This is a genomic window from Streptomyces griseocarneus (genome assembly GCF_014655595.1).
Taxonomy (GTDB): domain Bacteria; phylum Actinomycetota; class Actinomycetes; order Streptomycetales; family Streptomycetaceae; genus Streptomyces; species Streptomyces griseocarneus.
In genome coordinates, this window is record NZ_BNBL01000009.1 from 54,510 (window position 1) to 111,110 (window position 56,601).

51 protein-coding genes and 1 pseudogene (2 of these 52 running past the window's edge) are annotated in these 56,601 nt (G+C 72.6%); 22 read left to right on the top strand and 30 right to left on the bottom strand.

All coding sequences use genetic code 11. From position 1 onward, the window contains the following. The 5 genes in view from IE295_RS22305 to cobC are tightly spaced (at most 34 nt apart) and all read left to right on the top strand, a layout consistent with a single transcriptional unit that may run on beyond the window. On the top strand, window positions 1–1,348 hold the 3' portion of the coding sequence (locus IE295_RS22305; RefSeq protein ID WP_190065506.1) for a putative cobaltochelatase. 740 nt of this gene lie to the left of the window's left edge; only the last 1,348 of its 2,088 coding nucleotides appear in the window; the start codon falls outside the window, past its left edge; it ends in the stop codon at window positions 1,346–1,348. After that, entirely contained in the window at window positions 1,348–1,956 is a 609-nt protein-coding gene (gene cobO, locus IE295_RS22310; protein ID WP_190065507.1) for a cob(I)yrinic acid a,c-diamide adenosyltransferase, read from the top strand. Before IE295_RS22305 ends, cobO begins: the two co-directional genes overlap by 1 nt. After that, window positions 1,950–3,356: a cobyrinic acid a,c-diamide synthase CobB gene (locus tag IE295_RS22315; protein ID WP_372478771.1), complete on the top strand. Its 1,407-nt coding sequence runs from the start codon at window positions 1,950–1,952 to the stop codon at window positions 3,354–3,356. Before cobO ends, IE295_RS22315 begins: the two co-directional genes overlap by 7 nt. Next, the gene (locus IE295_RS22320; protein WP_224322854.1) at window positions 3,353–3,730 is read left to right on the top strand and encodes a cobalamin biosynthesis protein; all 378 of its coding nucleotides are present in this window, start codon (window positions 3,353–3,355) and stop codon (window positions 3,728–3,730) included. The genes IE295_RS22315 and IE295_RS22320 overlap by 4 nt, the downstream gene beginning before the upstream one ends. A 34-nt stretch (window positions 3,731–3,764) precedes the next feature. Then, window positions 3,765–4,817, top strand: a complete 1,053-nt coding sequence (cobC, locus tag IE295_RS22325; protein WP_190065509.1) for an Rv2231c family histidinol phosphate aminotransferase CobC — start codon at window positions 3,765–3,767, stop codon at window positions 4,815–4,817. A 14-nt stretch (window positions 4,818–4,831) separates the two neighbouring features. On the opposite strand, the gene IE295_RS22330 is transcribed toward cobC, so the two are convergent. Together IE295_RS22330 and IE295_RS22335 are read right to left on the bottom strand one after the other, a co-directional pair. Further along, window positions 4,832–5,746 (bottom strand): SCO1860 family LAETG-anchored protein, encoded by a 915-nt coding sequence (locus IE295_RS22330; protein ID WP_190065711.1) that lies wholly within the window; start codon window positions 5,744–5,746, stop codon window positions 4,832–4,834. Window positions 5,747–5,993: 247 nt separating this feature from the next. Then, window positions 5,994–7,130, bottom strand: coding sequence for an amidohydrolase family protein (locus IE295_RS22335; RefSeq protein ID WP_224322857.1), 1,137 nt, complete (start codon window positions 7,128–7,130; stop codon window positions 5,994–5,996). Window positions 7,131–7,558: 428 nt separating this feature from the next. Between IE295_RS22335 and IE295_RS22340 the strand changes: the two genes are divergently transcribed. Together IE295_RS22340 and IE295_RS22345 are read left to right on the top strand one after the other, a co-directional pair. Next, window positions 7,559–8,830 carry a sensor histidine kinase gene (locus IE295_RS22340; protein WP_224322858.1) on the top strand — a complete coding sequence of 424 codons (1,272 nt, stop codon included), beginning with the start codon at window positions 7,559–7,561 and terminating at the stop codon, window positions 8,828–8,830. A gap of 5 nt (window positions 8,831–8,835) precedes the next feature. Further along, on the top strand, window positions 8,836–9,486 hold the full coding sequence (locus IE295_RS22345) for a response regulator transcription factor (protein WP_190065713.1): 651 nt from the start codon (window positions 8,836–8,838) through the stop codon (window positions 9,484–9,486). Window positions 9,487–9,535: 49 nt separating this feature from the next. Here the strand turns inward: IE295_RS22345 and IE295_RS22350 are convergent, their stop codons facing one another. Continuing rightward, on the bottom strand, window positions 9,536–10,675 hold the full coding sequence (locus tag IE295_RS22350; protein ID WP_190065510.1) for a serine hydrolase domain-containing protein: 1,140 nt from the start codon (window positions 10,673–10,675) through the stop codon (window positions 9,536–9,538). A gap of 140 nt (window positions 10,676–10,815) precedes the next feature. Between IE295_RS22350 and IE295_RS22355 the strand changes: the two genes are divergently transcribed. Then, entirely contained in the window at window positions 10,816–12,018 is a 1,203-nt protein-coding gene (locus IE295_RS22355; RefSeq protein WP_190065715.1) for a TerD family protein, read from the top strand. 54 nt (window positions 12,019–12,072) lie between these two features. Here the strand turns inward: IE295_RS22355 and IE295_RS22360 are convergent, their stop codons facing one another. The 3 genes from IE295_RS22360 to IE295_RS22370 form a co-directional block, all read right to left on the bottom strand. Then, window positions 12,073–13,113, bottom strand: coding sequence for an MsnO8 family LLM class oxidoreductase (locus IE295_RS22360; protein WP_190065511.1), 1,041 nt, complete (start codon window positions 13,111–13,113; stop codon window positions 12,073–12,075). Between the two features lie 24 nt (window positions 13,114–13,137). Further along, window positions 13,138–14,589, bottom strand: coding sequence for an alkaline phosphatase PhoX (locus IE295_RS22365; RefSeq protein WP_190065716.1), 1,452 nt, complete (start codon window positions 14,587–14,589; stop codon window positions 13,138–13,140). Window positions 14,590–14,806: 217 nt separating this feature from the next. After that, window positions 14,807–16,336: a hypothetical protein gene (locus IE295_RS22370; RefSeq protein ID WP_190065512.1), complete on the bottom strand. Its 1,530-nt coding sequence runs from the start codon at window positions 16,334–16,336 to the stop codon at window positions 14,807–14,809. Between the two features lie 292 nt (window positions 16,337–16,628). Here IE295_RS22370 and IE295_RS22375 point away from each other — a divergent pair, with 292 nt between their 5' ends. Together IE295_RS22375 and dapA are read left to right on the top strand one after the other, a co-directional pair. After that, window positions 16,629–18,476, top strand: coding sequence for a DUF8508 domain-containing protein (locus IE295_RS22375; protein ID WP_190065717.1), 1,848 nt, complete (start codon window positions 16,629–16,631; stop codon window positions 18,474–18,476). A gap of 110 nt (window positions 18,477–18,586) precedes the next feature. Next, window positions 18,587–19,477, top strand: a complete 891-nt coding sequence (gene dapA, locus IE295_RS22380; protein WP_190065513.1) for a 4-hydroxy-tetrahydrodipicolinate synthase — start codon at window positions 18,587–18,589, stop codon at window positions 19,475–19,477. Here the strand turns inward: dapA and IE295_RS22385 are convergent. From IE295_RS22385 to dapD, 3 genes are all read right to left on the bottom strand, one after another. Further along, the gene (locus IE295_RS22385; protein ID WP_190065514.1) at window positions 19,456–20,130 is read right to left on the bottom strand and encodes a hypothetical protein; all 675 of its coding nucleotides are present in this window, start codon (window positions 20,128–20,130) and stop codon (window positions 19,456–19,458) included. The genes dapA and IE295_RS22385 overlap by 22 nt on opposite strands. Beyond that, window positions 20,127–20,285 (bottom strand): hypothetical protein, encoded by a 159-nt coding sequence (locus IE295_RS22390; protein ID WP_190065515.1) that lies wholly within the window; start codon window positions 20,283–20,285, stop codon window positions 20,127–20,129. The genes IE295_RS22385 and IE295_RS22390 overlap by 4 nt, the downstream gene beginning before the upstream one ends. Window positions 20,286–20,471: 186 nt before the next feature. Continuing rightward, complete coding sequence (dapD, locus tag IE295_RS22395; RefSeq protein ID WP_190065516.1) at window positions 20,472–21,467, bottom strand: 2,3,4,5-tetrahydropyridine-2,6-dicarboxylate N-succinyltransferase; 996 nt, start codon at window positions 21,465–21,467, stop codon at window positions 20,472–20,474. 155 nt (window positions 21,468–21,622) lie between these two features. On the opposite strand from dapD, the gene IE295_RS22400 reads away from it, so the two are divergent. The 4 genes from IE295_RS22400 (at window position 21,623) to IE295_RS22415 (ending at window position 26,651) form a co-directional block, all read left to right on the top strand. Next, entirely contained in the window at window positions 21,623–22,855 is a 1,233-nt protein-coding gene (locus IE295_RS22400) for a S8 family peptidase (RefSeq protein ID WP_190065517.1), read from the top strand. A gap of 75 nt (window positions 22,856–22,930) precedes the next feature. Continuing rightward, window positions 22,931–23,944: an agmatine deiminase family protein gene (locus IE295_RS22405; RefSeq protein ID WP_190065518.1), complete on the top strand. Its 1,014-nt coding sequence runs from the start codon at window positions 22,931–22,933 to the stop codon at window positions 23,942–23,944. A 222-nt stretch (window positions 23,945–24,166) separates the two neighbouring features. Then, a complete protein-coding gene (locus IE295_RS22410; protein WP_190065519.1) occupies window positions 24,167–26,335 on the top strand; it encodes an SEL1-like repeat protein in 2,169 nt (722 codons plus the stop codon). Window positions 26,336–26,486: 151 nt separating this feature from the next. Next, a complete protein-coding gene (locus tag IE295_RS22415) occupies window positions 26,487–26,651 on the top strand; it encodes a hypothetical protein (RefSeq protein ID WP_190065520.1) in 165 nt (54 codons plus the stop codon). A 50-nt stretch (window positions 26,652–26,701) separates the two neighbouring features. Here IE295_RS22415 and IE295_RS22420 read toward each other — a convergent pair whose 3' ends face one another. The 8 genes from IE295_RS22420 to IE295_RS22455 all read right to left on the bottom strand — a co-directional run bounded on the left by IE295_RS22420 (window position 26,702) and on the right by IE295_RS22455 (window position 33,317). Then, the gene (locus IE295_RS22420) at window positions 26,702–27,040 is read right to left on the bottom strand and encodes a metal-sulfur cluster assembly factor (protein WP_045932602.1); all 339 of its coding nucleotides are present in this window, start codon (window positions 27,038–27,040) and stop codon (window positions 26,702–26,704) included. Beyond that, window positions 27,037–27,492, bottom strand: a complete 456-nt coding sequence (gene sufU, locus IE295_RS22425; protein ID WP_190065521.1) for a Fe-S cluster assembly sulfur transfer protein SufU — start codon at window positions 27,490–27,492, stop codon at window positions 27,037–27,039. The genes IE295_RS22420 and sufU overlap by 4 nt, the downstream gene beginning before the upstream one ends. A 17-nt stretch (window positions 27,493–27,509) precedes the next feature. After that, window positions 27,510–28,763, bottom strand: a complete 1,254-nt coding sequence (locus tag IE295_RS22430) for a cysteine desulfurase (RefSeq protein WP_190065718.1) — start codon at window positions 28,761–28,763, stop codon at window positions 27,510–27,512. Window positions 28,764–28,765: 2 nt separating this feature from the next. Next, window positions 28,766–29,530 (bottom strand): Fe-S cluster assembly ATPase SufC, encoded by a 765-nt coding sequence (gene sufC, locus IE295_RS22435; RefSeq protein ID WP_086569449.1) that lies wholly within the window; start codon window positions 29,528–29,530, stop codon window positions 28,766–28,768. 7 nt (window positions 29,531–29,537) lie between these two features. Further along, the gene (locus tag IE295_RS22440) at window positions 29,538–29,858 is read right to left on the bottom strand and encodes a non-heme iron oxygenase ferredoxin subunit (RefSeq protein WP_190065522.1); all 321 of its coding nucleotides are present in this window, start codon (window positions 29,856–29,858) and stop codon (window positions 29,538–29,540) included. Then, window positions 29,855–31,036, bottom strand: a complete 1,182-nt coding sequence (gene sufD / locus IE295_RS22445) for a Fe-S cluster assembly protein SufD (protein ID WP_190065523.1) — start codon at window positions 31,034–31,036, stop codon at window positions 29,855–29,857. The genes IE295_RS22440 and sufD overlap by 4 nt, the downstream gene beginning before the upstream one ends. A gap of 62 nt (window positions 31,037–31,098) precedes the next feature. Then, window positions 31,099–32,520 (bottom strand): Fe-S cluster assembly protein SufB, encoded by a 1,422-nt coding sequence (gene sufB, locus IE295_RS22450; protein WP_190065524.1) that lies wholly within the window; start codon window positions 32,518–32,520, stop codon window positions 31,099–31,101. Continuing rightward, window positions 32,517–33,317 (bottom strand): helix-turn-helix transcriptional regulator, encoded by an 801-nt coding sequence (locus tag IE295_RS22455; RefSeq protein WP_190065525.1) that lies wholly within the window; start codon window positions 33,315–33,317, stop codon window positions 32,517–32,519. Before IE295_RS22455 ends, sufB begins: the two co-directional genes overlap by 4 nt. A 137-nt stretch (window positions 33,318–33,454) precedes the next feature. On the opposite strand from IE295_RS22455, the gene IE295_RS22460 reads away from it, so the two are divergent. From IE295_RS22460 to IE295_RS22470, 3 genes are all read left to right on the top strand, one after another. Further along, window positions 33,455–34,381 (top strand): ABC transporter ATP-binding protein, encoded by a 927-nt coding sequence (locus IE295_RS22460; RefSeq protein ID WP_190065526.1) that lies wholly within the window; start codon window positions 33,455–33,457, stop codon window positions 34,379–34,381. Beyond that, window positions 34,378–35,148, top strand: a complete 771-nt coding sequence (locus IE295_RS22465) for an ABC transporter permease (protein ID WP_190065527.1) — start codon at window positions 34,378–34,380, stop codon at window positions 35,146–35,148. The genes IE295_RS22460 and IE295_RS22465 overlap by 4 nt, the downstream gene beginning before the upstream one ends. Window positions 35,149–35,213: 65 nt before the next feature. After that, window positions 35,214–36,212 (top strand): COX15/CtaA family protein, encoded by a 999-nt coding sequence (locus IE295_RS22470; RefSeq protein WP_190065528.1) that lies wholly within the window; start codon window positions 35,214–35,216, stop codon window positions 36,210–36,212. On the opposite strand, the gene IE295_RS22475 is transcribed toward IE295_RS22470, so the two are convergent. The 3 genes from IE295_RS22475 to IE295_RS22485 all read right to left on the bottom strand — a co-directional run bounded on the left by IE295_RS22475 (window position 36,185) and on the right by IE295_RS22485 (window position 38,717). Further along, window positions 36,185–37,264, bottom strand: a complete 1,080-nt coding sequence (locus IE295_RS22475; RefSeq protein ID WP_190065529.1) for an amidohydrolase — start codon at window positions 37,262–37,264, stop codon at window positions 36,185–36,187. The two genes, IE295_RS22470 and IE295_RS22475, sit on opposite strands and share 28 nt — an antisense overlap. A gap of 74 nt (window positions 37,265–37,338) precedes the next feature. Continuing rightward, window positions 37,339–37,683 carry a hypothetical protein gene (locus IE295_RS22480; protein WP_190065530.1) on the bottom strand — a complete coding sequence of 115 codons (345 nt, stop codon included), beginning with the start codon at window positions 37,681–37,683 and terminating at the stop codon, window positions 37,339–37,341. 92 nt (window positions 37,684–37,775) lie between these two features. After that, complete coding sequence (locus IE295_RS22485) at window positions 37,776–38,717, bottom strand: heme o synthase (RefSeq protein ID WP_190065531.1); 942 nt, start codon at window positions 38,715–38,717, stop codon at window positions 37,776–37,778. A 433-nt stretch (window positions 38,718–39,150) separates the two neighbouring features. On the opposite strand from IE295_RS22485, the gene tkt reads away from it, so the two are divergent. Genes tkt through pgl form a run of 5 tightly spaced genes read left to right on the top strand, consistent with a single transcriptional unit; the run spans window position 39,151 to window position 45,722 of the window. Next, window positions 39,151–41,232 (top strand): transketolase, encoded by a 2,082-nt coding sequence (gene tkt, locus IE295_RS22490; protein ID WP_190065532.1) that lies wholly within the window; start codon window positions 39,151–39,153, stop codon window positions 41,230–41,232. A gap of 33 nt (window positions 41,233–41,265) precedes the next feature. Then, window positions 41,266–42,381, top strand: a complete 1,116-nt coding sequence (tal, locus tag IE295_RS22495; protein WP_190065533.1) for a transaldolase — start codon at window positions 41,266–41,268, stop codon at window positions 42,379–42,381. A 1-nt stretch (window position 42,382) separates the two neighbouring features. Continuing rightward, a complete protein-coding gene (gene zwf / locus IE295_RS22500) occupies window positions 42,383–43,906 on the top strand; it encodes a glucose-6-phosphate dehydrogenase (RefSeq protein WP_190065534.1) in 1,524 nt (507 codons plus the stop codon). Next, window positions 43,903–44,946, top strand: a complete 1,044-nt coding sequence (gene opcA, locus IE295_RS22505; RefSeq protein ID WP_190065535.1) for a glucose-6-phosphate dehydrogenase assembly protein OpcA — start codon at window positions 43,903–43,905, stop codon at window positions 44,944–44,946. Before zwf ends, opcA begins: the two co-directional genes overlap by 4 nt. Beyond that, window positions 44,943–45,722, top strand: a complete 780-nt coding sequence (gene pgl / locus IE295_RS22510) for a 6-phosphogluconolactonase (RefSeq protein ID WP_190065536.1) — start codon at window positions 44,943–44,945, stop codon at window positions 45,720–45,722. Before opcA ends, pgl begins: the two co-directional genes overlap by 4 nt. A 125-nt stretch (window positions 45,723–45,847) precedes the next feature. Here the strand turns inward: pgl and pgi are convergent, their stop codons facing one another. From pgi to rapZ, 10 genes and pseudogenes are all read right to left on the bottom strand, one after another. Continuing rightward, window positions 45,848–47,509 carry a glucose-6-phosphate isomerase gene (gene pgi, locus IE295_RS22515; RefSeq protein ID WP_372478772.1) on the bottom strand — a complete coding sequence of 554 codons (1,662 nt, stop codon included), beginning with the start codon at window positions 47,507–47,509 and terminating at the stop codon, window positions 45,848–45,850. Between the two features lie 147 nt (window positions 47,510–47,656). Then, window positions 47,657–47,944, bottom strand: a complete 288-nt coding sequence (locus IE295_RS22520) for an RNA polymerase-binding protein RbpA (RefSeq protein WP_004002138.1) — start codon at window positions 47,942–47,944, stop codon at window positions 47,657–47,659. A 232-nt stretch (window positions 47,945–48,176) separates the two neighbouring features. Beyond that, on the bottom strand, window positions 48,177–48,413 hold the full coding sequence (secG, locus tag IE295_RS22525; protein ID WP_107431054.1) for a preprotein translocase subunit SecG: 237 nt from the start codon (window positions 48,411–48,413) through the stop codon (window positions 48,177–48,179). 117 nt (window positions 48,414–48,530) lie between these two features. After that, a complete protein-coding gene (gene tpiA, locus IE295_RS33695) occupies window positions 48,531–49,307 on the bottom strand; it encodes a triose-phosphate isomerase (protein ID WP_224322861.1) in 777 nt (258 codons plus the stop codon). Between the two features lie 6 nt (window positions 49,308–49,313). Next, complete coding sequence (locus IE295_RS33700) at window positions 49,314–50,525, bottom strand: phosphoglycerate kinase (protein WP_224322862.1); 1,212 nt, start codon at window positions 50,523–50,525, stop codon at window positions 49,314–49,316. A gap of 158 nt (window positions 50,526–50,683) precedes the next feature. After that, entirely contained in the window at window positions 50,684–51,688 is a 1,005-nt protein-coding gene (gap, locus tag IE295_RS22535) for a type I glyceraldehyde-3-phosphate dehydrogenase (RefSeq protein WP_190065537.1), read from the bottom strand. 324 nt (window positions 51,689–52,012) lie between these two features. Next, window positions 52,013–54,211, bottom strand: a pseudogene (locus IE295_RS22540) (M14 family metallopeptidase); the annotation flags it as partial. 154 nt (window positions 54,212–54,365) lie between these two features. Continuing rightward, window positions 54,366–55,373 carry a DNA-binding protein WhiA gene (gene whiA, locus IE295_RS22545; RefSeq protein WP_071964484.1) on the bottom strand — a complete coding sequence of 336 codons (1,008 nt, stop codon included), beginning with the start codon at window positions 55,371–55,373 and terminating at the stop codon, window positions 54,366–54,368. Then, a complete protein-coding gene (locus IE295_RS22550) occupies window positions 55,364–56,413 on the bottom strand; it encodes a gluconeogenesis factor YvcK family protein (RefSeq protein WP_190065539.1) in 1,050 nt (349 codons plus the stop codon). Before IE295_RS22550 ends, whiA begins: the two co-directional genes overlap by 10 nt. After that, on the bottom strand, window positions 56,410–56,601 hold the final stretch of the coding sequence (rapZ, locus tag IE295_RS22555; protein WP_190065540.1) for an RNase adapter RapZ. Its footprint extends 741 nt past the window's final position; only the last 192 of its 933 coding nucleotides appear in the window; the start codon falls outside the window, past its right edge; the stop codon is at window positions 56,410–56,412. Before rapZ ends, IE295_RS22550 begins: the two co-directional genes overlap by 4 nt.

Here is a 56,601-nt window from a genome sequence, read left to right on the forward strand (position 1 = left end):
GCTGCTGCCGGGCGTACGGCTCGGTGACGGCGCGCTGCGCCGGATCGCGGCCGTGTGCGCCGGGTTCGAGGTGGACGGCATGCGCGCCGACATCGTCACCGCGCGCACCGCGAGCGCGCTGGCCGCGTGGGCGGGGCGTACGGACGTGACGACGGCGGACGTACGGCAGGCGGCGCTGCTGTCGCTGCCGCACCGGCGGCGGCGCAATCCCTTCGACGCCCCGGGCCTGGACGAGGACAGGCTGGACGAGATCCTGCGGCAGTTCGAGGACGACGAACCCGAGCCGGAGCCCGACCCGGACCCGGAGCCCGAGGGCCCGGACGACAGCGGTCCCGAGGGCCCCGACGGCGGCGGGAAGCAGCCCCCGCAGGACGGTCCGGGCCCCGACGGCACCCCCGACGTGCCGCAGCAGCGGCAGGACTCCGACGCGCCCGCCCCCCAGCAGGAGAGCGCGAGCGCGCCCGAGGGCACTCCCGCGACCGGTACCGGCGGTGAGGCCCCCGAGGCCGCCGCCGTCGCCGCGGCCGACCCCTTCCGGACCCGCAGGTTCGACGTCCCGGGGCTGGGTGAGGGCGCCGACGGGCGCCGCTCGCGCGCCCTGACCGCGCACGGGCGCACCACGGGGGCGCGCCGTCCCCGCGGTGGCACCCTCGGCAAGCTGCACCTCGCGGCGACCGTGCAGGCCGCTGCCCCGCACCAGCGGGCGCGCGGGCGCAGCGGGCCGGGACTGGTGGTCCGGCGTGACGATCTGCGCGAGGCGGTGCGCGAGGGGCGCGAGGGCAATCTGGTGCTGTTCGTGGTCGACGCCTCCGGTTCCATGGCGGCGCGCAAGCGGATGGGCGCCGTCAAGGGCGCGGTGCTGTCGCTGCTGATGGACGCGTACCAGCGCCGGGACAAGATCGGCATGATCACCTTCCGGGGTGCCGGCGCGGAGGTGGCGCTGCCGCCGACGTCGTCGGTGGAGGCGGGCGCGGCGCGGCTGGAGAAGCTGCCGACCGGTGGTCGTACGCCGCTGGCCGCGGGGTTGCTGCGGGCGCACGACGTGTTGCGCGTGGAGCGGATGCGCGACCCGTCGCGCCGCCCGCTGCTGGTGGTGGTGACGGACGGCCGGGCCACGGGTGGTCCCGAGCCGCTGGCGCGGGCCGCGCGGGCGGCGGGGCTGCTGGCCGGCGAGGGCACGGCGTCGGTCGTCGTGGACTGCGAGGCGGGGCCGGTGCGGCTGGGGCTCGCGGGTGAGCTGGGCCGGGCGCTGGGCGGGCCGGTCGTGACACTCGACGAATTGCGCGCGGACAACGTCTCCGCGCTGGTACGTACCGTACGGAACACCGACACCAGGAGGGCCGCGTAATGCCCAAGGGACAGCCGACCGTCGTACCGGACGACGGGCTCACCACGCGCCAGCGCCGCAACCGGCCGCTGGTCTTCGTCCACACCGGCATCGGCAAGGGCAAGTCGACGGCCGCCTTCGGCCTGGCGCTGCGGGCCTGGAACCAGGGCTGGCCGATCGGGGTGTTCCAGTTCGTGAAGTCCGCGAAGTGGAAGGTCGGCGAGGAGAACGCGCTGCGCGTCCTCGGCGCCTCGGGCGAGGGCGGCACGGTGGACTGGCACAAGATGGGCGAGGGCTGGTCCTGGATCCAGCGGGACGCCAAAGAGGGCGAGCCGAGCAACGAGGAGAAGGCGCGCGAGGGCTGGGAGCAGGTCAAGCGCGACCTGGCGGCGGAGCGGTACAAGCTCTACGTGCTGGACGAGTTCGCCTACCCGATGCACTGGGGCTGGATCGACACGGACGAGGTGATCGAGGTGCTGCGGGACCGTCCGGGCACCCAGCACGTCGTCATCACCGGCCGCAACGCCCCGGAGAAGCTGGTCGACTTCGCGGACCTGGTGACGGACATGTCGAAGGTCAAGCACCCGATGGACACCGGCCAGAAGGGCCAGCGGGGCATCGAGTGGTGAGTACGCGCATCCCCCGCCTGGTCATCGCCGCGCCGGCGTCCGGCAGCGGCAAGACCACGGTGGCCACCGGCCTGATGCGGGCCTTCGCGGATGCGGGGCTCGCGGTGTCCCCGCACAAGGTCGGCCCGGACTACATCGATCCCGGCTACCACTCCCTCGCGACGGGCCGGCCCGGCCGCAACCTGGACGCGTTCATGTGCGGCCCGGAGCGGATCGCCCCGCTGTTCCTGCACGGGGCCGCGGGCTGTGACCTCGCCGTCGTCGAGGGCGTGATGGGTCTGTACGACGGGGCGGCCGGGCAGGGCGAGCTGGCGTCGACGGCGCACGTGGCGAAGCTGCTGCGGGCGCCGGTGGTGCTGGTCGTCGACGCGTCGTCGCAGTCGCGGTCGGTGGCGGCGCTGGTCCACGGCTTCGCCTCCTGGGATCCGGAGGTCCGGGTGGCGGGCGTGATCCTCAACAAGGTCGGCTCGGACCGTCACGAGGCGCTGCTGCGGGAGGCGTTGGAGGAGTCGGGGGTGCCGGTGCTGGGCGCCGTGCGGCGGGCGGGGCAGATCCATACGCCGTCCCGTCACTTGGGCCTGGTGCCGGTCGCCGAGCGGGCGGCGGAGGCGGTCGACGCGGTGGCGGCGTTCGCCGCCAGGGTCCGCGAGGGCTGCGACCTCGAGGCCCTGCTGGCCATGGCCCGCAGCGCCCCGCCCCTGCCGGGCGAGCCGTGGACCCCCGGTTCGTGGGCAGGCGTTCCGCAGGGCGGAACGGGTGGGCACGAACCGACCACCGGCCCGCAGCCGAACGGCGCCCCCGTCATCGCCGTGGCCGGCGGTGCCGCGTTCACCTTCTCGTACGCCGAGCACGCCGAACTGCTGCGCGCCGCCGGCGCCGAGGTGGTCACCTTCGACCCCCTCCGCGACGAGGCGCTGCCCCCCGGCACCTCGGGGCTCGTCATCGGCGGCGGCTTCCCCGAGATGTACGCCCCCGAGCTCTCCGCCAACGAACCGCTGCGCGCCGCCGTCGCCGCCCTCGCCGCGACCGGGGCGCCGGTCGCCGCCGAGTGCGCCGGGCTGCTGTATCTCGCCCGGTCGCTGGACGGCCGGCCGATGTGCGGCGTTCTGCCGGCGGACGCGCGGATGTCGGAGCGGCTGACGCTCGGTTATCGCGAGGCCGTGGCGATCGCGGACAATCCGCTGGCCGCGGCGGGCACCCGCGTCCGCGGGCACGAATTCCACCGCACGGTGATCGAGCCGGCCGCCGGGGACGCCCCGGCGTGGGGGATCACCCACCCCGCGCGCCGGGTGGAGGGCTTCGCGCAGGGCGGTGTGCACGCCTCGTACCTGCACGTCCACTGGGCGGGAGCCCCCGGCGCGGCGGCCCGGTTCGTGGCCGCGGCGGCGGGTGCGCGGTGAGCGGCGTGCTCTACGTCGGCGTCGGCGCGTGCCGTGACGTGGCCGCCGACGAGGTGCTGGACCTCCTGGGACGCGCCCTGGCGGAGGCCGGCGGCGGTACGGTCGCCGCCCTGGCGACCGTGGACGTCCGCTCCGCCGAGCCGGGGCTGCTGGCGGCGGCCGAGCGCCTCGGCGTGCCGCTGACCGCCTACGCCCCGGGCGTCCTGGCCGCGCAGCCGGTCCCGCATCCTTCCGAGGCGGCCCGCAGGGTGCTGGGCACGCCCGGTGTGGCGGAGGCGGCCGCGCTGCTGGCGGCGGGCCCGGGGGCGGTCCTGGCCGTGCCGAAGCGGAAGTCCGCGCACGTCACCGCGGCCGTCGCGCGCCGCCCCGCGTGAACGCCGCGTGCGCGCCCTCAGTACCGTCTATCGCATGCACGAGACGACCGAGCCCGATCTGCGGCACCACGGAGACGCCGAAGTACGCGGCATGGGCGCGGAACTGACGGACCTCGCGGTCAACGTGCGGGCGGGTACGCCCCCGCTGTGGCTGCGCGAGCACATAGCCGGCTCGCTCGGCGCGCTCGCCGCGTACCCGGACGGCCGGGCGGCCCGGAGGGCGGTGGCCGCGCGGCACGGGCTGCCGGAGGAACGGGTGTTGCTGACGGCGGGGGCGGCCGAGGCGTTCGTGCTGCTGGCCCGGGCGCTGCCGGTGCGGCGGCCGGTGGTGGTGCATCCGCAGTTCACCGAGCCGGAGGCGGCGCTGCGGGATGCCGGGCACACGGTGGAGCGGGTGGTGCTCGACGCGGCGGACGGGTTCCGCTTCGATCCGCGGGCGGTGCCGGGGGACGCGGATCTGGTGATCGTGGGCAACCCCACCAATCCGACGTCGGTGCTGCACCCCGCCCGCGCGCTGGCGCGGCTCGCGCGGCCGGGGCGGATCCTGGTCGTGGACGAGGCGTTCATGGACGCCGTGCCGGGCGAGCGGGAGTCGCTGGCGGCCCGTACGGACCTGCCGGGGCTGATCGTGCTGCGCAGCCTCACCAAGACCTGGGGGCTGGCGGGGCTGCGCGTCGGGTACGTGCTGGCCTCGCCCGGGAAGATCGCCCGGCTCGAGCGGGCCCAGCCGCTGTGGCCGGTGTCCTCGCCGGCGCTGGCGGCGGCGGAGGCGTGCAGCGCGGCCCCGGCGCTGGCCGAGGCCGCGGCGGCCGCGGACCGGATCGCCGCCGACCGGGCCCATCTGCAGCTGCGCCTGGCGGAGTTCGCCGAGGTGACCGTGTACGGGCCGGCGGCCGGGCCGTTCGTGCTGATCCGGCTGCCGAGGGCCGCGGCCGTGCGGACACGGCTGCGCGGCCTGGGCTTCGCGGTGCGCCGGGGTGACACGTTCCCGGGGCTGGGGCCGGACTATCTGCGGCTCGCGGTGCGGGACCGGGCGACGACGGACCGCTTCATCGCCGCCCTGGAGGAGGCGTTGACCGCCTCCTGAGGCCCCGGCCGTCCTCAGCCGCGCGCGGACCTGCGCCGTCGCACGGCGTAGAGCGCTCCCCCGCCGGCGACGACGAGGAGCCCGGCGCCGCCCGCGAGGTAGGGCGTGGTGGAGCTGCCGCCGGTCTCGGCGAGGCCGGCCGCCGCGGGCTCGGCCTCGCCGCGCGCGGCGGTCTGCGGCTTGATGTCCGTGCCGCCGGTCGTGGCGTCCTGCGAGCCCGTCGTGGGTGCGGCCGGTGCCTCGCAGCCGGCCCGTACCAGGGTCACGGTGCCCCGCACCTTGGCCACGCCGAGGGCCAGCGGGTCGATGGCGACGTCGAGGCCGAGGGCGGTCGCGGCGGCCGTGCGGGAGGTGGTGGCGGTCTTCGACAGCTCCAGCCGCACCTCGCCGACGCCGGGCACGGTGACCTTGGTGGTGCCGCTCGCGCCGATCGTGACCTTCTTCCCCAGTACGGAGACGCTGCCGGGCAGCTTGGCGGTGGCGGTGGGGGTGCGGCCCGCCGCGCAGACGGCCTCGGCGGTGACCTTCTCGACCTCGATCAGCGAGCGCAGCGGCAGGCCCGGGACGTGGACCGTGGCGTGCAGGAGCTCGGCGCGGCCCTGGGCGGTGTGCCGGTCGGTGGTGGCGCGGGAGGTGGCGGCCTCGGCGCGCAGGAGGGTGACGGGCCTGCCGCCCTCGACTCCGTCGAGGGTGACGGCGAGGGCCGCCTTGTGCGCGTCCGCCGGCGCCCGGACGTCGTTGAGGACGGCATTGACCGGGACGTGGGCGGTGCCGCCGAGCAGGGAGACGTCGAGGCCGGTGCGCAGGACGGTCGCGGTGGCCTTGCCCTCGCCGGCGCCGGGGCCGGTGGCGTGGGCGGGGGTGGCGCCGAGGGCGAGTGCGGTGGCGGTGGCCGTCGCGGCCAGCGTCGTGAAGCGGCGTGCGGGCATGCCGAAGGAGGAGCTGGTGGTGCTGAACACGTGTGTGGAACCCCCACGGGAGAACGGAGCCGCCGGCGCGCCAATGGGGGACATCGCGCGCCGACGGCATCGACCCCGCAATGTTCGACGCCGAACGGGTGAACTCCCAGAGATCCCACGTCAGTTCACCCCAAAGAATGGGTTTCGCCTACGCATTCGATTCACCGGGCACGGCAGGTGCCGGTAGCCCCCCGCGCCCCGGCCGCTCCCGGCCGGTTCAGCTCACCACGCGTCCCCTGAGCACCACCCGGCGCGGCGCGCCCAGGACGCGCACGTCGGCGCGCGGATCGGCCCCGTACACCACGAGGTCCGCGGGCGCGCCCTCCTCGATCCCGGGCCGGCCCAGCCAGGCGCGCGCCCCCCAGGTCGCCGCCGACAGCGCGGCCGCCGCCGGGATGCCGGCCCTGACCAGCTCCGCGACCTCCTGGGCGACCAGACCGTGGGGCAGCGAGCCGCCCGCGTCCGTGCCGACGAAGACCGGGATGCCGGCGTCGTAAGCGGCGCCCACGGTCTCGTACCGCCGCGCGTGGAGCCGGCGCATGTGGTCCGCCCAGCGGGGGAACTTGCCCTCGCCGCCGGCCGCGAGGCGGGGGAAGGTGGCGATGTTGACCAGCGTCGGCACGATGGCCACGCCGCGCTCGGCGAAGAGCGGGATCGTCTCCTGGGTCAGCCCGGTGGCGTGCTCGATGCAGTCGATGCCCGCCTCCACCAGGGGCGCCAGCGTCTCCTCGGCGAAGCAGTGGGCGGTGACGCGGGCGCCGAGCCGGTGCGCCTCGGCGATGGCGGCCTCGACCTCGCCGCGCGGCCAGCAGGCCCCCAGGTCGCCGGTCTCGCGGTCGATCCAGTCCCCCACCAGCTTGACCCAGCCGTCGCCCCGCCGCGCCTCGCGCGCCACGTACGCCACCAGGTCCTCGGGCTCGATCTCGTGCGCGTAGTTGCGGATGTAGCGGCGGGTGCGGGCGATGTGCCGGCCGGCGCGGATGATGCGGGGCAGGTCCTCGCGGTCGTCGATCCAGTGGGTGTCGGAGGGGGAGCCCGCGTCGCGCAGCAGCAGCGCCCCGGCGTGACGTTCCGTCAGCGCCTGCTTCTCGGCGGTCGCTTCGTCGACGGCGCCGTGCGCGTCGAGGCCGACGTGGCAGTGCGCGTCCACCAGGCCGGGCAGCACCCAGCCCTCGACGGTGGTGACGTCGCGCGCCCCGGCCGGCCGGTCGAACGTGATCCGCCCGCCCACCACCCACAGCTCGTCGCGCACCCCGTCGAGGGGGTCCGCGCCGGTCAATATCCGTCCCTTGATGTGCAGCACCGGCGGCTCCCGCAGGTCACGCACCGCCGCGCTCTCGTTCATGGAGGCCATGCACGCACTGTACGAGCCCCCGGCCGCCCCGGACGGGCCCCGGTCACCCTTCCTGAGGACGATCCTCGGATGGGTCCCGGGCAGGGCAACCCGGCGCGCCGCATGGGGCGCGGGCACGAGGAGAATCTCCGACCGGCGACCGATACGGTCTGCCGTCCAGGCCGACGTGCCGGGACGGCCGGTGCGGAATTCTGGACTTATGAGCAACTTGACGAAAGATTCACATCAGATCATGCCGAAGACGGTCGTTTCCCGGCAGATCATCCCGTCAGGGTTCCACGGGAACCGGGACGACCATCCCACCCGCCGCACCGTGCGCGGTGCGGGGCCCTGACCGCGAGGGCCGTCACCTACCCTGTCCGAGTGATCATCGGACTGTTCGCCCGCGCGGCCGGCGCCCGGCGCGAGGCCGCCGCGGTCCGTACTCCGTGACGGCCGCGCTGCGCCGCCTGGCCGGCGCGACGCTGGGCCACCGGGCCCGGCTGCGCTGGGTGCATCTGCTGCTCGGCGGCGCGCTGCTGATGCCCTATTACCTGCTGACGAGCACCGTGGTGTCGGTGTTCGTCCCCGGCGCCGTCGGCCTCTTCCTGCGCCCGTCCGTGGCCTGGCAGTTCGCCACCTTCGCGCTGTCCCTCCCGCCCGCCGCCGTGATGGGGCTCTACCCGCTCGTACGGCCGCTGACGGCCGGCGCGGTGCGGGCCCTGTGCGGGGTGCCGAGGGAGGAGCTGGACGCCCGCCCCAGCCGGTCGTGGGCGGCGCGGGGGCGCACGGCGACCTGGCACGTCCTGCACCTGCTGGCCGGCGGGATCGTCAGCGGGATGTCGCTGGCCGCCCCGCCCGCCGCGCTGTACCTGCTCGTCCTTCCGCTGCTGGGCGACACCGGCCGGGCCCGCGACACCGGCTGGGGCCTCTTCTTCCGGGGCCCCGGCCTGGCGCTGGCCCCGGTGGCCGGGCTGGGGCTGCTGGCGCTGGTCGTCGGCACCTCCTGGGCCGCCGGCACCCTGCTGGCGCGCTGCGCCCCCGTCCTGCTGGGGCCGACGGCGGCCGACCGCCTCGCCGAGGCCGAGCAGCACGCCATGCGGCTGGCCCTGCGCAACCGGCTGGCCCGGGAGCTGCACGACTCGGTCGGGCACGCGCTCAGTGCGGTGTCCCTGCAGGCGAGCGCCGCGCGCAGGGTCCTGGAGAGCGACCCGGAGTTCGCCCGGCAGGCCCTGGCCGCCATCGAGGAGACCACGCGCGAGGCGGTCGGCGAGCTCGACACCGTCCTCGGCCTGCTGCGCGAGGACGGCCCCGCCTCCTCCGCGCCCGCCCCCACCCTCGCCGGCCTGGACGGCCTCCTGCAGCGCACCCGCGCGGCGGGCGGCACGGTCGACTGCGCCGCGCCCCGGGGCCTGGAGAAGATACCGCCGGTCGTCTCCCGCGAGGCGTACCGGATCGTGCAGGAAGGCCTCAGCAACGCCCTGCGGCACGCGGGCCCGGTGCCCGTGGCCCTGCGGATCACCCTGGACGACGACGACCTGGAGGTCACCTTGGAGAACCCCGTGCGGCCCACCGCCGCCCACCGCCGCCCGGGCGGCGGCCGCGGACTGACCGGCATCGCCGAGCGCGCCCGGCTGCTGCGCGGCAGCGCCGCCTCGGGCGAACGCGACGGCGTGTGGCGGCTGTCGGTGCGCCTGCCCCTGCGGGGGGACGCCCGGTGACGCCGATACGCATCGTCCTCGCCGACGACGAGCGCCTGGTCCGCACCGCCCTGCGGGCCATCCTGGGCGCGGAGCCGGGGCTGGAGGTCGTCGGCGAGGCCACCACCGGCGCGGAGGCCGTCTCGCTGGTGCGCGAGACGCGCCCCGACATCGTGCTGATGGACGTGCGGATGCCCGAGGTCGACGGCATCCGGGCCACCGAGCGCATCCTGGCCACCATGGACGCCCCGCCCCGCGTCATCGTCGTCACCACCTTCGAGAACGACAGCTACGTCTACGACGCCCTGCGCGCCGGGGCCTCCGGCTTCCTCCTCAAGCGGGCGGGCGCCGACGAACTGGTCCAGGCCGTACGGGTGGTGGCCCGCAGCGACTCGCTGCTCTTCCCCTCGGCGGTACGGGCGCTGGCGGCCGCCCACACCGTCCGGCGGAGCGACGACGCGGCGCGCAGGCTGCGCGAGCGGCTGTCGGGGCGGGAGAGCGAGGTGCTCGAGCTGATGACGGCCGGGCTGTCGAACGCCGAGATCGCCGAACGGATGGACGTGGGGCCGGCGACGGTCAAGTCGCACGTGGCGGCGGTGCTGGCCAAGCTGGGGGTGCGCGACCGCACCCAGGCGGTCATCGCCGCCTACGAGTGCGGCTTCGTCTCCCTCCGCTGACGCGGGCCCGGCCGGCCCGGGCGGAGGGAGACGTCGCCGGACGCGGGCGTCAGCCGATGCAGTCGTGCACGGCCTTGATCAGCACGGCGTTCTCCGGAGCGGCGCCGCCGGGGAAGGCGAAGCGGCGCCGGTTGTAGCCGTAGGCCAGGCCGGTGCTGGGGTCGGCGAGCGCCTGCGAGCCGGCCGCGCCGCTGTGCCCGAAGGCCCGCGCGCCGAGGAAGGGGTAGTCGGCCGACGAGGAGGCGAAGCCCAGCCCGAAGACGTTCTGCCCGCCCAGCACCAGGTCGTGGCCGCTCGAGTGCGGCTGGGCGAACTCGGCCGCCGTCGCGGGCGTCAGCAGCGGCGCCTTGCCGTCGACCTCGCTGATGGCGGCCGCGTACATGCGCGCGAGTCCGCGCGCGGAGGCCACGCCGCCCACCGAGGCGGGCCCGGCGGCGCGGACGGCCCGGGAGTTGGGCAGGGCCTCGAGGACCGTGGGCACCACGTGGTTGCGGTTGAAGGCGATGCCCCGCCAGCTGTGGGCGCCTCCCGTCGTCTCCGCCAGAGCGCGCTTCTGCTCGGGCGTGGGGTCCATGGGCTGGATGTCGAGCACCCGGTGCTCGTGCTCCTCGGGCAGGCCCAGGTGGAAGTCGATGCCGTACGGTGCCCGGATCCGCGTCTCGTAGACCTCCTGGAGGCTCGAGCCGGTCGCGCGCCGGACGATCTCGCCGGTCAGGGCCCCGATGACGAAGGCGTGGTAGCCGAAGGCGGCACCCGGCCGCCAGAAGGGACGCTGGGCGGCCAGCCGCCGGGCGAGGGCGCGGTCGTCGGCCAGCTCCTCGGCGGTGAAGCCGCCGTCGACGCCGATCACGCCAGCGCGGTGCGCCAGCAGGTCGCGAAGGGTGACGTCCTCCTTGCCCGCGGCGCCGAACTCGGGCCAGTAGTGACGCACCTCCTTGTCCAGCTCCAGCGTGCCGTCCTGCACCAGCAGCGCCACGGTCAGGTGCGCGGCGCCCTTGGTGGAGGAGAACACTCCGGTGAGCGAGTCCCCCGTGATCTCCGGTCCGCCCCACAGGTCCACGACCTGTCGTCCGCCGACATAGGCGACCAGCTGGGCGGAGTGCCCGGCGCGCTCCTGCGCCAGCGTGGCCTCGAAGGCCTCGCGCACCGGCTCGAACCCCTCGGCGACGGTGCCCTGCGCGACAGTCATTGATGTCCCCCCACAATCAAGATCGGAAGCAGCTGTGCCCACCCCAGCCGCCCCGGCCGTTCGAATATTCCCCGCCCCATTCGGGCCCCGGGTCATGGAACCGTAAAGCCCCATGACTCGTTACCCGGGACATGACCGCTATGACACCCGGCTCGAACATCCCCCTCTCCGTCGCCCGTGTGACGGTGGACGTCACCGCCCCGGTGCGGCTCGACGTTTCGGGCCTGCTGCTCACCGCCGACGGCAAGGTGCGCTCCGACGACGACTTCGTCTTCTACAACCAGCCCAGCGGCCCGGGCGTGACCCACCGGGCCGCGTCCGGCGCCACGCCCGACGCGATCACCGTCGACACCGCGGCCGTCCCCGCCGCCATCGAGAAGATCGTGGTCACGGCGAGCCCGGACGCCCAGGGCGCCACCTTCGCCGGCATCGAGCCGACCGCGACCGTCCGCAACGCCGACGACGGCTCGGTGCTCGCCACGTTCACCCCGCCCCGGCTGGGCGCGGAGACGGCGCTGCTGGTCGTGGAGGTCTACCGCCGCAACGGCGCGTGGAAGGTCCGGGCGGTCGGCCAGGGGTATGCCGACGGCCTCGCGGGCATCGCCACGGACTTCGGCGTGAGCGTCGAGGAGCCGGCCCCGGCGGCGGCCCCGCCGGTGGCGGCCCCGGCGGCCGTCCCGCCCATGCCCGTCACCGCTCCCCCGGCGCCCCAGCACGCACCCGCAGCGCCCGCGGCGCCCGCGGCGCCCGCGCCCGTCGCGCCCGGCAAGATCAACCTCGACAAGGGCCGGGTGAGCCTCCGCAAAAACGAGACGGTCTCCCTGGTCAAGGGCGGACAGCCGCTGACCCGTTCGGTGAAGATGGGCCTGGGCTGGGAGCCCGCCTGGAACAGCCGGGCCATCGACCTGGACGCCTCGGTCATCGCCTACGGCCCCGACCGCAACATGATCGACGCCTGTTACTTCGGCCGCCTGCAGATCCTCAACGGCGCCATCCAGCACTCGGGCGACAACCTCACCGGCGACGGCTCGGGCGACGACGAGACCATCACCGTCCACATGGGCGGCCTGCCGCCGGAGGTGACGGGCCTGGTCTTCACGGTCAGCTCGTTCAACGGCCAGAAGTTCACCGAGGTCGCCAAGGCCTACTGCCGCCTCCTCGACGCCCAGACCGGCGAGGAGCTCGTCCGCTTCGACCTGACCGGGTCCGAGCCGAAGACGGGCGTCCTGATGTGCAAGTTCATCCGCCAGTTCTCCGGCGAGTGGGAGATGACGGCCATGGGCGACTACGTCAAGGCCAAGACGGTCCGCGACCTGGTGAAGCCGGCCGCGCAGGCGCTGTAGCGCGGGGCGCGCGCCGAGCGGGCCCGGACCGTCGCGACGGTCCGGGCCGGCTCGTCATGGCCGGCGGCCGGGGGCCGGCGTCGGGCAGGTCCCGGTCGTGCCGCCGGGGAGCGGTACTCCGGCCAGCCTCCGGTAGGAGTCGAGCAGTGCGGCGGTGTCGTACGAGCTGGTGGTGACCAGCACCTCGTCGGCGGCGGTCCGTCGCACCAGGGCGGCGAGGGCGGCGGCCACGTCCTCCTCGGTCCCGTGGACGTGTCCGCGCAGCGCGTCCTCGTAGAGCGTGCGCTCCCGGTCCGTCATCTCCAGGGCCTCGATCTCCTCGGCGGGCCGCAGCGGAGGGAACGCGCCGTGCGTGCGCGAGTGAGCCAGCGCCCACGCCTCGGGGACGAGCAGCCGCCGGGCGGCCTCCCGGCTCCCGGCCACCGCGACGTTCCCCGCGACGACCACGTACGGCTCGTCCCGCCACGCCGAGGGCGTGAAGGCCGCGCGGTACCGCCCGATCGCGGCGACCGTCGCCTCGCCGCCCGTCACGCCCCCGATGACCAGGGCGGCCCCCGCCCGGGCCGCGACCTCGGCGCCCGCGTCGTTGGCCAGCACGAACAGCGGCACCCGCAGCCCCTCGGCCGGGAAGGCGTGCACCCCGGGAAAGCGCGGCGGGCCCCCGCCGAACCACTCGGCGAGCTCCGTCAGCTGCTCGCCGAAGCCGGCCATCGCCTCCTTCTCCGTGCCCAGCGCCCGCCGGATGCCGTCCGTGAACCCCACCGACCGCCCGAGCCCCATGTCGATCCGGCCGGGGAAGAGCGACTCCAGCACCCCGAACTGCTCGGCGACCACCAGCGGCCGGTGGTTGGGCAGCATCACCCCGCCCGTGCCGACCCGGATGCGGGAGGTCGCCGCGGCCACCGCCGCCGCGAGCACGGCCGGCGCCGACCCGGCGACCCCCGGCACACTGTGGTGCTCCGACACCCAGAACCGGTGGTAGCCGAGCGCCTCGGCCTCCCGCGCGAACCGCACGGTCCCGCGCAAGGCCTCGCCCGGATCCCGCCCCCACCGGGTGCGGGAGCGGTCGAGTACGGAGAGCCGGAGAGGAGTCACCCCCTCTTCAACATCACCGGGACGTCAGGATTCCCGGCGCCCCTGCCGCCGCCACGGCCCGGTGATCGCAAGCATGATGCCGGGCTCCTGGAGGTTGGCGAACAGCGTCCGCCCGTCGGGCGAGAACGTCACCCCGGTGAACTCGCTGAACTCCGGCTTCTGCGGCGTGCCTATGTTGAGCTCGTTCCGCGCGACCGGGTACGTGCGCCCGTCGTCGGCGGCGCCGAACAGGTGCTGGACGCCCTCGCCGTCCTCCGCGATCACCAGGCCGCCGTACGGCGAGACGGTGATGTTGTCGGGGCCGTCGAAGGCACCGTCGCGGCCCGGGTCCTTGTTGACGCCGAGCAGCACCTTGAGCGTCAGCGTCCGGCGGCGCGGGTCGTAGAACCACACCTGGCCGTCGTGCTGGACCGGGCTCTCGTCCCGGGCGAAGGACGCCACCACGTAGACGCCGCCGTCGCCCCACCACATGCCCTCGAGCTTGCGCGCCCGGGTGACCGCGCCGGCCGCGAACTGCTTGCGCACGGGGACGGACCGCGCGTCGCGGTCGGGCACGTCCACCCAGTCCACGCCGTAGACCGTGCCGACGCGCGTGGCCCGGGACAGGTCGTCCACGAACCGGCCGCCGGAGTCGAAGCACTTGAAGGCCTGCAGCACGCCGGCGTCGGCGGCGAGGGTCCGCAGCCGGCCGCGTCCGTGCCGGAAGCCGTGCGGCGGCGTCCAGCGGTAGAAGAGCCCGTTGGGGCCGGCGGCGTCCTCGGTGAGGTAGAGGTGGCCGCGGCCGGGGTCGACGACGACGGCCTCGTGGGCGTAACGCCCCAGCGCCTTGACCGGCTTGGGGGCGCGGTTGGCCCGCCGGTCGTGGGGGTCGACCTCGAAGACGTAGCCGTGGTCCTTCGTCATGCCGTTCTGGCCGGCCTTGTCCTCGGTCTCCTCGCAGGTCAGCCAGGTCCCCCACGGGGTGCTGCCGCCCGCGCAGTTGGTGGACGTACCGGCGATGCCGACCCACTCGGCCACGTGCTCGCCGTGCCGGGCCACCTCGACGACCGTGCAGCCGCCGGCCGCGGCCGGGTCGTAGACGAGCCCCTCGGCGAGCGGCACGGGGTGCTTCCAGCCCGAGCGGGGGCCCCTGAGCTCGTGGTTGTTGACCAGCAGGGTCCGGCCGCGCGGCCCCTCGAACGCGGCGGTGCCGTCGTGGTGGGAGGGCGTGGACTCCCCCGACTCGAGCCTGGTGACGCCGGTGCGCGTCACCACGCGGTAGGAGAAGCCGGCGGGCAGGGCGAGGAGGCCTGCCGGGTCGGGCCGCAGCGGCCCGTACCCGAGCCGGCCGGGCCGGGCGGCGTCCGGGCCCGCGGCGTCCGGCTCGGCGGCGAGGGCGCCCGGCGCGCTCGCCAGCGCCCCCACGCTGCCGGTCAGGGCCACGCCCGCCCCGGCGAGGGCGGACCGCTTGGCGAACTCTCTTCGGCTGAAGCCCATGCTCATCGTCATCTCCAGGGGCGATACGGCCCCGGACCGCCCGGGACGCCGTCGCTACGGTCCCGTTGCCCGTGGAACACGCGATGAACACCCCCCGACGCCAACGCGACGACCGCCTTGCGGCCCCGTCGGGCCGGGGGCGGCCGCGACGGGGGGGCCGGTGCCGGGCGCCCCGGGGCCGCGCCCACACCCCGCAGGGGCCGGGTGCGGCGAGCCGTCAGCGGCGCGAGCGCGCCTTGAAGGCGGCCTTGCGGGCTTCCTTCGCCGTCTTCTTGTCGGGGTGCAGGCGCCCCATGGCCTCCAGGACCTCCGCCGTCGCGGGGTGGTCCACCCGCCAGGCGGCGTCGAAGAAGCCGCTGTGGCCGCTCACCAGGCCGACGACCAGGCCCCGCAGCTCCTCCGAGGCCGCCACGGCGTCGTCGCCGCGCGCCGCGAGCTGGGCGGCGATCGTGTCGATGGTCAGCCAGAAGACCATCGCCTCGCCCGGCTCGGGAATGTCGGCGGCGCCGCGCTCGGCGAGCCAGACGCGGGCGAGGCCGCCGAGCTGGGGGTCGTCGAGGACCTCGCGCAGCGCGGGCTCCGCCTCGGCGCCCAGGAGCGAGAGGGTCTGCTGGCAGGCGAGGCGGCGCCGGGGGGAGTCCTCGTCCGTGCCGCGCGCGGCGGCGAGGAGCTCACGGGCCGCGTCCAGCGGGGCGCGGCGGGCGAGCCACAGCTCGGTCTCGGTGCGGACCAGCCCCTCGGGGTGGCCGGGCAGCGCGGCGAGCAGCGCGCTCGCGTCGGCCTCGGCGAGGTCGCCGACGGCGGGCGCGTCGATGCCGGCGTCGAGCATGCGGGCCCGCACGCCGTAGAGGCCGAGGGGGGTCAGGGCGACCATGCCGTAGCGGCTGACGTCCTCCTCCTCGGGGACGTCGGAGACCACGCCGTCGACGGACTCGCGGATGTGGCCCTCCCCGTCGATCTCCTCGATGAGGGATTCGTCGACCGGCTGGTAGCGCACCAGGCCGGTCGGCTCGAGCAGCCGGAACTGGTCGTCGAGCCGCATCATCGCGTCGGAGACCTCTTCGAGGACGTCGTCCGTGGGCTCGTCCATGTCGTCGGGGACGATCAGGGACGCGGCGAGCGCGGGCAGCGGTACGGACCGGCCGGCCTCGCCGTCGTCGATGGCGGTGAGGAGGTAGAGGTTGCCGAGGATGCCGTCGAGGAAGTCGGCCTCCTCCTCGGGGTTCCAGTCGATGGAGTCGAGGTCGATGTCACCGGTCTCGTCGAGCTGGTCGACGAGGTCGCCGAGGTCGGGCGTGGCGGCGTCGGCCAGGACGGTCTCCAGGCCGGCGAGCCAGACCTCGAGGATGTCCTGGGGGCTGCCGGAGGTCAGCGTGGCGAGCTCCTCGCCGACGCGGGCGGTGCCGGAGGGCTCGTCCTCGTCCTCGGCGGCCTCCTCGCCCTCGCCGCCGGCGGCCCGCTCCGGCTCCTCCTCCGTGAACTCCACCAGCCCGGTGTCGAGCGCGAGCTGCCAGGCCTCGGCGGTGTGGGTCGTGCCGTCCTCCTCGCCCTCCAGGCCGAGCAGCGCGGTCGCGGCCCGGAGCTGACCGGCGAGCAGTTCGCCGCCCGCGCCGACCGGGGTGCCCTCGCCCGCCCAGCGGGCGAGCTTCGCGGCGCGCGCGAACAGCGGCGCGCTGAGCGCGTCCCGCGCGAGCTCCGCGTCGGAGGGGAGCCGCACCGGCGGCATGGTCGGGCGGTCTCCGGACATCAGGGGGGCATCTCCTCGTCGGTTCGGCCGCGCCCGGGTTGCGTCGGTGATCGGGGCGCGCGAGGCTCCAGCGTAGACGGGTTTCGTCCCGTGCCGCCCGGTTCATGGGCCCGGCGTCGGACCCAGCAAAGCGGAATGCCCGCGACCTCTTGACAACTGCCCCGCCCGCACCGGACATTGACGCGCGTAGATTGCGTGTTGCCTCCGCAACGGTTTGTAATCACCCAGCACCACACATGATCAGCGATTCCTGGTCAACCCCCCTCATCACTCCCCTTCGGAGGATTTTGTGCTGCCCAACCGCCGTCCCACGCGCACGCACCGCCGCGCGGCGACCGTCGGCTCCCTGGTCGCCGGCGCCCTCGCGGCCGGACTGCTCGTCCCCGCCCAGTCCGCGAGCGCGGCCCCCGGCTCCGGCATACGGATCCACGACATCCAGGGCACCACGCGCATATCCCCGCTCGCCGGCCGGCAGGTGCAGGACGTGCCGGGCGTCGTCACGGCCGTGCGGAACTTCGGCTCGGCCCGCGGCTTCTGGTTCCAGGACACCGCCGCCGACCGCGACGACGCGACCAGCGAGGCGGTCTTCGTCTTCACCGGCCAGACCCCGCCCCCCGTCGCCGTCGGCGACGCCGTGCTGGTCTCGGGCACGGTCAGCGAGTACTACCCCGGCGGCGAGGCCGCCGGCCTGCAGTCGGTCACCCAGATCGGCAAGCCCACCGTGACGGTGAAGTCCTCGGGCAACTTCCTGCCCGCCCCCGTCCGGCTGCGCCCGTCCCTCGTGCCCGACCGCTACGCGCCCGACGCCCGCGGCGGCTCCATCGAGAAGCTCCCGCTGAAGCCCGCCCGTTACGCGCTGGACCGGTACGAGTCCCTGGAGGGCATGCGGGTCGAGGTCCGCGACGCCCCCGTCGTCGGCGCGACGAACGAGCACAAGGAGCTGTGGGTCACCGCCGAGCCCCGCCACAACCGCACCGGCCGCGGCGGCACGCTCTACGGCTCGTACGCCGACCCCAACGCGGGCCGGGTGAAGGTCGCCTCGCTGATCCCCTACGCGCAGCGTCCCTTCCCCGTCGCGAACGTCGGCGACGAGCTGACCGGCAGCACCGCCGGCCCGCTGGACTACAACAACTTCGGCGGCTACACCATCCAGGCCACCGCGCTGGGCTCGCTCACCGACCACAAGCTCGCGCGCGAGACCACGCGCAAGCAGAAGAGCGACGAGCTGGCCGTCGCCACGTACAACGTGGAGAACCTCTCCCCCAAGACCCCGCAGGCGAAGTTCGACCGCCTGGCGGCCGCGCTGGTGACCAACCTCTCCTCGCCCGACATCGTGGCCCTGGAGGAGGTGCAGGACGACGACGGCACCACCAACGGCGGCGTGGTCGACGCCGGCCTGACGCTGAAGAAGCTCACGGACGCGATCGCGGCGGCGGGCGGCCCGGCGTACGAGTGGCGGCAGATCAACCCGGTCGACGGCCAGGACGGCGGCCAGCCGGGCGGCAACATCCGTACCGCCTTCCTCTTCAACCCCGCGCGCGTGTCCTTCAAGGACATCCCGGGCGGCGACTCCACCACGGCGGTGAAGGTCACCCGCGAGGGCGGCAAGGCCGCGCTGAGCGCCTCCCCCGGCCGGATCGACCCGGCGAACGCCGCCTGGGCGAACAGCCGCAAGCCGCTGGCGGGGCAGTTCTCCTTCCGGGGCAAGGACGTCTTCGTCGTCGCCAACCACTTCAACTCCAAGGGCGGCGACCAGGCCGTCGACGGCCGCTTCCAGCCCCCGGCCCGCACCTCGGAGACCCAGCGCACCCAGCAGGCGAAGGCCGTCAACGCCTTCGTCAAGGAGCTGCTGGCCGCCGACCGGGGCGCGAACGTGATCGTCGCCGGCGACCTCAACGACTACCAGTTCTCGCCCGCGCTCAAGACGCTCACCGCGGGCGGCGTCCTGAACGACCTGGTCGACACGCTCCCGAAGAAGGAGCGCTACGGCTATGTCTTCCAGGGCAACTCGCAGGTCCTGGACCACATCCTGACCAGCCGCCACCTGGGCCGCGTCGACTACGACATCGTGCACGTCAACGCCGAGTTCGCGGACCAGGCCAGCGACCACGACCCGCAGGTGCTGCGCTGGAAGCCGTAGCAACACTTAGCGGTTCCCAGGAGAACAATTAAATAGACCTGTACGGTCGAAGGGGCCCAGAATCCGGTGGAGAAGCAGTAGCCCGCACCGCCGGAAGAGAGTGACGTCCCATGCCGCCCCTGCGCCCCTTCGGCCGTACCGTCTGCGCGATGGTCACCCCCTTCACCGCGGAGGGGGAGCTCGACCTCGACGGCGCCCAGCGCCTCGCCGACCGGCTCGTCGGCGAGGGCGGCTGCGACGGACTCGTCCTCAGCGGCACCACGGGCGAGTCGCCGACGACCTCCGACGCGGAGAAGAGCGCGCTGATCCGGGCCGTGGCCGAGGCGGTCGGCGACCGCGCGCGGATCACGGCGGGCGTGGGCTCGGCCGACACCCGGCACACGGCGGAGCTGGCCCGGGCGGCCGAGAAGGCCGGCGCGCACGGCGTGCTGGTGGTGACCCCCTACTACAGCAGGCCTCCCCAGGAGGACGTCGCCGAGCACTTCCGCACCGTCGCCGACGCGGTCGGGCTGCCGGTGATGCTGTACGACATCCCGGGCCGCACCGGCACCAGGATCGAGCCGGAGACCATGCTGCGGCTGGCCGAGCACCCGCGCATCGCGGGCGTCAAGGACTGCTCGTACGACCTGCTGGGCAGCTCGAAGGTGATCGCCCGGACCGGCCTCGCCTACTACTCCGGCTGCGAGGAGCTCAACCTCCCGCTGCGCGCGGTGGGCGCCACGGGCTACGTCAGCACCGTCGCCAACGTCGCGGGGCCGCTGCTGGCCGCCGCCCTCGACGCCTACGACCGCGGCGCGACCGCCGAGGCGACCGCCCACCACCAGCGCGTCCTGCCGCTGACCGAGCTGATGATGGCCGCCGGCCTGCCGGGCACGGTCACCGCCAAGGCGCTGCTGGGCGCGCTCGGCCTGCCCGGCGGGCCGGTACGGGCGCCACTGCGCCCGGCCGACGCCCAGCGGACCGCGGCACTGCTCGACGCCTACAACTCGCTGTCGCGGTAACCCTGCCCGGCCACCTTCGCCAGCCGGCCCTGGAACCAGTCGAGCCGGGCCTGCAGCAGGGCGGCCTCCGCCATCAGCTCGGTGACGGCCGAGGCGTCCGGCTCCCGGCCCCCGGTCCCCTCCTGCGCGGTGATGGTCAGCTCCCCGCCGGCCAGCTCCCCGAACTCCCCGAACGTCCATCCCGCGTGCCCCAGGGCGCAGCCCCCGCAGTCGGCGGCCACGGCCCGCCATCCGGGCCGTCCCCAGCCGGCGTCCGCGAAGCGCGTGGCGGCCCGGCCGCAGCCGCAGGGGCCGACGCGCACGGCGCGCACCCGCTGGCGGGCGTAGCGCATGCCGCGCTCGTAGCGGATGTAGGAGCCGAGCACGGACACCTCGAGCACCACGGCGCGGCGGTGCGCGCCGACGCAGGTCAGGCCGAGGGTCTCGGTGAGCGAGTGGAGGCAGTGGAAGCCGCAGTCGCAGCGGCGGGCGGGGGCGGCGTGCCGGCGGCCGTAGACGCAGCGCGCGTCGGCGAGCACGCCGTAGGGGCTGCCGCCGCCGAGCGAGACGCCGGTGAAGCCGGCCCGGGTGCCGTCGTGGGAGAGCACCGGGTAGGCGATCTTGTAGCCGGTGGGCGGCGTCGCGGGGTGTTCCCGGGGGAGCCGCAGCCTCATAGCGCGGCGGCCGGGGCCTCGGCGGGGGCCCGGTCGGCGTCCTGCGCGCGTCCCGCGGCCGGCTCCGCCGCCTCGTGGGCGCCCGGGGCGGGCGTCTCGTCGGACGCCGGCGTTTCCTCGGCGATGCCGACGGCCAGTGGTTTGCCGAGCCTCATGACGCCTCCCGTGACGGTCGGTTCCGCTGCACGGTCCTCATGGTGGCGCAGTTTGTCCCGAGATCACCAGAGCGTCCGGGCCAAGACGTACGCCGGACGCGGGCGTTGGGGTCCGGCGCCCGGCGCCCGGCGCCCTTCCGGGCCGCCCGGGACGGGGCGGGCCGGAAGGGCACTCGGCGCGGATGCTCAGTTGTGGCTGTGCAGGACCTCGTTGAGGCCGCCCCAGGTGCTCTTGTAGGGGAGGGCCTCGACGGAGCCGGTGGTGGAGTTGCGGCGGAAGAGGATGTTGTCGGCGCCGGAGAGCTCCAGGGCCTTGACGACCTCGCCGTCCGGCAGCGTGACGCGGGTGCCGGCGGTGATGTACAGGCCCGCCTCGACGACGCACTCGTCGCCGAGCGCGATGCCGATGCCGGACTCGGCGCCCAGCAGGCAGCGCTCGCCGATGGAGATGATCTGCTTGCCGCCGCCGGAGAGGGTGCCCATGGTGGAGGCGCCGCCGCCGATGTCGGTGCCGTCGCCGACGACGACGCCCGCGCTGATGCGGCCCTCGACCATGGAGGTGCCGAGCGTGCCGGCGTTGAAGTTGACGAAGCCCTCGTGCATGACGGTGGTGCCGGAGCCGAGGTGGGCGCCCAGGCGGACGCGGTCGGCGTCGGCGATGCGGACGCCGGAGGGGGCGACGTAGTCGGTCATGCGCGGGAACTTGTCGATGCTGGTGACCTGCAGGTGCAGGCCCTCGGCACGGGCCTTCAGGCGCACCGTCTCGACCTGGTCGACGGCGACGGGGCCCAGCGAGGTCCAGGCGACGTTGGCGAGCAGGCCGAAGATGCCGTCGAGGTTCTGGCCGTGCGGCTTCACCAGGCGGCTGGAGAGCAGGTGGAGGCGCAGGTAGGCGTCGTGCGCGTCGAGGGGCTTGTCCTCGAGGGAGGCGATGACCGTGCGGACGGCGACGACGTTCACGCCCCGGCGCGGGTCCGGGCCGACGGCCTGGACGGCGGCCTCGCCGAGCAGCTCGGCGGCGAGGTCGGCGGTCAGCACCTCGGTGCCGGCCGGGCCGGGCGCGTCGGCCAGCTGGGGGGCCGGGAACCAGGTGTCGAGGACGGTGCCGTCCACGGTGATCGTGGCGAGGCCGGCGGCGACGGCGCCGGAGGTACGGGAAGCGGGGGCAACAGCATCGGTCATGCCCGAAAACCTAACCGGACCAGGCCGCTCAAGGCGAACCGGCGCGGATGGCCCAGCCCGGTTCGCGGCCACGGATAAGTCGACATATCCATTGACTGGGACGTTGATCATCCACCACCGCCCGGAACGGAACCCGCGTGAGACACGGAACCCGCATGAGAATGGCCCGGCTCGCCCTGCCGGCGGCCCTGCTGCTGTCCCTGCTGCCCCTGGCCGTCACCCCGGCCGCCTCGGCCGACCCCGACCCCGAACGCACCACGCCGCGCCTCGCCCCGCTGCGCACCATCTGGGGCGTTCCCGTGCCCGACCACTACATCGTCACCCTCCGCAAGGGCGCCGCACCGCGCATCCTCAGCAGCCGGCTGGGCGTGAACCCCGACTACGTCTACACCCACGCCTTCACCGGCTTCGCCGCCACGCTCACCCCGGAGCAGCTGCTGGCCGTGCGCAGCGCCCCCGACGTCGAGGCCGTCGAGCAGGACTCGGTCCTCAACCAGGCCGACGGCCCGGCCGGGGCCGCCGCCGCGCCCGCCGCCCCCCGGCCGCCCCGGGCCGCCACGGACTCGTACGGCCTGGACCGCATCGACCAGCACAATCCGCCGCTCGACCACCAGTACTCCGTCGCCTCCACCGGCGAGGGCGTCACCGTCTATGTGATCGACACCGGCATCGACTACTCCCACCCGGACTTCGGCGGCCGGGCCCGCAGCGGCATCGACCTGGTCACCGTGGGCGGCGACGGCAGCGACTGCCGCACCGGCAGCGGTCACGGCACCCATGTGGCGGGCGTGATCGGCAGCGGGTCCTACGGCGTGGCGCGCAGGGTGACGCTGGTCAGCGTGCGCGTGCTCAACTGCGACGGCCGCACCACCATCGCCCGGTTCGTCGCGGCTTTCGACTACGTCGCCAGGACCGCCCCGCCGGCCTCGGTCGTCAACGCCTCGATCGTCGGCCCCGCCTCGCGGGCCGTGGACACCGCCACCGCAGGGGTGGCCGCCCGGGGCGCCCTGCCCGTCGTCGCGGCGGGCAACGAGAACGACAACGCCTGCGACCACTCCCCCTCGGGGGCGGTGGCGGCCCTCGCGGTCGGGGCGACGAACCAGTCGGACCAGATGACCGACTTCAGCAGCTACGGACCCTGCGTGCGCGTCCTCGCCCCCGGCGCGGACATCGTCTCCACCAGGATGGGCGGCGGCACGACGACGAAGAGCGGTACGTCGCAGGCGGCGCCCTTCGCCGCCGGGGTCGCGGCCCTGTACAAGGCCCGCAACCCCTCGGCCGCACCCGCCCAGGTGGCCGACTGGCTGATCGGGCAGGCGACGAAGAACGCGGTGACGGACCTCAAGCCCGGCACCCCCAACCGCCTGCTGTACACGGGAGGCCTCTGACACGGGCCGCGCCCGGCCCCGGCGTACGGTGAGGGGACCACGCCCGCAGTCCGCCCAGCCCGAGGGAAGCCGACGATGCGTCATCTGCCGTCCGAGTCGCAGCCGCACGCCCGGACGCTGATGGGCTGGCCCCCCGCCGGCTCCGTGTGGGGCCGGTACACCCCCGACGTGCGCCGCGACGTGGCGGCCGTCGCCCGCAGCATCGCGGAGTACGAGCCCGTGGTGCTGCTGGCCTCGCCCGAGGACGCCGCGGACGCCCACCGGGCGTGCGGGCGCGACGGCGTGGAGATCGTGCGGATCCCGGTGGACGACCTCTGGCTGCGGGACACCGGCCCCACGTTCGTCACCGGCCCCGGCGGGGACCCGGCGGGCGTCGACCTCCGCTTCAACGGCTGGGGCGGCAAGCAGGCGCACCCGAACGACGGCCCGCTCGCCGAGCGCGTGCTGGGCCTCTTCGGCATCCCCCGCCTCGAGGCGCCGTTCGTCGCCGAGGGCGGCTCCTTCGAGACCGACGGCGCCGGCACGCTCCTGGCCACCGAGAGCTCGCTGGTCAACGACAACCGCAACCCCGGGCGGACCCGCGACGACATCGAGCGGGACCTGAAGGACCTGTTCGGCGTGCGCAAGGTGATCTGGCTCGAGGGCGTGCGCGGCGCGGACATCACCGACTGCCACGTCGACGCCCTCGCCCGCTTCGTGGGGCCCGCCATGGTCGTGCTCAGCAAGCCGCCCGCGGGCGCGGAGCCCGGCGACGTCTGGACGCGGGTGTACGCCTCGGCCCGGGCGGCCCTGGAGGCCGCCACGGACGCCGAGGGCAGGACGCTGGAGATCATCGACCTCCCCGAGCCGGACCCGGCCGAGCTCGGCCGGCGCGGCCCCGACTTCCTGGGCGGCTACGTCAACTACTACCTCGCCAACGGCGCCGTGATCGTCCCCCGCTTCGGCGACCGCCGCGCCGACGACGAGGCGGCGTCCCTGCTGGGCGCCCTCCACCCGGGCCGCACGGTGCGCACCGTGGACATCCCCGCCCTCGCCGAGGGCGGCGGCGGCATCCACTGCGCCACACAGCAGCAGCCCGCCTCTCCGTGAGGCCCGGCAGGCGCCTGGGACAAACCGGCGATCTGGGCACGTCCGAGCCGTGCTCTCAGGCACGATCGCTCCATGAACCACTCCTCCCACCCGACTGACGCTCGGGAAGAGCTGGCCCGGGCCATACGGACCGCTATGGACGAGATCACGAAGGAAGGCGCCAGGAAGCCGACCCAGACGCAGATCGCCGCATTCACGCGAGATGAGAAGAAACTCCTCACCGTGAGTACAACGGCCATCAGCGCCTGGCGCAACGGCAGGAGGGTTCCTGACTCATGGGCCGCCCTGAACTCCTTCCTGACCGCCCTCGAGAGAACGGCGTCGCTCCCGAAAGGCCGGTTCGACCGCGACCGGTGGTCACGGCTCTACGGACGGTCCCGCGCGGAGCAGATACCCGCACACGCCGGGACTGCGGTCTCGCTCCGTGTGCGGGATGCCGATCCACTCGAACTGAGGGTGCATCGCGCCCGCACGACCGAAGGCGGCAATGCCGTTCCCGACTACGTACCGCGCGACGTGGACCCCGCGGTCCGCCGTGCCCTGTCCCGTGCCGGACAGCACGGCGGCATGATTCTGCTCGTCGGGGATTCGACAGCGGGCAAGACGCGGTGCGCCTACGAGGCGATGACCGCTGTACTCCCGGACCACCTGCTCGTCGTACCGCGCAGCGCGAACGACGTGTCCGAGGCAGTGGCAGCCGTCGCCCGGCTCGCCGCTTCGGGAGAACCCTGCGTTCTCTGGCTCAACGACATGGAACGCTACCTCGGCCCCGGCGGCCTCGATCTGCACGGAATCCGAGCGTTGCGAGCCGCCAAAGCCACCGTTCTGGGCACCATGCGTACGCGCTTCCGTCGCGATCTGCCCGCGGACGAACTCGTGGGGGTCGCGGAGGAATTCGAGGTGGACCGGCTCTGGTCGCCCACCGAGGTCGAGCGGGCACAGGAACAGCTGCGACGCAACCGGGATCCCCGGCTACGCCTGGCACTCGAGCAATCGGGCGACTTCGGCATCGCGGAAACCCTCGCGACGGGCCCGCAGCTCTGGCGGCGCCTCCGGGGCGCCTCGGTCGTCAACGGGAATCCGCGCGGCGCGGCCCTGGTGTGGGCGGCCATCGACCTGACGTTGGCCGGCTTGACCGACCCCCTTCCCCTCGAGCTGCTCACAGAGCTCCACGAGGACTACATTCCCGGGCGTAACAAGCAGCTGATCGGCCCCGAGCCGCTCGACGCCGCACTGGCCTGGGCAACGACTCCCCCTGACGCCGTGACCCGGTTGCTGATCCCCGAGGAGGACGGGCTACGTCCCTTCGACTACCTCCTTGACGCCCACCTCCGGGAGAAGCACCCTTCTCCCGACCTGATCCCGGAAAGGGTCTGGGAAAGCGTTCTCACGTCGGGGACGGAACGGCACCAGCGCTTCAACATCGCCATCGCGGCCCATGCCAACAGCCGCATGGACGTCGGACGCCGGGCCCTTCGCCCGCTGGCCGCCGCCCAGGACATCGAGGGGCTGCGGGCGCTCGGAGTGCTCTGCGAGCGCGAGGACCGCGACGAAGCCGCACGATGGCTCCAGCTCGCGATCGATGCCGGCGACACCCTGGCCCTGCGGCTCATGGGCAACCTCCACTTCCGCCGCCGGGACAGGGACGGCGCCCACGAGTGGTACCGCAGAGCGGCCGAAGCCGGTGACGAGTTGTCGGAGTCGTATTACAACGAACCCGGCATCGTACGCGCTCCCGTCCCTCAGGTGTCCGCCACCGGGCCCACACCCACCAGGCCGGACGGCGTCGAGGACGACGAGGAATGGGACGAGGAGGAGGAAGAGGAGTGGGAGCCCGCACCGCGCACCCTGCGCGTCCTCGAAGCCGCCTTCGACATGCTGGCCGACAGGGCATACGACGCGCTGGAGGAGATCGGCGACGCCCGCGTCGACCTGCGGGACAACTACGCCGAGGTGTTCAGCACCATGCCGGTAGTCACGTGGGGACAGAACACGGAGTGGCGACGGCAGATGGCCCGCTGCTTCGACGATCTCGCCGGCGACATCCGGGCGGGCAACTGGCCCCTCCCCAACTGCACGGGTGAGGAGATGGCCATGCATCTGGCGCTCGAATACGCCTCCGTCATGGTCGTGGAAGACCCTGAGGTGGTCACGTCTCTCGTGGAGGGGCTTCCGGAGGATCCCGAGGACTACGACTGGGACTTCTGCATGGCCATGTTCCTGGAGGACACCGACGTCCTGTTCCTCTACGAGCCGTGGGCCGACGGGATCGCGGACCCCGACCATCACCTGAACCAGTTCGCCGACATCGTCAACCTCCAGGCGGACGACTGGTTCGACCCGTTCTACAAGCACAGGGAACGCGATCCGGCCCGGGGCTTCCGGCGCTGATCCCGCGTCCCGCCGGGAATTCCCGCCCGAGGGGTCCGGCCTGCGGAAACGGCCGTCGCCAAGGAGCGGGGCGAGCACCGGGACACCGGCCCGCGGTTGCGTGGTCCCAGGCGATCGCTCCCGTCCCGCTCCATCCACGGAAAGGAAAGCCATGTCCTTCGGCCCTGAGCTCCTGGTCCTGGCCTGTGTCCCCCTCGCGCTGACCGCTGCCGTCCTCCTCGTGGGGCACCTGGCCACTCTGCGCGGACTGCGCGGCGACCAGCGCGTCGACGTCTACCGCATCCTCGCGGACGCTGTGACGAAACGACGCCGTTGACGTGTCGAGGCCCCCGGCATGATGCCGAGGGCCTCAACGGTGCAGCGATATCAGACGTTGAAGCCCAGCGCCCGGAGCTGCTCGCGGCCCTCGTCGGTGATCTTGTCGGGGCCCCACGGCGGCATCCAGACCCAGTTGATCCGGAGCTCGTTGACGATGCCCTCGGTGGCCGACTTCGCCTGGTCCTCGATGACGTCGGTCAGCGGGCAGGCCGCGGACGTCAGGGTCATGTCGAGGGTGGCGATGTTGGCGTCGTCGATGTGGATGCCGTAGATCAGGCCGAGGTTGACGACGTCGATGCCCAGCTCGGGGTCGACCACGTCGTAGAGGGCCTCGCGGACCTCTTCCTCGGTGGCCGGCTTGGTGGTGGTCTCAGCGTTCTCGCTCATGCGGTCTTCCCTTCGGACAGCGCTTGCGCCGTCGCGTCCTTCCACGCCATCCAGCTCAGCAGAGCACACTTCACGCGCGCCGGGTACTTGGAGACGCCGGCGAACGCGACCGCGTCCTCCAGCACCTCCTCCATCGCGTCGTCCGGCTCGATGCGGCCCTTGGACTGCATCAGCTCCAGGAAGGTCTCCTGGATCCGGCCGGCCTCGTCGAGGTCCTTGCCGACCAGCAGCTCGTTGAGGACCGAGGCGCTGGCCTGGCTGATCGAGCAGCCCTGGCCCTCGTAGGAGACGTCCTCGACGGTCCGCCCGGACAGCCGGACCCGCAGCGTGATCTCGTCGCCACAGGTCGGGTTGACGTGGTGCACCTCGGCGTCGCCGTCCCGCAAGCCCCGGCCGTGCGGGTGCTTGTAGTGGTCCAGGATGACGTCCTGGTACATCGAATCAAGCTTCACAGTGGCAGCCTCGTCCGTCAGCCGAAGAAGTTCCGTACGTGCTCCAGGCCCTCGATCAAGGCATCGACCTCGGCCGGAGTGGAGTACAGGTAGAACGACGCCCGCGTGGTCGCGGGAATTCCGTAGCGCAGGCAGACGGGGCGGGCACAGTGGTGGCCGACCCGGACGGCGATGCCCTGCTCGTCGAGGACCTGGCCCACGTCGTGCGGGTGGATGTCACCGAGCGTGAAGGACACGGCGGCACCGCGGTCCTCGGCCGTGGTGGGGCCGATGATGCGCAGGTCCGGGACCTCCTGGAGCCTGCGGATCGCGTACTCGGTGATCGCGTGCTCGTGCCGGGCGATGTTCTCCATGCCGATCGAGGTGAGGTAGTCCACCGCGGCGCCGAGGCCGACGGCCTGGGCGATCGGGGGCGTACCGGCCTCGAACTTGTGCGGCGCGGGGGCGTAGGTCGAGGAGTGCATCGAGACGGTCTCGATCATCTCGCCGCCGCCGAGGAACGGCGGCAGGTCCTCGAGCAGCTCCTGGCGGCCCCACAGGACGCCGATGCCGTCCGGGCCGCACATCTTGTGGCCGGTGAAGGCCACGAAGTCGGCCTGGAGCGCCTGGACGTCCAGCGGCATGTGCGGGGCGGCCTGGGAGGCGTCGACGACGACCAGCGCGCCGACTTCCTGGGCGCGGCGGACGATGGCCTCGACGGGGTTGACCGTGCCGAGGATGTTGGAGACCAGCACGAAGGAGACGACCTTGGTCTTCTCGGTGATGATCTCGTCGATGTTGGAGAGGTCGAGGCGGCCGTCGTCGGTCAGCCCGAACCACTTCAGCTTCGCGCCCGAGCGCTGCGCGAGCAGCTGCCAGGGCACGATGTTGGAGTGGTGCTCCATCTCCGTGATGACGATCTCGGTGTCGTGGTCCACGCGGTAGGGCTCGTCGGCCCAGGCCAGCATGTTGGCCACGAGGTTGAGCGACTCGGAGGCGTTCTTGGTGAAGATCACCTCATCGCGGCTGGGAGCGTTGATGAAAGCGGCGATCTTGTCGCGAGCGCCTTCGTACAGCGCCGTGGCCTCCTCGGCGAGCACGTGCACGCCGCGGTGGACGTTGGCGTTGTGCTGCTCGTAGTGCTCGTTGAGCACGTCGAGCACCTGGCGCGGCTTCTGGGAGGTGGCCGCGTTGTCCAGGTAGACGAGCTTCTTCCCGTCGTGGACCACGCGGTCCAGAATCGGGAAGTCCTTGCGGATCGCCTCGGTGTCGAGGAGGCCCGGCAGCAGTATCGTCACGCGGTTACGCCACCCTTCACGTACGCCTCGTAGCCCTCGTTCTCCAGCTTGTCGGCCAGCTCGGCGCCGCCGGACTCGACGATGCGGCCCGCGGAGAAGACGTGGACGAAGTCGGGCTTGATGTAGCGCAGGATGCGCGTGTAGTGGGTGATCAGCAGGGTGCCGACCTCGCCGGTGTCACGGACGCGGTTGACGCCCTCGGAGACCTGGCGCAGCGCGTCGACGTCCAGGCCGGAGTCGGTCTCGTCGAGGATCGCGATCTTCGGCTTGAGGAGCTCGAGCTGGAGGATCTCGTGGCGCTTCTTCTCACCGCCGGAGAAGCCCTCGTTGACGTTGCGCTCGGCGAAGGCGGGGTCCATGTGGAGACGCTCCATGGCCTCCTTGACCTCCTTCACCCAGGTGCGCAGCTTGGGGGCCTCGCCGCGGATGGCGGTGGCGGAGGTGCGCAGGAAGTTGGAGACCGAGACGCCGGGGACCTCGACCGGGTACTGCATGGCGAGGAAGACGCCGGCGCGGGCGCGCTCGTCGACGGACATCTCGAGGACGTCCTCGCCGTCGAGGGTGACGGTGCCGCCGGTGATCGTGTACTTGGGGTGGCCGGCCAGGGAGTAGGCCAGGGTGGACTTGCCGGAGCCGTTGGGGCCCATGATGGCGTGGGTCTCGCCCTGCTTCACGGTCAGGTCGACGCCGCGCAGGATTTCCCGGGGGCCGTTCTCGGCCTCGACGGAGACGTGCAGGTCGTGGATCTCAAGCGTTGCCATGGGGAACTCAGGACTCCTGGGTGACGGAGACGAGCACGTCGTCCCCTTCGATCTTGACGGGGTATACGGGGACGGGACGCGTGGCGGGGAGGCCGTCGGGCTTGCCGGTGCGCAGGTCGAAGCTGGAGCCGTGCAGCCAGCACTCGATGTGGCAGTCCTCGACCTCGCCCTCGGACAGCGAGACGTTGGCGTGCGAGCAGATGTCGTTGATCGCGAACACCTCGCCCTCGGTACGGACCAGGGAGACCGGCGTGCCGTCGATCTCGACCCGCTTGGGGGTGTCCTCCTCCAGCTCGCTCAGGGCTGCCACCTTGACGAACTCGCTCATGCGACCGCTGCCTCCAGCTCGGCCTCGATCTTGGCGATGAGGCGCTCCTCCAGGTCGGGGATGCCGATCTGCTGGACGAGCTCGGCGAAGAAGCCGCGGACGACCAGCCGGCGGGCCTCGTCGGCGGGGATGCCGCGGGCCATCAGGTAGAAGAGCTGCTCGTCGTCGAAGCGGCCGGTCGCCGAGGCGTGGCCGGCGCCGACGATCTCACCGGTCTCGATCTCCAGGTTGGGGACCGAGTCGACGCGGGCGCCGTCGGTGAGGACGAGGTTGCGGTTGAGCTCGTAGGTGTCGGTGCCCTCGGCCGCCGCGCGGATGAGCACGTCGCCGATCCACACCGCGTGCGCGTCCTTGCCCTGCAGGGCGCCCTTGTAGGCGACGTTGCTGCGGCAGTGCGGGGTGTCGTGGTCGACGAGGAGGCGGTGCTCCTGGTGCTGGCCCTGGTCGGTGAAGTACAGGCCGTAGAGCTCGGCCTCGCCGCCGGGGCCGGCGTAGACGACCCGGGGGTGGAGGCGGACCAGGTCGCCGCCGAAGGTGACGATCACGGACTTGAAGGAGGCGTCGCGGCCGACCAGCGCGGAGTGCTGGGCGGCGTGCACCGCGGTGGGGTCCCAGTCCTGGACGGAGACGACGGTGAGCTTGGCACCGTCGCCGACGAGGTACTCGACGTTGGCGGCGAGCGTGGCGTCGCCGGTGTGGTCGAGGACGACGACGGCCTCGGCGAAGGCGCCGATCTCGATGACCTGGTGGCCGAAGGCCACCCCGCCCTCGCCGTGCACGGAGATGCGGACGGGCTCGGTGAGCACCGTGTCCTTGGGGACGGAGACGATCGAGGCCTTCTCGAAGGAGCTGAACGCCTGCGCCGCGACCCGGTCGACCGGCTTGCCGGCCTTGCCGAGACGGGCGTCGTCGCGGCCGACGGTCTCCACGGTCACGCCCTCGGGGGCGGTCACCTCGACCTTGACGCCGGCGCCGTCGGCGACGGCGGTGCCGTCGTGCAGGCCGCGGAGGCGCTCGAGCGGGGTGAACCGCCACTCCTCCTCGCGGCCGTGCGGGACGGGGAAGTCCGCGACGTCGTACGAGGCGGGGGCGCTGACCCGCGCGTCGATGGGCTGCTGCGGCCCGCCCACCTGGATGGCGCCGTCGGTCGTGCTGCCGGCGGGAGTGTTGTCAGCCATGGCTGTCGTCGTGCTCTCTTCCTGTCACAAAGGGTTCGCTGCGGTCGGTCGGGGGCCGGAGGTCAGCCGACCGAGCCTTCCATCTGCAGCTCGATCAGCCGGTTGAGCTCCAGTGCGTACTCCATCGGGAGCTCGCGGGCGATCGGCTCGACGAAGCCGCGGACGATCATCGCCATGGCCTCGTCCTCGGACAGACCGCGGCTCATCAGGTAGAAGAGCTGGTCGTCGCTGACCTTGGAGACGGTCGCCTCGTGGCCCATGGAGACGTCGTCCTCGCGGACGTCGACGTAGGGGTAGGTGTCCGACCGGGAGATGGTGTCCACCAGCAGGGCGTCGCAGAGCACGTTCGACTTGGAGCCGTGGGCACCCTCGCCGATCTCGATGAGGCCGCGGTAGGAGGTGCGGCCGCCGCCTCGCGCCACCGACTTGGAGACGATGTTGGAGGAGGTGTTCGGCGCCATGTGGACCATCTTGGCGCCGGCGTCCTGGTGCTGGCCCTCGCCGGAGAAGGCGATGGAGAGGGTCTCGCCCTTGGCGTGCTCGCCCATCAGGTAGACGGCGGGGTACTTCATCGTCACCTTGGAGCCGATGTTGCCGTCGACCCACTCCATGGTCGCGCCCTCGTAGGCCACGGCCCGCTTGGTGACCAGGTTGTAGACGTTGTTCGACCAGTTCTGGATCGTCGTGTAGCGGCAGCGGCCGCCCTTCTTGACGATGATCTCCACGACGGCGCTGTGCAGCGAGTCGGAGGAGTAGATCGGGGCGGTGCAGCCCTCGACGTAGTGGACGTAGGCGTCCTCGTCGACGATGATCAGCGTCCGCTCGAACTGGCCCATGTTCTCCGTGTTGATACGGAAGTAGGCCTGCAGCGGGATGTCGACGTGGACACCCTTCGGGACGTAGATGAAGGAGCCACCGGACCACACGGCGGAGTTCAGGGAGGCGAACTTGTTGTCACCCACCGGAATCACCGTGCCGAAGTACTCCTGGAAGAGCTCGGGGTGCTCCTTCAGGGCGGTGTCGGTGTCCAGGAAGATGACGCCCTGCTCCTCCAGGTCCTCGCGGATCTGGTGGTAGACGACCTCGGACTCGTACTGGGCGGCGACACCGGCGACCAGGCGCTGCTTCTCGGCCTCGGGGATGCCCAGCTTGTCGTAGGTGTTCTTGATGTCCTCCGGCAGGTCCTCCCAGGAAGCGGCCTGCTTCTCGGTGGAGCGGACGAAGTACTTGATGTTGTCGAAGTCGATGCCGGTCAGGTCGGAGCCCCAGGTCGGCATGGGCTTCTTCTCGAAGAGCCGGAGGCCCTTCAGACGGAGCTTGAGCATCCACTCGGGCTCGGACTTCTTGGCCGAGATGTCGCGGACCACGTCCTCGGACAGGCCGCGCTTCGCCGCGGCACCGGCCTCGTCGGAGTCGGCCCAGCCGTATTCGTACGTGCCCAGGCCCTCGAGCTCAGGGTGGGCAGTCTCCGTGGGGAGAGTCATGCGGGGTTCCTCCCGGCCGTGCTGGTGGATGCGGTGGTGGTCTTCGGGGTGCTGCTCTTGGGGATGAACGTCGTGCACACTCCGTCGCCGTGGGCGATGGTGGCAAGACGCTGCACATGAGTCCCGAGCAGGCGGGAGAAGACCTCGGTCTCCGCCTCGCACAGCTGCGGGAACTGCTCGGCGACATGGGCGACCGGGCAGTGGTGCTGGCAAAGCTGTTCGCCGACCGGTGCGCTGCGCGCCGTAGCAGCGTACCCGTCCGCGGTCAATGCCCGGGCGAGTACCTCCGCGCGATCCTGGGGGGCGACGCCCTCCAGGGCCCTGCGGTACGCGTCGGCCTGCGCGGCCATCCTGGCCCGGGCGAAGGCGGCGACCGCGGCCTCGCCCATCTCGCCGCCGCCGGCGGACTGGGCGATCCAGCGCAGGGCGTCCTCGGCGAGCTTGTCGTAGGCCTGGTCGAAGGCGTCCCGGCCGCAGTCGGTCAGCGCGAAGACCTTGGCGGGGCGGCCACGGGTCCGCGCGCCGTAGACCCGCTTCTCGCGGGCCTCGACGACGCCCTCGGCCACCAGGGTGTCCAGATGGCGCCGGACGGCCGCGGAGGTCAGCTCCAGCCGGACGGCCAGCTCGGCCGCCGTGGAGGGGCCGTGGTCGAGGATGGAGCGCGCGACGCGATTGCGGGTGCCGCGCTGGTCGTCGTGGGCGCGCTGCTCCTGCGGAGCGGGCGCGGGCATGGCCGAGTCCGGCCCGGCGGCCGAGGAGGCCGCGGGCCCCTGTGGAGCTTCGCCCGCGTATTTCACAACACCATTGTTGCGTAATTACCGGGAGACCGACAAGCGACGACTGGATCACGGAACGGTGGCTTTGATCACTTAGGGTTACCTAAGCGGCCACCCCGCCGGGGCTCGCACGGCCCGGGCCTCCGTACACTTCCGGCATGCATGAAGAGCCCGCGGTCGAGGTCCACGGCCTGGTCAAGCGGTACGGGTCGAAGACCGCGGTCGACGGTCTCGACCTGACCGTCGCGACCGGCGGCGTCACCGCCGTCCTCGGCCCCAACGGCGCCGGCAAGACCACCACCATCGAGACCTGCGAGGGCTACCGCCGCCCCGACGCCGGCACCGTCCGCGTCCTGGGGCTCGACCCCCTCGCCGACTCCGCCGCGCTGCGCCCGCGCGTCGGCGTGATGCTCCAGAGCGGCGGCATCTACGCCGGGGCCCGCGCCGAGGAGATGCTCCGCCACACCGCCTCCCTGCACGCCCACCCCCTGGACGTCGACGCGCTGATCGAGCGCCTCGGGCTGGGCGACTGCGGCCGCACCACCTACCGCAGGCTCTCCGGCGGCCAGCAGCAGCGCCTCTCGCTCGCCATGGCCGTCGTCGGCCGCCCCGAGCTGGTCTTCCTCGACGAGCCGACCGCCGGCCTCGACCCGCAGGCCCGCCACGCCACGTGGGCGCTGGTGCGCGAGCTGCGCGCCGACGGCGTGACCGTCGTGCTGACCACGCACTACATGGACGAGGCCGAACAGCTCGCCGACGACGTCGCCATCGTCGACGGCGGCAAGGTCATCGCCCAGGGCAGCCCCGAGAAGCTGTGCCGCGGCGGCGCCGAGAACACCCTGCGCTTCAACGGCCGCCCCGGCCTGGACCTCGCCTCGCTGCTCAAGGCCCTGCCCGCCGACTCCACCGCCGTGGAGCCGACCCCCGGCACCTACCGCGTCAACGGCCGGGTCGACCCCCAGCTGCTCGCCACGGTGACCGCCTGGTGCGCCCAGCACGGGGTGATGCCGGACCGCATAACGGTCGAGCGGCACACGCTCGAGGACGTCTTCTTGGAATTGACCGGTAAGGAGCTGCGCGGATGACCGCGACCGGTACCTTCGCGCCCAAGCCCGGCGCGGCCCCCCTCGGCCGGATGATCCGCGCCCAGGCGGCGCTGGAGACCCGGATGCTGCTGCGCAACGGCGAGCAGCTGCTGCTGACCGTCGTCATCCCCACCCTCCTGCTGCTGCTCTTCAGCACCGTCGACATCGTCGACACCGGCGAGGGCGAGGCCGTCGACTTCCTGGCCCCCGGCGTGCTGGCGCTCGCCGTGCTGTCCACGGCGTTCACCGGCCAGGCCATCGCCACCGGCTTCGAGCGCCGCTACGGCGTGCTCAAGCGGCTCGGCGCCTCGCCGCTGCCCCGGTGGGCGCTGATGACGGCCAAGACGTGCTCGGTGCTGGTCACCGAGGTCCTGCAGATCACGCTGCTGACGGCCATCGCCTTCGCGCTCGGCTGGAACCCGCACGGCAACCCCCTGGCGGTCCTGCTGCTGCTGGTCCTGGGCACCGCGGCGTTCTCCGGGCTCGGGCTGCTGATGGCCGGCACGCTCAGGGCCGAGGCGACGCTGGCCGCGGCCAACCTCGTCTTCCTGCTCCTGCTGGTCGGCGGCGGGGTGATCGTGCCGCTGGAGAAGTTCCCGGACGCCGCCCAGTCGGTGCTCGCCCTGCTGCCCATCGCGGCGCTCTCGGACGGCCTGCGGGACGTCCTGCGGGACGGCGCGGGCATGCCCTGGGCCGACCTGGGCGTCCTGGCCGCGTGGGCGGTCCTGGGCCTCGGCGCGGCGGGGCGCTTCTTCCGCTGGGAGTAGGACGCGCCACCCGTACCGGGGCCCCTCGTGAATCCGTGCACAAGCACCCCCTTACGATGGCTCCCGTGCCGAAAACGCTGAACCCCCTGCAGATGGTCGCCGACCGCTGGCAGCCCTCCGCCCGCTTCGTCCGGGGCGCCGCGCTCGCCTGCGTCGTCATGGCCGTGATCATCGTCGTGACCGGCGGTGCGGTGCGGCTCACGCAGTCCGGGCTCGGCTGCCCGACGTGGCCGACGTGCACGGAGGACAGCCTGACGCCGACGCCGGCGATGGGCATCAACGGCATCATCGAGTTCACCAACCGCATGCTGACGTACGTGCTGTGCGCGGTGGTCGGCGTGGCGATCACCGGGGCACGCGCGCGTGCCCCGCGCCGCCGGTCCCTCACCAAGCTGGGCTGGGCCCAGTTCTGGCTCATCGCGAGCAACGGCATCATCGGCGGCATCACGGTGCTCACGGGGCTCAACCCCTACATCGTCGCCGCGCACTTCCTGGCCGCGACCGCGCTGCTGACCGTGGCCGTGGTGATGTGGCACCGCTCGTGCGAGGGCGACGACGCGCCCCGTGACCTGGTGGCCCGCCCGGTGCGCCAGCTCGGCGGGGTGCTGGTCGTCGCGACCGCCCTGCTGATCGTGGCCGGCACCGTGGTCACCGGCTCCGGCCGGCACGCGGGCGACGCCTCCAAGGACGTCCGCCGCATCCCGCTGGACTGGCACGAGATCACCCAGCTGCACGTCGACTTCGTCTACATCGTCATCGGCCTCACGGTGGCCCTGTGGTTCGTGCTGCGCGCCGTGGACGCGCCCGCCGCCCCGCGCCGCCGGGTCGTCGAGCTGTTCGCCGTACTGATGCTCCAGGGCGTCGTCGGCTACGTGCAGTACTTCAACGACTCCCCCGAGGTCGTCGTCGGCACCCACATGTTCGGCTCCTGCCTGGTGTGGATCGCGGTGCTGCGGGTGTTCCTGTCGCTGCGCGAGCGCGGCGAGGCGGCGGCGCTGCCGGCGCCCTCCGGTGAGCACGAGGCCCTGGCCGGGGGTCAGCCCGCGGCGGCGTCCAGCCGGTAGACCCTGCGCGCGGTGCCGGAGGCCACGAGCGAGGCGATGCGCCCCGCTTCCGCCGCCCGGCACCAGCCGTCGGCGACCCAGTCGCCCATGAGCCGCTCCATGGCCCGTACGAACAGCCGGGCGGCCACCACATAGAGCTCCGCCAGCCCCCGGGCGCCCGTGGAGAACAGCAGTTTGCCGAACGGCGCCTCGCCGAGGGTCTCCTCCGGCCGGGCGCCGACGTCCGCGTAGACGTGCGGGAAGGCGGCGGCGAGCTGCGCCGCCTGTCGCCGGTGCCAGGGGTCCGGCAGCAGCACCAGGTCCACGCCCCGGCCCGCCATCGCCCGCAGGAAGCCCGTCAGCCGCCGGGGGTCGGGGCAGTGCAGCTGGACGGGCAGGCCCGTGGCGGCCGCGCACCACAGCAGGTACCGCCCGAGCACCACGTCGCCGGGCGCCTCGCCCGTGCGGCGGGCGCGCAGCCAGCGCCCGGCGGCCTCGCGCACCTCGGCGGCCGGCGGCGGGGCGTCGTCGCAGGAGGCGACGCCGGACGCGAAGGCCGTGGCGGTTCCGGCGGCGGCGTAGAGCGCCTCGGCCGCGCGGGCGAGGAAGACGTCCGCGCCGTCGGCCGCGTCGGCCACCCGGGCGGCGAGTTGTTCGAGCCGGACGACCTCGTGGGCGCGGCCGTCGGCGGCGCGGGCCAGCTCGGCGGGCGAGGTGAGGCCGCCGCCCGCCCCGGACTCCAGCAGGAAGGTGCCGATGCCGGCGCCGCGCAGCAGCAGCCGGCCGGCGCGGTAGGCGCCCAGTTCGCGGCGCCGGGCGAGGTAGCGCACGGGCGCGCAGTGCGGCTCGAGGCCCAGCAGGGGCGGGCACCAGCGGCGTACGGCCAGGCCCGCGCGGCTGTCGAAGAAGGTGGTGCCGGGCGGTGCGGGGCCGGTGGCGCCCGCGGCCTCGGCGAGGCGGGTCTCGAACTCCCCCAGGCCCACGTCGCCGTGGACGGCGCCGTGGCTGTGCTGGTCGACGAGCGGTGGTATGCCCCCGGTCAGCGGTGGTATGCCCCCGGTCAGGCCGTCCATGCCGCCTCCTCGCCCGTCCCCCACCGCGCGGCGCGCGGCGCCGCTCCCGGTGGGTCTAACGGGCGAGGGGGCCGTCAGTTATCGGCCGGTCCGTTGGCGGGGCCGCCGACCTGGATGCCGGCCATGCGCGACCACTCGTAGCGGCCGGTGCGGACCCTGGCGGCGAGCTCGCCGTCGAAGTCGTCGTGGAGGGTGATGCCGGCGAGCTCGGCGGCGGCTCGCGCGGTCTCGTAGGAGCGGGCCACGAGGTTGCCCCACTCGCCGTTGGCGCCGACCAGGGCGATGCGGGTGGTGCCGCGGCCGATGTGGGCGAGCTGGCCCTCGGCGCCGCCGCCGTGGCTCCGGGCGAAGGCGGTGATCTGCTTGGCCAGCTTCGCCGCCTGCTTGGGGTGGGCCGCTGCCTGCTTGTTGTCTGCCATGGCCAGGATGCTACCGACGAGTAGCCCAAACGGCGACGGGCGGTCCGGGTGGCTTTGGCCACCTGGACCGCCCGTCGGCGGCGTCCGGGGATCTAGCGCAGGAAGGGATCGATCGCCACGGCCGTGAACAGCAGCGACACATAGGTGATCGACCAGTGGAACAGGCGCATCTCCTTGAGCTTCGCGCCCGTGATGCCCGCCTTGGCGCGCGCCTGCAGCGCGTGCGCCTCCTTGAGCCACAGCGCGCCGCACACCACGGCGACCACGGTGTAGAACCAGCCGGTGTAGCCCAGCGGGGTGAGCAGCAGGGAGACGGCGACCATCACCCAGCTGTAGAGGACGATCTGCTTGGCCACGGCCTTGTTGCCCGCGACGACCGGCAGCATCGGCACGCCGACGCGCTCGTAGTCGTCCTTCACCTTCATCGACAGCGGCCAGTAGTGCGGCGGCGTCCAGAAGAAGATGACGAGGAAGAGGATGAGGGAGGCCCAGGAGACCTCGTTCTTGACCGCGGACCAGCCGATGATGACCGGCAGGCAGCCCGCGATGCCGCCCCAGACGATGTTCTGCGCGGTACGCCGCTTGAGGATCATCGTGTAGACGACGGTGTAGAACACCGAGGCGCCGAGCGAGAGCATCGCCGACAGCGGGTTGACCAGGTACCAGAACCACGCGGTCGACCCGACGGTCAGCGCGCTGGCGAAGACCAGGCACTCGCGGGGCGAGACCATGCCGGTGACCAGTGGACGCTGGGACGTACGGTCCATCATCGCGTCGATGTCACGGTCGTAGTACATGTTGAACGCGCCCGCGCCGCCGGCGGAGAGGTAACCGCCGATGCAGGTGGCCAGCACGAGCCACAGGTCCGGGACGCCCTCGGCCGCGAGGAACATCACCGGGACCGTCGTCATCAGCAGCAGCTCGATGACGCGCGGCTTCGTCAGTGCCACGAACGCCTTGACACGGGCCCCGAACGGCCGGTGACCGGGGGCCTCGGCAAGCACCCCCGCAGGACGGGTTTCGACGGCCGTCACGCACACCCCTGACAGAGATAAGGCCAGCAAGCGCGTCCGGGCGGGTTGTCCCGGGTGAAGGCTTGCGCGTACCAAGCCACTCTAGACGCAGGGGTGAGCCCGTCCTCCGCCGGGGTGGGGTCGTGTTGGGGCCGCCGCGACGCCGGATCCCGTGCGGCCGAATCCGGCAGATCGGTCGTGTTCGACAGGCGGGCTCCGGGGGCACCCGGCAGGCTGGGAAGAAGGCCGCCACGCCGTGGCGGGAATCTTTGCCGAGCCGAGGAGGTTGCCGCGGGCGACGATCGACTGAGGGCACTCATTTGAGAGCCCAGGAGCCCGACTGTTCGTCGAAAAAATGCGTGTCCAGGCGGGGGTAGGCTCGACTTCGCCGCGTCGTGGCGGGCAATACCGCCCCCGGCAGATTGAACATGTGGAGAGGAGCCCTGATCCGAGGGTGAGCACCAAGCCGACCACCACAGACCTCGAATGGACCGAACTGGACCAGCGGGCCGTCGATACCGCCCGCGTCCTGGCCATGGACTCCGTGCAGAAGGTCGGCAACGGCCATCCGGGCACGGCCATGAGCCTGGCGCCCGCCGCCTACCTGCTGTTCCAGAAGCTGATGCGGCACGACCCCAGCGACGCCGACTGGACCGGCCGTGACCGGTTCGTCCTCTCCCCCGGCCACACCAGCCTGACCCTGTACGTCCAGCTCTTCATGGCCGGCTACGGCCTGGAGCTGTCGGACCTCAAGGCGTTCCGCACCTGGGGCAGCAAGACCCCGGGCCACCCGGAGCACGGTCACACCCGCGGCGTGGAGACCACCACCGGTCCGCTGGGCCAGGGCATCGCCAACGCCGTGGGCATGGCCATGGCCGCCCGCTACGAGCGCGGCCTGTTCGACCCGGAGGCCCCGGAGGGCGAGTCCCCCTTCGACCACACGATCTGGGCGATCGTCTCCGACGGCGACCTGGAGGAGGGCATCTCCGCCGAGGCGTCCTCGCTGGCCGGCCACCAGAAGCTGGGCAACATCGTCGCCCTGTACGACGACAACCACATCTCGATCGAGGGCGACACCGAGACCGCCTTCTCCGAGGACGTCCTCAAGCGCTACGAGGCCTACGGCTGGCACGTCCAGCGCATCGAGCAGGCCGCCAGCGGCGACTTCGACGTCCAGGCGCTGTACGCGGCGATGAAGGCGGCGCAGGCCGAGACCGAGCGCCCCTCGATCATCGCGGCCCGCACGATCATCGCCTGGCCGGCCCCGAACGCCCAGAACACCGAGGCCTCGCACGGCTCGGCGCTCGGCGAGACCGAGGTGGCCGCCACCAAGCGGGTGCTGGGCTTCGACCCCGAGCAGCACTTCCAGGTCGAGGACGAGGTCTTCGCGCACGTCCGCAAGGTCGTCGACCGCGGCCGCGAGGCCCACGCCGCCTGGGACAAGCAGATCCTGAAGTGGCGCGAGTCCAACCCCGAGCGCGCCGCCGACTTCGACCGCATCAGCGCGGGCGAGCTGCCCGACGGCTGGGAGAAGGCCATCCCGGTCTTCCCGGCCGGCAAGGACGTCGCGACCCGCAAGGCGTCCGGCGAGGTCCTCAAGGCGCTGGGCGGCGTGATCCCCGAGCTGTGGGGCGGCTCCGCCGACCTCGCGGGCTCGAACAACACCACGATCGACGCGTCGTCGTCCTTCCTCCCCGAGGGCAACCCCCTCCCGGAGGCGAACCCCTACGGCCGCACGATCCACTTCGGCATCCGCGAGCACGCCATGGGTTCGACCATGAACGGCATCGCGCTGCACGGCAACACCCGCGTCTACGGCGGCACCTTCCTGGTGTTCTCCGACTACATGCGCCCGGCCGTGCGCCTGGCCGCGCTGATGAAGCTGCCGGTCACGTACGTGTGGACGCACGACTCCATCGGCCTCGGCGAGGACGGCCCGACCCACCAGCCGGTCGAGCACATGGCCGCCCTGCGCGCCATCCCGGGCCTGAACATGGTCCGCCCGGCCGACGCCAACGAGACGGCGATCGCCTGGCGCGAGATCACCAAGCGTCACACCACCCACCCGGCGCCGCACGGCCTGGCGCTCACCCGCCAGAACGTCCCGACCTACGAGGCCAACGAGGGCGTCGCCAAGGGCGGCTACGTGCTCTTCGAGGCCGAGGGCGGCCGCCCGCAGGTGATCCTCATCGGCACCGGCTCCGAGGTCCAGCTGGCCGTCGAGGCCCGCGAGGCCCTGCAGGCCGAGGGCATCCCGACCCGCGTGGTCTCGATGCCGTCGGTCGAGTGGTTCGAGGAGCAGGACGAGGCGTACCGCGACGGCGTGCTGCTGCCGGACGTCAAGGCCCGCGTGGCCGTCGAGGCGGGCATCGGCCTGACCTGGCACCGCTACGTCGGCGAGGCCGGCCGGATCGTCTCGCTGGAGCACTTCGGCGCCTCGGCCGACTACAAGATCCTCTACAGCGAGTTCGGCCTGACCACCGACGCCGTGGTCGAGGCCGCCCGCGAGTCGATCGCCGACGCCAACCGCCGCTGACGCCGCACACACCATCAAGTAGGAGCCGAACTCATGACAGACGCACTCAAGCGCCTCTCCGACGAAGGCGTCGCGATCTGGCTCGACGACCTGTCCCGCAAGCGCATCACGTCCGGCAACCTGGCCGAGCTGATCGACCAGAGCCACGTCGTGGGCGTCACGACCAACCCGTCGATCTTCCAGAAGGCGATCTCCAGCGGTGAGGGCTACGAGCAGCAGCTCGCCGACCTCGCGGCCCGCAAGGTCACCGTCGACGAGGCCATCCGCATGATCACCACGGCCGACGTCCGCGACGCCGCCGACATCCTGCGCCCGGTCTTCGACGCCACCGACGGCCAGGACGGCCGGGTCTCCATCGAGGTCGACCCGCGCCTGGCGCACGACACCCGGGCCACGGTCGCCGAGGCCAAGCAGCTGGCCTGGCTGGTGGACCGCCCCAACACGCTGATCAAGATCCCGGCCACCCGGGCGGGCCTGCCGGCCATCGCCGACGTCATCGGCCGGGGCATCAGCGTCAACGTCACGCTGATCTTCTCCCTCGAGCGCTACCGCGCGGTGATGGACGCCTACGTCACCGGCCTGGAGCAGGCCAAGGCCGCGGGCCTGGACCTGTCCCTGATCCACTCGGTCGCGTCCTTCTTCGTGTCCCGCGTGGACTCCGAGATCGACAAGCGCCTGGACGCGGTGGGCACCGACGAGGCCAAGGAGCTGCGCGGCAAGGCCGCCCTCGCCAACGCCCGCCTGGCCTACCAGGCCTACGAGGAGGTCTTCTCCTCGGACCGCTGGGCCGCCCTGGAGAAGGCCGGCGCCAACAAGCAGCGTCCGCTGTGGGCCTCGACCGGCGTCAAGGACCCGGCCTACAAGGACACCCTGTACGTGGACGACCTGGTGGCGCCGAACACGGTGAACACCATGCCGGAGGCCACCCTGGAGGCCACCGCCGACCACGGGCAGATCACCGGCGACACGGTGCGCGGCACGTACGAGCAGGCCAAGGCCGAGCTCGACGCCATCGCGAAGCTGGGCATCTCCTACGACGACGTCGTCCAGCTCCTGGAGGACGAGGGCGTCGACAAGTTCGAGCAGTCGTGGAACGACCTTCTGAAGTCCACAGAGGCGGAGCTCAAGCGCCTCGCTCCGGAGGCATGAATTGAGCAGCAGCAATCCGCTGCGTGACGCATCGGACCGACGGCTCCCGCGCATCGCGGGGCCGTCGGGCCTGGTCATCTTTGGCGTCACGGGCGATTTGTCCCGTAAAAAGCTGATGCCCGCCGTGTATGACCTGGCCAACCGAGGCCTGCTGCCGCCGGGCTTCTCCCTGATCGGCTTCGCCCGCCGCTCGTGGGCGGACGAGGACTTCGCCCACGAGGTCTACAACGCCGTCAAGCAGCACGCCCGCACCCCCTTCCGCGAGGAGGTCTGGCAGCAGCTGGTGCAGGGCTGCCGCTTCGTCGAGGGCGACTTCGACGACGACCAGGCCTTCGAGACGCTGAAGACCACCATCGAGGAGCTCGACAAGGCACAGGGCACGGGCGGCAACTTCGCCTTCTACCTGTCCGTGCCGCCGAAGTTCTTCCCCACGGTCGTCCAGCAGCTCAAGAAGCACGGACTGGCCGAGCAGAAGGAGGACTCCTGGCGGCGCGCCGTCATCGAGAAGCCCTTCGGCCACGACCTGAAGAGCGCCCAGGAGCTCAACCGGATCGTCCACGAGGTCTTCCCGGCCGAGGCGGTCTTCCGCATCGACCACTACCTGGGCAAGGAGACGGTCCAGAACATCCTGGCCCTCCGCTTCGCCAACACCCTCTTCGAGCCGATCTGGAACCGGTCCTTCGTCGACCACGTGCAGATCACCATGGCCGAGGACATCGGCATCGGCGGCCGCGCCGGCTACTACGACGGCATCGGCGCCGCCCGTGACGTCATCCAGAACCACCTCCTGCAGCTGCTGGCGCTGACCGCGATGGAGGAGCCCGCCTCCTTCGACGCCGACGCGCTCGTCGCGGAGAAGACCAAGGTGCTCGGCGCCGTGCGGCTGCCCAAGGACCTCGGCAAGGAGACCGTGCGCGGGCAGTACGCGCACGGCTGGCAGGGCGGCGAGGAGGTCGTCGGCTACCTCGAGGAAGACGGCATCGACCCCAAGTCGAAGACCGACACCTACGCCGCGATCAAGCTGGAGATCGACAACCGCCGCTGGGCGGGCGTCCCCTTCTACCTGCGCACCGGCAAGCGGCTCGGCCGCCGCGTCACCGAGATCGCGGTCGTCTTCCAGCGCGCCCCGCACTCGCCCTTCGACCACACCGCCACCGAGGAGCTGGGGCAGAACGCCCTGGTCATCCGGGTGCAGCCGGACGAGGGCGTCACCATGCGGTTCGGCTCGAAGGTGCCCGGCACCTCGATGGAGGTGCGGGACGTCTCGATGGACTTCGCCTACGGCGAGTCCTTCACCGAGTCCAGCCCCGAGGCGTACGAGCGGCTCATCCTCGATGTGCTGCTCGGTGACGCCAACCTCTTCCCGCGCCTGCGGGAGGTGGAGCTCTCCTGGGAGATCCTCGACCCGATCGAGGAGTACTGGGACAAGCACGGCAAGCCCGCACAGTACGCGGCCGGCACCTGGGGTCCGGCCGAGGCGGACGAGATGCTCGCACGAGATGGACGGAGCTGGCGTCGGCCATGAAGATCGATCTCACGGACACCACGGCCAGCAAGATCAACAATGCCCTGGTCGAGGGGCGCCGCTCACTGGGCGCCCCCGCCGTCGGCATGGTGCTCACGCTGGTCATCGTCACCGACGAGGAGCACGCCTACGACGCGCTCAAGGCGGCCAACGAGGCCTCCCGCGAGCACCCCTCGCGCAAGCTCGTCGTCATCAAGCGCGTCAGCCGCTCCCCGCGCGACCGCGCCCAGGCCCGCCTCGACGCCGAGGTCCGGGTGGGCGCGGACGCCGGCGCCGGCGAGACGGTCGTCCTGCGGCTGTACGGCGACGTCATAGACCACGCCCAGTCGGTGGTGCTGCCGCTGCTGCTGCCCGACGCCCCCGTGGTCGTCTGGTGGCCGGTGGCCTCTCCGCTCAACCCGGAGAAGGACCCGCTCGGCGCGCTCGGCCAGCGCCGGGTCACCGACACCTACGCCGCCGAGGACCCCCTCGCGGAGCTCTCGGCGCGCGCCGCGAACTACTCGCCGGGCGACACCGACCTGGCCTGGGCCCGGATCACGCCGTGGCGCTCGATGCTCGCGGCCGCCATGGACCAGCAGCCGGACGCCGAGATCATCTCGGCCGAGGTCGAGGGCGAGACCTACAACCCCAGCGGTGAACTGCTGGCCATGTGGCTCGCCGACCGCCTCGGGGTGACCGCCCGCCGCACCGTCTCCGACGGCCCGGGCCTCACGGCCGTCCGCCTGGAGACCAAGAACGGCGCCATCACCCTCGACCGCCCGGACGGCTCCCTGGCCACGCTCTCCATGCGCGGCCAGCCGGACCGTTCCGTGGCCCTCAAGCGCCGCGACACCGCCGAGCTCCTCGCGGAGGAGCTGCGCCGGCTGGACCCGGACCTCATCTACGAGTCCGCCCTGAAGTACGGCGTGGAGCAGCTCGGCGAGCCGGTGCCGGCCGCGCCGGCCGCCGGGGAGCAGCAGGCCGAGGAGCCCGCCGAGAAGGCCGCCGAGCGGCCCGCCCCGGCGAAGAAGGCGTCCGGCAAGAAGGCGGCGGGCAAGTGAGCACGCCCCAGGTCGTCGTCCACCGGGACAAGGAGCTGATGGCCCAGGCCGCGGCGGCCCGGCTGATCACGAAGATCGTGGACGCCCAGGCCGCGCGCGGCTCGGCCTCCGTCGTCCTCACCGGCGGGCGCAACGGCAACGGGCTGCTCGCGGCCCTCGCCGCGGCGCCCGCCCGGGACGCGGTCGACTGGTCGCGCCTGGACCTGTGGTGGGGCGACGAGCGGTTCCTGCCCGAGGGCGACCCCGAGCGCAACGCCACGCAGGCGCGCGAGGCGCTGCTGGACGCGGTGGACCTCGATCCGGCGCGGGTGCACTACATGCCCGCGGCGGACGGCACGCACGACGACGCGGACGCGGCGGCGGAGGCCTACGCGGCCGAGCTGGCCGCCGCGGCCCGTCCCGAGGACCACGGTCCGGTGCCGTCCTTCGACGTCCTGCTGCTGGGCGTCGGCCCGGACACGCACGTCGCGTCGCTCTTCCCGGAGCTGCCGGGCGTCCGGGAGACCGAACGCACGGTCGTCGGCGTGCACGGCGCGCCCAAGCCGCCGCCGACGAGGGTCTCGCTGACCCTCCCGGCGATCCGGGCCGCGCGCGAGGTGTGGCTGCTGGCGGCGGGCGAGGACAAGGCCAACGCCGTGGCGCTCGCGCTCAGCGGCGCGGGCGAGGTCCAGGCTCCGGCCGCGGGCGCGTACGGCCGCAGCCGCACGCTGTGGCTCCTGGACGCCGCCGCTGCCGCGCGCCTGCCGCGGGAGCTGTACCCGCCGGCTTCGCCGTGAGCGGCTGAGCCTGCCTACGACGATGGCCCGCCCCCTCGTGTGAGGGGGCGGGCCATCGTTGTATGGGGGGGGTGCCCCCAGCGCCCCGGACCGGGGTCCGGGGCGGAGCCCCGGGAGACGGCGCGTCAGCGACCCCGCAGCTCGCGGTACCGCGAAACCAGCGCTGCCGTCGACGCGTCGAGGCCCGGCACCTCCGCGCCCTCGGTCAGGGCCGGCTCGACCCGCTTGGCCAGGACCTTCCCGAGCTCGACGCCCCACTGGTCGAAGGAGTCGATGTTCCAGATCGCGCCCTGGACGAACACCTTGTGTTCGTAGAGGGCGATGAGCTGACCGAGGACCGACGGCGTCAGCTCGCTCGCGAGGATCGTCGTCGTCGGGTGGTTGCCGCGGAAGGTCTTGTGCGGGACGAGCTCCGGCGGGACGCCCTCGGCCGCGACCTCCTCGGGGGTCTTGCCGAAGGCGAGGGCCTGGCCCTGGGCGAAGAGGTTGGCCATCAGCAGGTCGTGCTGGGCCACCAGCCCGGGCAGGAGGTCGTCGACGGGCTTCGCGAAGCCGATCAGGTCCGCCGGGATGAGCTTCGTCCCCTGGTGGATCAACTGGTAATAGGCGTGCTGTCCGTTCGTGCCGGGGGTGCCCCACACCACCGGGCCCGTCTGCCAGTTGACGGGGTGACCGTCACGGTCCACGGACTTGCCGTTGGACTCCATGTCCAGCTGCTGCAGATAGGCGGCGAACTTCGACAGGTAGTGGCTGTAGGGCAGCACCGCGTGCGACTGGGCGTCGTGGAAGTTGCCGTACCAGACGCCCAGCAGGCCGAGCAGCAGCGGAACGTTCTCCTCCGGCGGCGCCGTGCGGAAGTGCTCGTCGACGAGGTGGAAGCCGGCCAGCATCTCGCGGAAGTGGTCCGGGCCGATGGCGATCATCAGGGAGAGCCCGATGGCCGAGTCGTAGGAGTAGCGCCCGCCGACCCAGTCCCAGAACTCGAACATGTTGGCGGTGTCGATGCCGAACTCGGCGACCTTCTCCTCGTTCGTGGAGAGGGCGACGAAGTGCTTGGCCACCGCCTCCTCGCCGGCTCGCAGCCCGGTCAGCAGCCAGTTGCGCGCGGAGGTCGCGTTGGTGATGGTCTCGATGGTGGTGAAGGTCTTCGAGGCCACGATGAACAGGGTCTCGGCGGCGTCCAGGTCGCGCACGGCCTCGTACAGGTCCGCGCCGTCGACGTTGGAGACGAAACGGAACGTCATGTCGCGGTCGGTGTAGGCGCGCAGTGCCTCGTAGGCCATCGCGGGGCCCAGGTCGGAGCCGCCGATGCCGATGTTGACGACGTTCTTGATGCGCTTGCCGGTGTGTCCCTTCCAGTCGCCCGAACGCACCCGGTCGGTGAAGACCTGCATCTTGCGCAGCACCGCGTGCACGGCGGGGACGACGTTCTCGCCGTCCACCTCGACGACGGCGGACTCGGGGGCCCGCAGCGCGGTGTGCAGCACGGCGCGGCCCTCGGTGGTGTTGATCTTCTCGCCCCGGAACATGGCGTCGCGGAGCGCGGCCACACCGGCGGACGCCGCCAGCTCGCGCAGCAACCGCAGCGTCTCGTCGTTGACGAGGTGCTTGGAGTAGTCCAGGTGCAGGTCGCCGACCGTGAGCGCGTACTTCTCGGCCCGGCGCGGATCGGCGGCGAACAACTCCCGCAGGTGCGTCCCGCCCAGTTCGTCCCGGTGCTTGGCCAGAGCGTTCCACTCGGGAGTACGGTCCAGCCGGGTGCGGCCCTCTGCATTCATCTCGGACATCAGCCCACTTCTTCTCGTTACGGCCCCGCTGATCTCCAACCTAATGGAGACGGCGGCCATTCCGGGCACACGTGGACATGCGACGGCCCGGCCGCACACCCGCGAGTGGGGTGTGCGGCCGGGCCGCTGACGGTGTGTCGTCGTCGCTCAGATCTCCCCGCGGAGCTTGGCGAGCGCCTCGGCGAGGATCGCCTCGCCGTCGGCGTCGCTGCGCCGCTCACGGACGTACGCCAGGTGCGTCTTGTAGGGCTCGGTACGCGGCGGGTCCGGGGGGTTGTCCCGGTCCTGGCCGGCCGGGAAGCCGCAACGCGGGCAGTCCCAGGTGTCCGGCACCTGTGCGTCACTGGCGAAGCTCGGCTGCGTCTCGTGCCCGTTGGAGCACCAGAAGGAGATGCGCAGGCGCGGCGCGGACTCGCCCCGCTCGGCCTCACCCATCGGCCCCGCCCCGACCCGGCTTCCCCGGATCGCGTTGCCACTTGCCACGGTCGTAACTCCCTGCGTGATGGTGCTGCACTGTGCCGGATAGCGGCTGCGCCGCGGGGTCCTCGATCGGCTCCGCTGCGGGCGCCCCAGTCTACGTAAGGCCCAACGCGCGTCCAGTGGCAGGAGTTACAGACCGGCCGCAAGGACGCAAGCCTCCATCATAGGCGGCTCATACGACGGTATGTCAGCTGTCGAGCTTCATCAGCAGGCCGAGCACGATGATGCACGCGAACCACAGCAGGCCGATCACGATGGTGATCCGGTCGAGGTTGCGCTCGGCGACCGAGGATCCGCCGACGGAGGACTGCATGCCGCCGCCGAACATGTCGGACAGGCCGCCGCCCTTCCCCTTGTGCATGAGCACCAGCATCATCATCAGCAGGCTGAAGACGATGAGGGCGATCGAGAACCCGATGACCACGGCTGGACCAACTCTCTCGGACTGACTCTGATGGACAATGCTGCGGGGCCGGGGGGCGCGTTTGCGCCGGTCCCGGCCCCGACAGGGTACGACGGCGCGGGGCCGTCGTCATAGTTGCTACTGGTCGCGGAAGCGCACGATCTTGACGAACTCGTCCGCGTCCAGCGAAGCGCCGCCGATCAGGGCACCGTCCACGTCGGGCTGGGCCATGATCGCCGCGATGTTGCCGGACTTGACCGAGCCGCCGTACTGGATGCGGACCTTGTCGGAGAGCTCCTGGCCGTAGAGCTCGGCCAGCTTGCCGCGGATGGCCCCGCAGACCTCCTGGGCGTCCTCGGGGGTGGCGACCTCGCCGGTGCCGATGGCCCAGACGGGCTCGTAGGCGATCACGATGGTCTCGGCCTGCTCGGCCGGGACGTCCTTCAGGCCGCCCTCGACCTGGGCGAGGGTGTAGGCGACCTGGTTGCCCGCCTTGCGGACGTCCAGGCCCTCGCCGACGCACAGGATCGGGGTGATGCCGTGCCGGAAGGCGGCCTTGACCTTGGCGTTGCAGAGCTCGTCGCCCTCGCCGTGGTACTGGCGGCGCTCGGAGTGCCCGACGGCCACGTAGGTGCACTTGAGCTTCGAGAGCATCGCGCCGGAGATCTCGCCGGTGTAGGCACCGGAGTCGTACGCCGAGATGTCCTGGGCGCCGTACTTGATCTTCAGCTTGTCGCCGTCGACCAGGGTCTGCACCGAGCGCAGGTCGGTGAAGGGCGGCAGGACGGCGACCTCGGTGCCGTCGTAGTCCTTGTCGGCGAGCGCGAAGGCGAGCTTCTGGACGTGGGCGATGGCCTCGAGGTGGTTGAGGTTCATCTTCCAGTTGCCCGCCATCAGCGGGGTACGTGCACTCACAGTGGTTCAGTCCTCCAGTGCGGCGAGGCCGGGGAGCGTCTTGCCCTCGAGGTACTCGAGGCTGGCGCCGCCACCGGTCGAAATGTGGCCGAAAGCATTCTCGTCGAAGCCCAGGATGCGCACGGCCGCGGCCGAGTCGCCACCACCGACGACGGTGAAGCCGTCGGAGTCGAGCAGGCCCTGGGCGACGGCCTTGGTGCCGTTCGCGTAGTCGGGGTGCTCGAAGACGCCCATCGGACCGTTCCAGAAGACGGTGCCGGCGTCGGCGAGCTTCGAGGCGTAGAGCTCGCGGGTCTTCGGGCCGATGTCCAGGCCCTCCTTGTCCGCCGGGATGGCGTCGGAGGCGACGAGCTCGGGGTTGGCCGGGGCCTTGGTCTTCAGGTCCGGGAAGTCGGCGGAGACGAGGACGTCCACGGGGAGCACGAACTCCACGCCGCGCTTCTCGGCCCGCGCCAGGTACTCCAGGCAGACCGGGATCTGGTCCTCCTGCAGCAGCGAGATGCCGACCTCGTGGCCCTTGGCCTTGAGGAAGGTGTACGACATGCCGCCGCCGATGAGGATGCGGTCGGCCTTCTCGAGCAGGTTGTCGATGACGCCCAGCTTGTCGGAGACCTTGGCGCCGCCGAGGACCACGACGTAGGGGCGCGCGACGTCCTCGGTGAGCTTCTGCAGGACGCCGACCTCGGTGGCGATCAGGTCGCCCGCGGCGTGCGGGAGGCGCGCCGGGAGGTCGTAGACCGAGGCGTGCTTGCGGTGCACCGCGCCGAAGCCGTCGCCCACGTAGAGGTCGGCCAGCGCCGCGAGGGCATCGGCGAAGGCGCCGCGCTCGGCGTCGTCCTTGCTGGTCTCGCCCGCGTTGAAACGGAGGTTCTCCAGCAGCGTGACCTCGCCGTTCGCCAGTGCGGCGACGGTGGCCTTCGCGCTGTCGCCGACCGTGTCGGTGGCGAACGAGACGTTCTTGCCCAGGATCTCGCCGAGCCGCGCGGCGGCCGGGGCGAGGGAGAACCGGGCCTCCGGGGCGCCCTTGGGACGGCCCAGGTGGGAGGCGACGATCACCTTGGCGCCCGCCTCGGCGAGCTTGGCGATCGTCGGCGCGACGGCGCGGATGCGGCCGTCGTCGGTGATGGTGGTGCCCTCGAGGGGGACGTTGAGGTCGGCGCGGACGAAGACCCGCTTGCCCTCGACGCCGCTCTGGATGAGTTCGTCGATCGTCTTCATGCAGTGACTCCGGTTGAGGGGCCCCTCCCAGCGGTGGCTGGGGGATTCCGTGAGTGACGTCAGCGGACGGGGCTCGTACGACGCTCCATCGCGTCGTACGAGCCCCGTCCCCTTACATCCCGTTGCCTGTGAACTATGCCAGTCGCGTCAGGCAGCGATCAGAGCTGGCCACCGACGAAGACGGTCAGGTCGACCAGGCGGTTGGAGTAGCCCCACTCGTTGTCGTACCAGCCGACGACCTTGACCTGCTTGCCCTGGACCATGGTCAGGGAGGAGTCGAAGGTGCAGGAGGCCGGCCAGTTGACGATGTCGGAGGAGACGATCGCGTCCTCGGTGTACTCCAGGATGCCCTTGAGCTGACCCTCGGCGGCCTTCTGGAAGGCGGCGTTGATCTCTTCCTTGCTGGTCTCGCGGTCCAGCTCGAGGACCAGGTCGGTGACCGAGCCGGTCGGGACCGGGACGCGCATCGCGATGCCGTCCAGCTTGCCCTTCAGCTGGGGCAGGACCAGGGCGGTGGCCTTGGCGGCACCGGTCGAGGTCGGGATGATGTTCTCCGCGGCGGCGCGGGCGCGGCGCAGGTCCGAGTGCGGGAAGTCCAGGATGCGCTGGTCGTTGGTGTACGCGTGGACCGTCGTCATCATGCCCTTGACGATGCCGAAGGTCTCGTCGAGGACCTTGGCCATCGGCGCCACGCAGTTGGTGGTGCAGGAGGCGTTGGAGATGACGTGGTGGTTGGCCGCGTCGTACTTCTCGTGGTTGACGCCCATCACGATGGTGATGTCCTCGTTCTTGGCCGGAGCCGAGATGAGGACCTTCTTCGCGCCGGCGGCCAGGTGCTTGGCCGCGTCCTCGCGCTTGGTGAAGATGCCGGTGGACTCGATGACGATGTCGGCGCCCAGCTCGCCCCAGGGCAGCGCGGCCGGGTCGCGCTCGGCCATCGTCTTGAAGGTCATGGAGCCGACGGTGATCGTGTCGTCGGTGTGGCTGACGTCCTGCTTGAGACGGCCCAGGATGGTGTCGTACTTCAGCAGGTGCACCAGGGTGGCGTTGTCGGTCAGGTCGTTGACACCGACGATCTCGATGTCCGCACCCTGCTCCAGGAGCGCGCGGAAGTAGTTACGACCGATACGGCCAAAGCCGTTGATGCCTACGCGGATCGTCACGAACCGATCTCCTCGTTGGTGTGCCGGACTGTCCGCCGGCGGGCTGTATGGGATGTCCCCGACCACCACCGACCCTACCTCTAACAGGGGAGGTACGTGACATTGGCGGCGGGTCCTCTCGGGCGCGCTCAGCCGTGCTCTGACGCGCTCAGCTGCTGGTCAGCCGCCGATGGCGCGCAGTGCGGCACCGGCCAGCCCGGCCCGTTCGCGGGGGTCGCTCACGTGTTCAAGACCGAAGCCCAGCAGGACGGTGTCCCGGGTGGTGACGGCCGCGGCGGCGCGGGCCCGCACCCGCGAATCGTCACTCTGCGTCACCGCTGAGCCGTACTCGCCGGCCGCGGCGCTGCGGAACTGCGGGAAGGCGTCGGGCGGCAGTTCGTCGGAGATCGGGACGTAGGCCCCGGCGAGCGCCAGCGGGCTGCCGCCGGTGCCGAGGGCGGCCGTGGTGCCCGTGAGCTCGCCGGCGCCGGTGAAGCGCGTGGCCTTGGCGAACGAGGTGCGGTCGGCCGCGCCGAGGTAGTACTGGCCGAAGTCGTCGGTGTCGGCGTCGCCGACCCGTACGGTGCCGCCCGCCCGGGTCCCGGCGGCGATCAGCTTGCCGCCCTCGTTGACGAAGTCGCGCACGGCCAGCAGGGTGGCGCCGTCGGGACGGGCGGCGCCGGAGTACCACAGCACGGTGTCGAAGTGGCCGAGCACGCCCAGCGCGGGGGGTGCGCCCTGGGTGGCGACGTCCCAGACGAGGGCCTTGCGGCCGTTGTCGGCGAGGGCCCTGGTGTAGACGGCGGCGTCGCGCGCGGGCGTCTTCCCGCCCTCGTCCGCGATGACCAGGGTGTCGGCGCGGGGCGTGGCGGCGACGGTGTAGGTGAAGGGCTCACTGGCGGTCGCCTTGCCCTCGCCGGTGCGGCCGGTGAACCAGACGGTGACCCTGGCCCCGGGCCGGGCGCCCTCGACGGTGGCGCGGTACTGGTCGAAGCGGATGTTGTCCTCGCCGCCGTAGCGGTCGCCGCCGTCCCAGGCCTTCAGCTCCGCGGTGTGCGTACGGCCGCCGTCGATCCGGAAGTTCAGGTGCTTGTCGCGGACGCTCTTGCGGGCCGTGACGGCGACGGCCTGCCGGCCGCCGCGCGCGTAGGAGGTGGTGAAGGCGTGCGGGGTGAAGTCGGGGGCATCGAGGCCGACGGCGGAGACGGGGCGGTCACCGCGCACGGCGGTCTCGGCGACGGAGAGCGCGAAGGGGATGTTCTTCGCGAACTCCTGCTGGATCAGTTTCTCGTCGTCGGGGAACGTGAAGCTGGAACGGCAGTCGGCCGGGTTCCAGCGGTCGTTGGGGTCCGCCTTGGACGCCGTCTGGCAGGTCGACATCTCGGGGGTGAACATCATGGTGCCGTTGACGTTGCCCGCGTGGCCGTCGGCCTCGCCGTTGGTGGTGTAGAGCTCGGAGGAGACCTGCGGCCGGTAGCCGGGGATCGCGGGTTTGTCGGGGGTGCCGGCCAGCGCCCGGTAGAGGACGTCGTCGGGGGTGGGGGTGGCGACCTGCCAGCCCACGCCGTAGAGGATCAGCTCGGCCGCGGAGTGGTAGTTGACGGCGTAGCGGAAGCCGTGGCGCTTCTCGAAGGCGTCCAGGGCCCTGGTCTCCGGCTCGGAGGCGGGGGACGGTCCGCGGTAGGTCTCGGACGCCGGGCGGGGGGAGGAACCCTCGTTGTCGTAGCCCCACTTGTAGGGGAAGTTGCGGTTGAGGTCCACTCCGTCGCCGGGGGTGATCTTCCCGTCGCCGTTGTTGTCGCGGAGGTTCTTGCGCCAGAGCCGGGTGCCGGGGCTCTGGAAGGTGTAGTCGTAGCCGTCGGGGTTGGCGGACAGCACGAACCACAGTTCGGTGGAGTCCACGATCCGGGTGATCCGCTCGTCCTTGCCGTAGCGGTCGAGGTAGTGGTGCATCAGCCGCCGGGTCATCTCCGGGGTGATCCACTCGCGCGCGTGCTGGTTGGACATGTAGAGCACGGCGGGCCGGGAGCCGTCGGGGCTCTTCGCGGCGTTCCTGGACACCTTCATGGCGAGGATGTCCTGGCCGCGGGTGGTCTTGCCGAGGGAGACCACCTTCGTCAGGCCCGGGTGGGCCCGGCCGGTGTCCCTGATCTCCTGCTGGAGGCCGTTCTTCCCGCTGTACGGGCGGAAGACGCCGTCGCCGGCGGCCTGGGTGTGCTCGAGCACGCCCTTGGGGAGGCGCTTCTCGGTGAGGCGCACGCCCCGGTCCTTCAGCTCCTGGGCCTGCCCGGCGGTGAGGTGGACCTCGACGGGCACGGCCTTGTCGCCGGTGATGCGTTCGCCCAGTTCGTGGCCGTCGATGCCCGCCCGGAGCAGGAGCGGGACCTGGGCCGCGGTGACCTCGGCGGTCCAGACGGACAGCGCGCCGTCCTCGGCCCGCGGGGCCGCCGCGGCGGCCGGTTGCGCGTGTGCGTCGGGCGTGGCGGCGAGCGCGCCGAGGAACAGCGAAGCCACCGCGAGGACAGATCCCGCCCTGCGTCTCATGAGCCCCCCTTGCTGTTGTCTGCCACGTGAGTGCGTGGGCGTCAGCCTGGTAACCCCTCATGATCATGTCAACGGTGCGTTTCACGCCGGGCCCGCACAGCGCGACGCCCCCGCCACCCTGGTGGGTGACGGGGGCGTACGGGAGGAGGCGGCGTCAGCCGACCATGCCCTCGGCCATCTCCTCGGAGAGGTCCGAGAGGTCGGAGAGGTTGGACTCCGTGCCGGGGATGCCCAGGTCCTGGGCGCGCTTGTCGGCCATGGCCAGCAGGCGGCGGATCCGGCCCGCGACGGCGTCCTTGGTCAGCGGCGGGTCCGCGAGGGCGCCCAGCTCCTCCAGGGAGGCCTGCTTGTGCTCCATGCGCAGCCGGCCGGCGGCCGCGAGGTGCTCGGGGACCTCCTCGCCGAGGATCTCCAGCGCCCGCTGGACGCGCGCGCCCGCCGCGACGGCGGCCCGGGCCGAGCGGCGCAGGTTGGCGTCGTCGAAGTTGGCCAGGCGGTTGGCGGTCGCCCGCACCTCGCGGCGCATCCGCCGCTCCTCCCAGGCCAGAACGGACTCGTGGGCACCGAGCCGCGTCAACAGCGCGCCGATCGCGTCACCGTCCCGGACGACCACCCGGTCCACTCCGCGCACCTCCCGGGCCTTGGCCGCGATCTGCAGCCGGCGGGCCGCGCCGACCAGCGCCAGCGCCGCCTCCGGCCCGGGGCAGGTGACCTCGAGGGAGGAGGAGCGGCCGGGCTCGGTGAGCGAGCCGTGGGCCAGGAAGGCGCCCCGCCAGGCGGCCTCCGCGTCACAGGTGGCACCCGAGACGACCTGCGGGGGCAGCCCGCGGATCGGCCGGCCGCGGCCGTCGACCAGGCCGGTCTGGCGCGCCAGCTGGTCACCGCCCGCCACCACCCGCACCACGTACCGGCTGCCGCGGCGCAGCCCGCCGGGGGCCATCACCACCAGGTCGGAGGCGTGACCGAAGATCTCCAGGATGTCCTTGCGCAGCCGCCGGGCGGCGATCCCGGTGTCCAGCTCCGCCTCGATCACGATGCGCCCGCTGACCAGGTGCAGACCGCCCGCGAAGCGCAGGATCGCCGAGACCTCCGCTTTCCGGCAGCAGGTCCGGGTGACGGGGAGCCGGGAGATTTCGTCCTTCACCGCTGCCGTCATCGCCATGGGCCGATCCTTCCATGCATCCGAAAAATACGGTCGTACGCGGCGGCCAGCAGCTCCGGATCGTGCGTCGGGGAGCCGTCGGGCGAGGCGACCGGCGCCAGCTCGACCGTGGCCCCCAGCCGTTTGGCGGCGTCGGTGAGGCTGTCCCGGTCGGGCACGGCGGCCTCGTCGGCCAGCACCACGTCCAGGGCGAGTTTAGGGGCGTGTCGTGCCAAAACCTCCAAATGACGCTGCGGGGAGAAGCCATCGGTTTCCCCCGGTTGCGGTGCGAGGTTCAGCGACAGCACCCGGCGGGCCTTGGTCTCCTGCAGCGCCTGCAGCAGCTCGGGCACGAGCAGGTGCGGGATGACGGAGGAGAACCAGGAGCCGGGACCCAGCACCACCCAGTCCGCGTCGAGCACCGCCTCGACGGCCTCGGGCACCGCCGGCGGGTCCTCCGGGACGACGTGCACGGACTGCACCTCGCCCGGGGTGAGCGCCACGGTGGCCTGGCCGCACACCGTGGTGACGGCGTCGGGGGCGGCCGGGTCGTGGCCCCGCACCAGCGCCTGCAGCTCGAGCGGGACCGCCGACATGGGCAGCACCCGGCCGTGGGCGCCGAGCAGCTTGCCGACCAGGTCCAGGGCCTGTACGTGGTCGCCCAGCTGCTCCCAGAGGGCGACGATCAGCAGATTGCCGACGGCGTGGCCGTGCAGCTCGCCCCGGCTCTCGAAGCGGTGCTTGATCACCCGCGACCAGGTCTGTCCCCACTCGTCGTCGCCGCACAGCGCCGCCAGCGCCTTGCGGAGGTCGCCGGGCGGCAGCACGCCCAGCTCGTCGCGCAGCCGGCCGCTGGAGCCGCCGTCGTCGGCGACGGTCACGACCGCCGTCAGGTCGCCGGTGATCCGGCGCAGCGCCGCGAGCGAGGCGGACAGCCCGTGGCCGCCGCCGAGGGCGACGACCTTGGGCTGCGCGCCCCGGCCCGTACGGCGCTCGCCGCCGGGCGTGCGGCCGGGCACCAGCTTGCGCACGCGGCGCATCCGGAAGGTACGGCCGGTCACTCGCGCCCCATGTCCCGGTGGACGACGACGGTCTCGACACCCTCCGAGACCAGGCGGTGGGCGAGCTTCTCGGACATGGCGACGGAGCGGTGCTTGCCGCCGGTGCAGCCGACCGCGATGGTCACGTAGCGCTTGCCCTCGCGGCGGTAGCCGGCGGCGATCAGCTGGAGGAGCTCGGTGTAGCGGTC

Excerpts from the sequence above, each read along its gene's own strand:
- IE295_RS22520 (WP_004002138.1), bottom strand. The coding sequence starts at position 47,944 with ATGGGTGAGGCCGAGCGGGGCGAGTCCGCGCCGCGCCTGCGCATCTCC.
- whiA (WP_071964484.1), bottom strand. The coding sequence starts at position 55,373 with ATGGCGATGACGGCAGCGGTGAAGGACGAAATCTCCCGGCTCCCCGTC.
- IE295_RS22460 (WP_190065526.1), top strand. The coding sequence starts at position 33,455 with ATGCATGAAGAGCCCGCGGTCGAGGTCCACGGCCTGGTCAAGCGGTAC.
- sufC (WP_086569449.1), bottom strand. The coding sequence starts at position 29,530 with ATGGCAACGCTTGAGATCCACGACCTGCACGTCTCCGTCGAGGCCGAG.
- IE295_RS22440 (WP_190065522.1), bottom strand. The coding sequence starts at position 29,858 with ATGAGCGAGTTCGTCAAGGTGGCAGCCCTGAGCGAGCTGGAGGAGGAC.
- dapA (WP_190065513.1), top strand. The coding sequence starts at position 18,587 with ATGCCGCCCCTGCGCCCCTTCGGCCGTACCGTCTGCGCGATGGTCACC.
- opcA (WP_190065535.1), top strand. The coding sequence starts at position 43,903 with ATGAAGATCGATCTCACGGACACCACGGCCAGCAAGATCAACAATGCC.
- cobC (WP_190065509.1), top strand. The coding sequence starts at position 3,765 with ATGCACGAGACGACCGAGCCCGATCTGCGGCACCACGGAGACGCCGAA.
- IE295_RS22480 (WP_190065530.1), bottom strand. The coding sequence starts at position 37,683 with ATGGCAGACAACAAGCAGGCAGCGGCCCACCCCAAGCAGGCGGCGAAG.
- IE295_RS22405 (WP_190065518.1), top strand. The coding sequence starts at position 22,931 with ATGCGTCATCTGCCGTCCGAGTCGCAGCCGCACGCCCGGACGCTGATG.
- IE295_RS22465 (WP_190065527.1), top strand. The coding sequence starts at position 34,378 with ATGACCGCGACCGGTACCTTCGCGCCCAAGCCCGGCGCGGCCCCCCTC.
- IE295_RS22475 (WP_190065529.1), bottom strand. The coding sequence starts at position 37,264 with ATGGACGGCCTGACCGGGGGCATACCACCGCTGACCGGGGGCATACCA.
- cobO (WP_190065507.1), top strand. The coding sequence starts at position 1,348 with ATGCCCAAGGGACAGCCGACCGTCGTACCGGACGACGGGCTCACCACG.
- IE295_RS22365 (WP_190065716.1), bottom strand. The coding sequence starts at position 14,589 with ATGGGCTTCAGCCGAAGAGAGTTCGCCAAGCGGTCCGCCCTCGCCGGG.
- dapD (WP_190065516.1), bottom strand. The coding sequence starts at position 21,467 with ATGACCGATGCTGTTGCCCCCGCTTCCCGTACCTCCGGCGCCGTCGCC.
- IE295_RS22370 (WP_190065512.1), bottom strand. The coding sequence starts at position 16,336 with ATGTCCGGAGACCGCCCGACCATGCCGCCGGTGCGGCTCCCCTCCGAC.
- pgi (WP_372478772.1), bottom strand. The coding sequence starts at position 47,509 with ATGTCCGAGATGAATGCAGAGGGCCGCACCCGGCTGGACCGTACTCCC.
- sufD (WP_190065523.1), bottom strand. The coding sequence starts at position 31,036 with ATGGCTGACAACACTCCCGCCGGCAGCACGACCGACGGCGCCATCCAG.
- IE295_RS22350 (WP_190065510.1), bottom strand. The coding sequence starts at position 10,675 with ATGACTGTCGCGCAGGGCACCGTCGCCGAGGGGTTCGAGCCGGTGCGC.
- tal (WP_190065533.1), top strand. The coding sequence starts at position 41,266 with ATGACAGACGCACTCAAGCGCCTCTCCGACGAAGGCGTCGCGATCTGG.
- IE295_RS22335 (WP_224322857.1), bottom strand. The coding sequence starts at position 7,130 with ATGGCCTCCATGAACGAGAGCGCGGCGGTGCGTGACCTGCGGGAGCCG.
- IE295_RS33700 (WP_224322862.1), bottom strand. The coding sequence starts at position 50,525 with ATGAAGACGATCGACGAACTCATCCAGAGCGGCGTCGAGGGCAAGCGG.
- IE295_RS22355 (WP_190065715.1), top strand. The coding sequence starts at position 10,816 with ATGACACCCGGCTCGAACATCCCCCTCTCCGTCGCCCGTGTGACGGTG.
- IE295_RS22400 (WP_190065517.1), top strand. The coding sequence starts at position 21,623 with ATGAGAATGGCCCGGCTCGCCCTGCCGGCGGCCCTGCTGCTGTCCCTG.
- IE295_RS22385 (WP_190065514.1), bottom strand. The coding sequence starts at position 20,130 with ATGAGGCTGCGGCTCCCCCGGGAACACCCCGCGACGCCGCCCACCGGC.
- IE295_RS22390 (WP_190065515.1), bottom strand. The coding sequence starts at position 20,285 with ATGAGGCTCGGCAAACCACTGGCCGTCGGCATCGCCGAGGAAACGCCG.
- IE295_RS22415 (WP_190065520.1), top strand. The coding sequence starts at position 26,487 with ATGTCCTTCGGCCCTGAGCTCCTGGTCCTGGCCTGTGTCCCCCTCGCG.
- IE295_RS22330 (WP_190065711.1), bottom strand. The coding sequence starts at position 5,746 with ATGCCCGCACGCCGCTTCACGACGCTGGCCGCGACGGCCACCGCCACC.
- IE295_RS22420 (WP_045932602.1), bottom strand. The coding sequence starts at position 27,040 with ATGAGCGAGAACGCTGAGACCACCACCAAGCCGGCCACCGAGGAAGAG.
- sufB (WP_190065524.1), bottom strand. The coding sequence starts at position 32,520 with ATGACTCTCCCCACGGAGACTGCCCACCCTGAGCTCGAGGGCCTGGGC.